Below are 57,671 nucleotides of genomic sequence, written 5' to 3'. Positions count from 1 at the left end.
CCATGAATGTCGTTTGGCATATGACCAATGTTGCGCAGCGAATGGCGCGCGTCTGAACCGCAGTCAATCAGCAGGCGCTGTGGTTGGTCATTGCCCGACGGGGTCGTTTCCAGAACCATGTTGCTCTGAAAATTGTCAGCGGCCATACAAAAGGCCGATCCTGTCCCCGCAAACGTTAGCTTCATTCCCCGATCTCCCGATATTTGTCGAAAGATTAGACGAGGTTCGGGGCGTTTAACCACCCCCTTTTTATGAGTAACCGCTCAATTTTCCCGGCAAGCCTGGTCTGACCGACGGTTCAGGATGGTGTTGATGTCTTGTTTTGATCGGATGGGACGTCTTGTGGATGGTCGTTCCGGGCGTTGGCAAGTTTGCTCATTTCACTACGCAGAGCGCGCAGTTCGGTCATGATTTCCTTGTGATCCACTTCGATCACATCGCGTGTCTGGGTTTCTTCAACATCGACATGTGTCGACATTGCATCAACCACAATCGCGATAAACAGGTTCAGGACGGCAAATGTCGTCACCAGAATGAACGGCACGAAGAAAAGCCACGCCAGCGGGTAAGACTCCATCACCGGGCGGACAATGCCCATCGACCAGCTTTCCAGCGTCATGATCTGGAACAGCGAATAAAGGGACGCGCCAATCGTGCCAAACCAGTCGGGGAAGCCTTCGCCAAACAGCTTGGTTGCCATCACGGCCGAGACATAAAACACCAGCGACAGCAATGTCAGGACGGAAATCATGCCGGGGATCGCGCGCATCAGGGCTTCGACCACCTTGCGCATGGACGGCACGGTCGAAATCAGGCGGAAGGCACGCAGGATACGCAGCGCACGCAGGACCGAAAGGCCCTGGCCTGCCGGCAGCAGGGTGATGGCGACAATCGTGAAATCAAAGATATTCCAGGCGCGCTTGAAAAATGCCAACCGATAGAGCGCAATTTTCATCACCAGTTCGATGACAAAGATCGCAACGGCGATCTGATCAAGCGCCTGCAGGAAGGGACCGGCGGCATTCATCACCGTGGGCGATGTTTCAAGCCCGAGGATGATGGCATTGAGCGCAATGACGGCGGTGATGAAATTTTTAAAACGGTTGGATTCAACAATCCGGCGAAGAAAATTCATGGTGCCTCCCGACCAGGCCGGAAAAGGGCGCTTCATTTTGCCGGATATAACCGACGGACAGACTGCGCCGGAAAATGACAACAGGGCGCAGCATCAATCATGATGGTCTGCGCCCTGAATGGAAAATCAGTTCAGGCCCTTGCGGCCCATTTCAAGGAACTTGTCACGACGACGCGCCTTCAGCACGCCACCTTCGACGTCATCCATGCTTTCAAGTGCCTTGATGATCGCTTTACCAACCCGTTTGCATGCTTCCTTGGCATCGCGCTGTGCGCCGCCAAGCGGTTCTGGCACGATTTCGTCGATCACGCCAAGCTGCAACAGATCCTGTGCGGTAAGACGCAGCGCCTCGGCGGCGGTTTTGGCTTCGTCGCCAGAACGCCAAAGGATCGATGCGCAACCTTCTGGCGAGATCACCGAATAAATCGAGTTTTCAAGCATCAGAACATTGTTGGCAACCGCAAGCGCAATCGCACCACCCGATCCACCTTCGCCGATGATGACGGATACCAGCGGCACCTTGATATCAAGGCAGGCTTCGATCGAACGTGCGATGGCTTCGGACTGGCCGCGCGCCTCGGCATCGGCACCCGGGAAGGCACCAGCAGTATCAACAAGGGTGACAACCGGAATGTTGAAACGCTCAGCCATGCGCATCAGGCGGATTGCCTTGCGATAGCCTTCGGGACGGGCGGAACCGAAATTGTGTTTCACACGGGTTTCGGTGTCGCGGCCTTTTTCATGGCCGATCACCATCACCGTGCGGCCCTGCAAACGACCAAAGCCACCGATGATTGCGGCGTCTTCGCCAAACTGGCGGTCGCCGGAAAGCGGGGTGAAATCGTCAAACAGGTTGGCGATATAGTCGGTGAAATGCGGACGATCGGGATGGCGCGCCACCTGGGTTTTCTGCCAGGGGGTCAGCTTGCCATAGGTGCCTTGCAAAAGCTTGGTCAGCTTTTCCTGCAGGCGGGAAACCTCGTCTGCGATGTTGACTTCGTCACTGCCCGTCAAATGACGGAGCTCTTCGATCTTGCCTTCAAGTTCGGCGATCGGCTTTTCAAAATCGAGGAAGTTATGCATCAGGGCATCATATCCGACTGGGAAACAATGGGGCGGAACATAGTATATCGACCCGCCACGTCAAGGGCGGAGCTATGAACAGTCCATATTTTCCGTTTACGTAATAATTATGGCGTAGTGTTCATACATTCATTACGTCTGATAGTTTGCACGTGGAACCCCATGACGTCCAGTATCGAGATCACACACATCAACGCCCCGGACGACGTTTCGTTCGAGCGGCTTGTTGAAATTCTTTTGGCAGCCTTTGCCTTTCAGGACGATATCGTTGATCCGCCAAGCTCGGCCAAATCGGTTTCGGTTTCCGAACTGCAATGGCGTTTTGCGCGTGACACGCTGTTTATTGCCCGGGACGGCAATGGCAACATCATCGGCCAGATCTGGATCGAGGATGTCGGCAAGGATGCCTATCTTTACAAGCTTTCGGTTGACCCTGCGGTCAAGGGGGCTGGTATCGGCAAGGCGTTGGTCGAAGCCGCCTGTGCGTTTGCGCGTGATCGCGGCAAGCAGCATATGCGGCTTCATGTTCGTATCGAACTTGAAGACAATATCGCGTTCTTCAAATCACGCGGGTTTGTGATTGCCGGTGAAGGTGTCCATGACGGATATGACAGAACGACGTTCTGGAAAATGGCACGTGACTTGCGGCAAATCTGATCAGGCTGATTCACTTTCGGGCATCGGGCGTTTTGACATCGCATAATACGGAACATGGGTTTCGCCCCAGTCCTTGAGTGCGACGATAATCGCACGCAGCGTTTCACCCTTTTGGGTCAGGCTGTATTCAACGCGCGGCGGGACTTCGGCATAGACTTCACGATGTACAAGCCCGTCGGCTTCAAGTTCGCGGAGCTGGCGGGTCAGCATGCGCTGGGTGACGCCGGGCATCAGACGGCGCAGCTCGTTAAAGCGTTTCGTGCCATCAAGCAGATGGAACATCACAACGCCCTTCCACTTGCCACCAATCATATCAAGGGCACCTTCAACCGGGCAGCCGGGGCTTCTGTTGGGTGGACAGCTATTCATCTTTAACCTCCAAATCAGCAAAGACCGGTTCAGGGAATGTGCCTGTAATGCCCGGAAATTCTCAATAGTATACAAATTGATACTATATGCTGAAATTGTGCGTACTTATTTCAAAGAGGATTATGCGTTAAAACTTGGCCATTCACAAATCAAACCTTTGATGGAAGGAAATGCCAAAGATGAAAGCCATCGGTATTTATAAATCTGCCCCGGTCGAAACCGACGGTCTGTTCACCCAGATCGAAACCGATGCCCCGGTTGCCGAGGGTCGCGATATCCTTGTGCGGGTAAAGGGCGTTGCAGTGAACCCGGTCGATTTCAAAGTCCGCAAGGGCAAGCAGGATGACGGTGCCTTCAAGGTGCTTGGTTGGGATGCGGCCGGTGTGGTCGAAGCTGTTGGCGAAGACGTCACCCTTTTCCGTCCGGGCGATGAAGTCTGGTATGCCGGTGATGTGACCCGTTCGGGGTCCAATGCCCAGCTGCAACTTGTTGATGAACGCATTGTTGCGCCCAAGCCGAAGTCACTTGATTTCGCCGCCGCCGCAGCCCTGCCATTGACGACGATTACCGCCTGGGAAGCGATGTTTGATCGTTTGCTGATTGACCGCACGGCGGTTGATGCCAATGCAAACAAAACGATCCTGATCATTGGCGGGGCCGGTGGTGTTGGATCGATTGCCATTCAGTTGGCCAAGCTTGCCGGTCTGAAAGTCATCACGACCGCTTCGCGCCCGGAAACCATTGCGTGGGTCAAAAAGCTTGGCGCGGATCAGGTGGTCAACCATCGCAATCCGCTGGATGAAGAACTGGCCGCGATTGATGTCGCCAATGTTGATTACATCTTCTGCACGTCGGAAACCGATCAGTATTTTGATTTGATGGCGACTGTCATCGCGCCGCAGGGTCGGATCGTGACGATCACCGAGGCCAAGGAAAATCACAATGTGGACCTTTTGAAAGCCAAGTCTGCCAGCTTCTCCTACGAGTTCATGTTTACCCGTTCGATGTTCCAGACGGCTGACATGATTGAACAGCACAAGCTTCTGGCGACGGTGGCCCAGTTGGTTGATGAGGGCACCATCACCAATACCGCGAATGAAAGCTTCGGCGCGCTGTCACCGGAAAGCCTGCAAAAAGCGCATGCATTGCTGGAAAGTGGCAAGGCCATTGGCAAGATCATCTTCGATGGCATTGCCGACTGATCGCAGTGCCATAAAATAACAGGCATCAGAATTACGGGCCGATCCGCGTGAATGTCGCGGGTCGGCCTTTTTTGTTGTGGGTTCAGGCCCTAGTCGGCGGAGGCATCTGCGATCAATGCTATGATCTGATCGCGGAGCCAGCGATACAGGGGATGGGTGGTGGTGCGGTCATGCCAGATCAGCGCCATGTCAAAACCCGTGACAGGCATCGGGGGATCAAATATCTGGATCTGACCGGTGCGACCGTGGGCAACCCGCCTGGGCACAAGTGCGATCATATTGCTGCGTGCGACGATTTCGGGGACAACAAGAAACCCCGGTGCAGACAGGGCGACATTGCGTTTGCGTCCAAGTGCTGCAAGGGCATCATCCGCAGGCCCCTTAAAGCCGCCGCCTTCGGGGGACACAACCACATGGTCAAGTGCACAAAAGCTATCAAGATCAAGTGGCGCGTTGATTGCTGGATGATCGCATCTGGCGATTGCGACATATTCCTCGCGATAGATTTTACGCATCCGAAGCGTTTCTGGCGCGGTTTCAGGCGTTGAAAGCGCAAGGCTGACATCACCGCGCGCCATCTGGGTATCCAGCATGGAGGTATCAATCGTGCGCCAGGCGACCTTGATCCCCGGCGCATCACGCCGCAAAACGTCAAGAAGCGGCATCAGGATCGCGTACTGCACATAGTCACTGGCGGCAATGGCAATGGTGGCGGTGATTGTTGATGGATCAAACGGACTGTTTTCCGCAACGACCCGGCGGACAGCTTCCAGTGCCTGATGCAGCGGTTCTTGCAGTTCAAGTGCGCGTTCGGTGGGGATCATGCCGCGCTGTGCGGGCAGTAATAATGGATCCCCCAGCAAATCACGCAGGCGCGTCAACCGTGTTGAAATCGCCGGCTGGCTCAGGTTCAGGCGCCTTGCTGCATGCGTGACATTGCGTTCGGCCAGCAGCGTGTCGAGTGTCACCAGCAGGTTCAGGTCAAGCTTGCTGATATCTGTCATATTTATACCAGATCAAAAATTATTGAATTTCAAGGATAGCAGAACATCAGGCCATGATCACGCATCGAACGTGATCCCCTTTTGGAAAGGACGCCCCAATGTCGAATGTCTTGATTGTCCATGCCCATCCCGAACCCGCATCCCTGACCAGCGCATTAAAGGATGTTGCGGTTGAAACGCTGCGTGCTGATGGCCACGCCGTGAAGGTTTCTGATCTGTATGCCATGGGGTGGAAACCTTTGGCTGATGCGCACGATTTCACCGAACGTCGCGATCCTGATCGGCTGATCTATGTGGCTGAGTCCAAAAATGCCTATGCGTCCGGCTTTCAGACGGCAGATATCGCCGCCGAACAGGACAAACTTCTGTGGGCGGACGCGGTTTTGTTCAGCTTTCCACTGTGGTGGTTTGGCATGCCCGCCATCCTGAAAGGCTGGTTTGATCGGGTGTTTGCCTATGGCTTTGCCTATGGTGTGGGCGAACATAGTGAGACGCACTGGGGCGATCGCTATGGCGAGGGCACGCTTGCCGGACGCCGCGCGATGCTGATTGTGCCGATTGGCGGGCATTTGCCGCATTACAGTGACCGTGGCGTTAATGGCAGCATCGATGATGTGTTGTGGCCGATCCAGCACGGTGCGCTTTTCTATCCCGGTATGGATGTCATGCCGCCATTTCCCGTTTATAGCGCCGATCGCATGGATGAGGACGGGTGGGCAGAAGTGAAGACCGCGTTCAAGGGGCGTCTTGCGCGTCTGTTTATCGATGATCCGATCCCGTATCGCGCTCAGAATGGGGGGCACTATGATGGTAAACAGCGCCTGAAGCCGGAACTCGGTGGTGGTTCAGATGGCATCAACATGCATCTGGTGCGTGAAGGCGATCCCCAAGAAGTCCTTCGCGGGCAGGTACGGCAAACAAGGCGGCTTGCGTCCTAGAAAAAAGGGCCGGAGATGAAATCCGGCCCTTTGTCATTTTGTTGGCGTTCTATGCCTAGCCCGCGTCGCGTGCGGCGATGGCTTCGGCCTGACGGACCATGACTTCGGCCTGTTTGATGGATGCGATATCAATCAGACGACCATCAAGGGCGACGGCACCGGCCCCTTCGGACTGAGCCTTTTCCATCGCTTCGAGGATGCGCTTGGCCTTGGTGACTTCGGCATCAGAAGGCGAATAAACCTCGTTGGCCAGCGTGATCTGGCTTGGGTGGATCGCCCATTTGCCCTCGCAACCCAGCACCATGGCGCGTGCCGCCTGCGCGCGGTAGCCATCCGGATCGGAGAAATCCCCAAACGGACCATCAATCGGACGCAGGCCATTGGCGCGCGCCGCGACCACCATGCGCGCAATGGCGTAATGCCACATGTCACCCCAGTGGTAATCGCGCGGATTGTCGCCATCCTTGTCGGTCAGAACGCCATAATGCGGGTTCGGGCCGCCAATGCCGGTGGTCATCGCCTTGGTCGAGGCGGCGTAATCGGCCACCCCGAAGTGCAGGCTTTCATTGCGCGGAGAGCCTGCGGCAATTTCATGGATGTTTTGCATGCCAAGGGCGGTTTCAATAATCAGCTCAAACCCGATGCGTTTCTTGCGGCCCTTGGCCGTTTCGATCTGGGTTGCCATCATATCAAGGGCGTAAACGTCGGCCGCGGTTCCGACCTTGGGGATCATGATCAGGTCAAGCCGGTCACCTGCCTGTTCAAGGACATCGACGACGTCACGATACATGTAATGGGTATCAAGACCGTTGATGCGAACCGACAGGACCTTGTCGCCCCAGTCGATGTCGTTGATGGCCTGGATGATGTTTTTGCGCGCCTGTTCCTTGTCACTGGGTGCAACCGCGTCTTCCAGATCAAGGAAAATGGCATCGGCCTTGGATTTGGCAGCCTTTTCAAACAGTTCGATCCGGCTGCCGGGAACGGCAAGTTCGGACCGGTTCAGACGTGCCGGGGCCGGGGTCGGTGTGGTGAAGCTCATGGTAACGTTTCTCCAGAACCTGTCATTTCAATCAGTGCGTCGCAGGCGACGGATCATCAATTGATCATCGCGCGAGGCATGTGGCGTATTCTTGCGTCCCGTTTTGGGGATCGTACCGTGGCCGCTGTGACAGTTATGTGGTCTGCAATCATTGTGCGTCGCAGTAAACCTGTGGGTAATTTAGGGTGCGGATGCGAATGGTGGCAAGTTTTAAAACACTTATGTCTCTAGTGCTTTTGGCGCACGCGATCCGTAAATCAGAAAAACTCGAGATAAGCCGGATAAAGCAATAGCCCCTTAACCGGACTGTCGTTAGATTACCGGCGATACCGGGAACGCCATCGGTTGCGGGCCCTTAGACCCCATCAGCAGGTAGTATCGAACGCCCCATGCGTCGCGCTTATTCCATTGTTGTTTCTGCCGGACTGGCACCTGCCCTGATTTTGGGCGCGTGTCTGGTGCTGGCCGTTTCACCGACACTGGTGCCAGCCGAACTTTCCGGATTGGTGCGATACGGGCCGTTCTTGCTGGCGGTGCTGGGCGGGGCGATTGGCTGGTGGTTTAACCGCGGGCGTGCGGTTTTTGTCATGGCTTTGTTGCTGATTTGCTATTGGCTTCTGGTGGGCAACGGAGCCGGCATTTCGGCCGAGGGTTTGGCGTTCCTGCGGATCGCGACACTTTATCTGATCCCGATCAATCTGCTTTTGCTGGGCTTTACGGCTGAACGCGGTGTTTTGAACCCGCGCGGTATTGCCCGGATGCTGGTTCTGGGATTGCAGATCTTTGTCATGCTGATGCTGGCCGGCCAACCCGATGTCGGATCGGCCCTGCATCGCGTGCTCGATACGCGCTTTTTTGTCAGTACCGGCATTCTGGGCGCAATGCCCCATCCGGCGATGATCATATCCGTAATCGCGGTGATCTTGCTTCTGATTCGGCACAAGCCGCTTGAAACCAGTTTTGCGGCGGCGATCATTGCGATTGATGTGGCAACGGTGATGGGCACCGGGGTTATTCAATATGGATATCTGGCGGCCACCGGCGTGGTTCTGGCGGGGCTTGCGCAGGAAGCCTGGCGGATGGCGTTTGTTGATGATCTGACCGGGTTGCCGGGCAGGCGGGCACTGGGCCATGCCATGGCCGAACTTGGCAATCAGTATGCGATTGCGATGCTCGATGTTGATCACTTCAAGAAGTTCAACGACACCTATGGCCATGACGTCGGCGACATCGTCCTTAAAAAGGTTGCGCGGGAACTGGCGCGCGTCGGCGGTGGTGGCAAGGCGTTCCGGTTTGGCGGCGAGGAATTCACTGTCGTTTTTGCCGGACGTTCAGCCGAAAGGGCGCATGAGCCACTTGAAGCCCTGCGCAAACGGATTGCCGACAACAAGATCACCCCGCCGGAAAAGAACAAGGCAGTATCGGTCACGATTTCAGTCGGTGTTTCCGAGCGCGATGACGATACGACCGATCCATGGGCGGTGCTTAAGCGTGCAGACCAGAAACTGTATGAAGCCAAGCAATCCGGGCGTAACCGTATTGTGGTTTAAGTAATGTTCGTGCCGTGTTTCGATTATTTCGAATAGATAAAAGGTATATTGAAATAAATTAGTTCAAATTTGTTTCGATCTTGATCAATTTTTAGTTCAGTATATTTAGTTTTATTGTCGTTTTACGATCATTTTTGTGATGCTACGCTTGTGAGCTCTTTCATGATTTATGGAGCCTCATTATGGCACGCATCATCGGTACACCTGAAGACGACGTGATCCGCAACGAATGGACCGGTGACACAGTCTATGGTCTTGAAGGCGATGACACCATCTATGTCGGCAGTGGAGATACGATTGAAGGTGGTGCCGGTGCGGACACCTTCATTGCGATCTATAAAGAGAATTACACGCTTTCCTACGCGTTATCCGACGACCCAGTCCATATCGAGTTCTATAACAACTTTAATGATGATCGCGAAACACGCGAAATAGAGCTCATTGCGCGGGGTGGTGATGCAGAGGGGGATACGCTCGAGTTTTACCGGGAAGATCGTTACTATCAGCAGGAGTTCGATATCACGGGCTCAGATAATGACGATCACATTCAAGGTGAACTCTATTCCGTCGATGGTGGGGGTGGAGCGGATACAATCGTCTTCGATTACCGCGATATAAAACCGTTCTATTCCTATGAGCCGACCGTTACTTATGTCCGGTCACCGGAAGCTGTGATTTTTGATCAGGACAGTATGAGCGGTATTGGCGGTGATGCGACCGGCGATCAAATTTCCATTCTCGATGAAACTACCGAAACGCCCGACCTTAATATTCGCGGATCGAACCATGATGACGTTCTGATCGGCGGCGACGTGCGAGGCGGGATCCTGAAAGGGGCGGGCGGTGATGACTTCCTTGTCGGTGGCGCACGCTCCAACGACCTTTGGGGCGAGTGGGGCAATGATACGCTGCTTGGCCACGGTGGCGACGACAGTCTGAACGGTGGTTCCGGTGCTGATTTCATAAATGGTGGCGCCGGGCAAGATGAAGTTACCTTCATTCATTCCAATGAAGGTGTAGAGGTTGAGCTGACCGACGGGGTCGCCATAGCAAGTGGCGGACATGCCGAGGGCGACGTCATTACCGATGTTGAAAACATATTCGGGTCCCGACATTCGGACGTGCTGATCGGAAATAGCGGCGACAACGTTATTGACGGGTTTTACGGCTTTGACTCGATCTATGGCGGCGCGGGAAACGATACGCTTTCGGGCACATATGTCTATGGCGAGGCAGGCGATGACATTTTGTCGGGGCAGCAGCACGGCATGGGCGGCCGGGACACCCTTGTGGGCGGCGACGGCGACGATACCCTCAATGGCAATGACGGTGGGGACCTGCTTTTCGGCGGTGATGGCAATGATACGCTGACGGTCTTCAACGTTTATTACGATGATTTCTTAGAGCCCTATGCGACATATGCCCGGGGCGGAAATGGCGATGACGTCATCAAGGGGCATGTGGCGGATGATCAGTTATACGGTGACGCTGGCCGTGATCACATCAATGGCGGCATGGGCAGCGACCATATTTTGGGCGGTGACGGCCATGATGTGCTTGATGGTGGCGGCGGTGTGGGCAATTGGATCTATGGCGGTGATGGCAACGACCTGATGCGCGGGGATACCTTTGTTTATCAGGTGTTTGAAGGTGGTGCCGAACGTGACCGGATCGTCGATTTCAATACCGGGACGGACGATTACAGTGATGACTATACCGATCATCTGTATTTCGGAACGACGTTTCAGGAAAAAAGCGGGATTGAGAGCTTCGAAGACTTTCTGGATCACGCGACAGAAAATGAAACCGGGGTCTATGTCGATTTTGCAAATGGCCGACATTACGAATATGGCGTCCAGATCGACGATGTGACGCTTGATGAACTGAGCGCTGACAACGTCATTTTTGCAGATGATGAAGATCGTCTTGCCACAGCTGAAGCCGATATTCTGTGAGTGCTTCAAAGTATTTTTCTGACCGCTTTTGCTGGAGAAAGACATGACTGTGATCCGTGGCACGGAAGACAACGATATTCTTTATGAAACCATTGGCAGCCAGGCGGTTTATGGCCTTGGCGGCGATGATGTTCTTTTCGGGACAGACAGGATCAGTTCGCTGTTTGGCAACGAAGGAAATGACACCCTGTATGGTGGTGGTGGAAACGACAAACTGACGGGTGGTGAAGGGGCAGACGCGTTATATGGCGGGCCGCAATCACGTGACGCCGTGTTTTACGAAGGCAGCACACCCGATGACGCCGTCTATGTCAATCTTGCAACCGGGCATGGGATCGGCGGGGATGCCGATGGGGATCGCTTGTTTGATATCGAGGTGGTCTACGGGACAGAAGCAGACGATCAGTTGATCGGCAGCGATCAAAGCGATGTTCTTTGGGGCCGTGGTGGTAGTGATCTTCTGATTGGTGGTGCCGGGGATGATTTCATCTATGGAGATTATCTTGGGGATCAATCGGGCGACGACACCATTTTCGGCGGGGACGGAAATGACACCCTGACCGGCAGGGATGGCAATGACATTCTGGTTGGTGGTGCCGGGAATGATCGACTTGCAGGCGGTGCGGACGGCGACATCCTGTCCGGTGGTGCAGGCATGGACACCCTTGATTACAACGACAACGGCACCGAGGGGGTGGAGATCAATCTTTCGACCGGAACCGCATCAGGCGGCACCGCCAGCGGCGATGTGTTTGACGGGTTTGAAAATGTACGCGGATCACGTGCGTCTGATGTGATCACCGGTGATGATACGCGTAATCATCTGGATGGTTTTTATGGCGACGATCATTTGCGCGGCGGCGATTTCCATGATGCCCTGACAGGGGGCGGTGGTAATGACACGCTTGAAGGCGGCGATGGAAATGATCTTCTGACCGGTGATGGTCGTGATGCCTACGGGGCGTCGGGTTCAGATACGTTTTTATGGCGCGTGTTTGAAGGAGGTGCGGAACGTGACCGGATCACAGACTTTGACACCGGGGAACAAGGCGACCGGTTTGTTTTTGGCAAAACGTTTCAGGAAAAGAGCGGGATTGAGGATTTCGACGATTTTCTCGATCACGCGACTGAAAATGATACCGGCGTTTATGTCGATTTTGCCGATGGCCGACATTACGAATATGGCGTGCAGATCGACGGGATCACGATTGATCAATTGTCACCGGATCATGTCTTCTTTGAGGAAGGCAATGATGGCCAATTGCCAATCGACGATCTGTGATCGCACCACTTCAATGGACCCTGTGCAGCAGCACTGACTGCTGTACAGGCCTTAAAGTTCGTCAAACTTGAAGACAAGTCGCATCGAGCCCGCCGTGTTGGCGAGGGTTGCCAGACAGTTGGCGGCGCGTTCCGGCGGAATGGTGACGGCAAAGCGCAGGGTGTAAATCCGCGCATCCTTTTCATCGGTTGCCGATGCCGCCAGACGGACGATGTTGGCGTTATATTCGATAAAGATTTCCGACAGACGCGCAATCAGGCCCGGCTGATCAATCCCCGAACATTCAATCAGATGGGTGGCACCCGGTGCCGTGGTCATTTTGGGCGCGGCGGCGATGACTTCGACCGTGATGTCGGCATTGCCAAGGGAAAGTCCGCGCAGCACAGCTTCGCATTCGGCTATCGGGCATTCGTCGGGAAGTTCGCACGTGGTTTCAAACTTGGCAACATCGCCGTCGAGCGAAAAGGATGTGGGGCCAAGGTTTGTGCCGATATCAAACAGTCGTCCGGTGATATCGGAAATCAAACCGACGCGGTCATCGCAGGAAATGGTGATCCGGGTGTTGGCGTTCATTGGTGCGCTCCGTCCTAGGAAGTTTTTCCCTTATCGGGCTTTGCCCTTGTGATCAGCTGACCATAACACCGCAGCGAACCAAGATGCAGTGATTTTGTCGACCGGATGGCTACGCGCCAAGGGAGTATTACGTTGTGCATAGGTGATTGGATGCGCCTTTGTTATCACAATCATATGATTGAACTGGTCTGCGATGATGGCGCGTATGCACTCCTGTGACAGCAACAATTCGACGTTGAAATTCCACGTTGGTTAACAGGAGATAGGACCATGTCTGCGATCAAATCGTCTCTCATTGCCGTTGCGACCGCTGCCAGCCTGACCTTTGGTGCGATGTCTGCCAAAGCAGCTGACATCGTTGATACCGCCGTTGCCGCCGGTTCGTTCAATACGCTTGTCGCGGCCGTGCAGGCCGCCGGACTTGTCGATACGCTTAAAGGCGAAGGTCCGTTTACGGTCTTTGCACCGACCGACGAAGCCTTTGCCAAACTGCCGGCAAGCACCGTTGAAGACCTTCTTAAGCCGGAAAACAAGGACAAGCTTGTTTCCATCCTGACCTATCATGTGGTGCCGGGCAAAGTGATGTCGGGTGACATCGCAGGCAAGGAAATGATGGTTGCCAGTGTCCAGGGTGACAGCATCGATGTGAATGCCATGAACGGTGTCATGGTCGATGAAGCCACTGTGGTCAATGCCGATATCGAGGCAGACAACGGTGTTATTCACGTGATCGATACCGTGATCATGCCGGGCATGTAATCCCGCACACATCGACATAAAATATCGGATGTAAAATACGAAGCCCGGTACAAATATGTGCCGGGCTTTTTTTCTGATCGGGCTTGTTTGCAGATTGTGCGCCGGACCAAGCAAGCGCAAAGCAGGTGTGCGAAACAACAAAGGCCCGACGCAGTAACGTCGGGCCTTTGACTGGCGCGCCCGGAAGGATTCGAACCTCCGGCCTTCTGATTCGTAGTCAGATGCTCTATCCAGCTGAGCTACGGGCGCTTTTACGCTTGTATAAATGGTAAAGGCCCGACGCGGTGACGTCGAGCCTTTCACTGGCGCGCCCGGAAGGATTCGAACCTCCGGCCTTCTGATTCGTAGTCAGATGCTCTATCCAGCTGAGCTACGGGCGCTTGCCTTAATTTCCGGCGGTTTGCAAAGGACTGCTCCCCGTCGGCGGAGCGGAACTTATGCAAACGAGCAGGTCATTGCAAGCAGTAAATTTGAATTTTTCCCATTTTTTCACAGGGCGCGGTTTACCTGACTGCTACGCCCCTGTTTTGCCCGGCTTTGTCCGCTTTGAAGTGAATAAGGACAAGACTCGGCAAAAAAGGGGCAAATGCGTCTTGTTCCATAAGTGGTCGTAGACTAAGATGCTTTCAATCCCGGGGGAGCAGGGGCTTGTTTCACCTAGATAAAAAGGCAAGCCCAGGGAGATTCGCATATTTCTACTTAGGTAATAGATCGAAATGGCCGTTCGTAAAACCTACCTCGCCGTAATCGGCACCGCCCTGATGCTGGGGGGATGTTCTTTTTCTTCTGAGGCCCTGTGGCCGACACTTGCCGGTGAAGAGGAAACGACGCAGCAAAACGTCGTTGCCAATCAGCCTGTTGGTGCCGATGCCATCACCAGCTATGACGTTGCTGCAAGCACGGAACCGCTGACCGGGGTATCTCAGACCGGAACCTTTGTTGGTTCCAAGGTCGAGAACATGCAGCAGGAGCTGAACCGTCTCAAATCCGCTTTGAGCAATCATAGCAACGAACTGCAGCAACTGCGTGGACAGACCGTCGCGCACTCGCAGGCCTATCACGGCACGGTTGCCGCGATCAGTGCCCGTCTGCAGGTCGGCACCACGCCGGGCAACCCGGTTCTGGTGCAGCAGTGGAACACCGCACAGTCCGAACTGGACCGTGTGAATGATGACATTGCCGCGCTGAACTCGCTGGCCAACAAGGTTGCTGCCGACAGCACGCTGTCGACCTTCCTGCTTGAGTCGGTTCGTTCGGCCTATCAGGTTTCAGGCGCTGTTGACGAAGACCACCGTCAGCTGGCCCTGCTTGAAGACGAAACCAACCGCACCACGGTGCTGATTGATCGTCTTCTCAACGAAATCAGCGAAAGCCTTGCCCGTCAGACGTCTTATGTCAGCACAGAACGCGCGAACCTCAATGCGCTGGCGCTGGCTGTCAAGAATGGCGAGATCTTCGGGGATTCCCTTTCGAAACGTGTCTTCCAGTCGCAGGCTGCACCGGCATCAAGCGGTCAGCGTATGGCAGCTGCACCAAGCGATCGTCCGCTTGTCGTGATCCGTTTTGATACGGCGAGCGTCAAGTACGAGCAGGCGTTGTATAACGCGGTGAACCGCGTTCTCGAACGTCGCCCGCAGGCAAGCTTTGATGTGGTTGCGGTGACACCGAATCGTGGTACCCCGGCGCAGGTTGCGCTGAATGCCAATAAATCCAAGCGCAACGCGCAGGCAGTTCTTCGGTCGCTGACCGATATGGGCATGCCAAGCTCGCGCGTGCGTGCTTCTGATGCGACCAGCGCATCTGTCTCGGCAAACGAGGTGCACGTCTTCGTGCGCTAAGTCCTGTCGGACACCAACGGATTTTAAGAACGGCTAGCGGGTGCTTCGGGAGATCGAAGCACCCGTTTTTTATTTCGGGTCATGCCGGTCGGGTTGTTTCGCCTGATCCGGTCAGCCGGAAAAACAGAAGCCAGAAAACAGAAGGCAGATATGGGCGATCTGGTTAATCTGCGTCAGGCACGCAAACGCAAGCAACGCGACGAAAAGGCGCGCAAGGCTGATCAGAACCGCTTGCTGCACGGGCGCACGCGTGGTGAACGTACCCTGACTGAACACGAACGCCAGAACGCCGCCAAACAGCATGACGGGCACAAGCGTGAAAAGCCGACCGGCGGTGAGGAAAACCAAGCACCCGACGTCAGCGAAAATAACGTGGTTTCAATCTTCGCATCTGATGACCCGTCCGACAGCGAAGTCAAATAGCAGCCCTATCATTCAAATCAAATTAATAGGTCCTGAGCCTGGCACATGCGGATAAACCGCGTGTCGTGCTTTGTTGGTTTGTAAGTTGTGATCAGGGGGCAGGGAACCGTTGCCCGCGTGTGATGTGCCGTGACAATGGCGTGTTGCCATCGTTGCGGATCAAACGGGCAGGTGTCGGCCGTTGCACAAGGTGGCACGGCATCACCGGCAGTGCCGGGTATTCAAATCGCGGCATCGGAAATTGCATTCCGTCTGCCGGTCGCAAGTCTTCAGGCGCAATGTGAACGGATCACGGCGATCAGTTCAGCAGCGTTTCCGCTTCGCGTTTGGCCTGATCAAGGGCTTCATCCCATCCCATCAACCAGTCTTCATGATCACGGCAATCGGACGGATAGGGGTTTTCGGTCAGACGGTGGGCGTCAATCCCGGCCGAAAAACCGGAACCATAGGCCGAATTCGGCAGATGGCGTTCCTGAACCACCGGCGCATGGGTTTCATAAAGGTTGTTGCGAAATGCCGGCAGCGAACACAGCACGCCATCATCGATGCCAAGCGGGTAAGCCATCATCATCGCCGTTCCAAGCGAGGTGATCGACAATTCTTCACCCGCCGTCATGCGGATCAAGCCAGCCAGTTGAAGATTGGCGATGGCATTGTCGATGCGGCGCTGCAAGTCAGGGCCGTCTTTGATGGCAACCTGATTGCCATAATCGTCGGTACAGAAAAGGGACAGGACACGGCGCAGCAACATGCTGCGATCAAGGTTTGCCTCGGCGCTGCGCAGTACGGTCAGCATCAAGGTCGGGTCGCCAGGCGCGAAATCCATAGAACTGGACATTCATGGGCCTCCGTTCGGGTCTAAACGAATTCCCTCCCAAGTCGGCAGCGATTATCTCTTGGCCTTGCTCTCTCGGTCTTGGTCTCTTGGTCTTGAGCGGAGGCAAAGCCCTGCTGCTTTTTCTTATTATAGTTTGCAGATATGTTGCCAACTTGTGAAGACAAGATTTCGCTTATGCGGAATTTTTTGTTCTTGGCAGTGAACAAAAACACTTTCACGGCGTAACAATCTGAAAACAGGTGGCTATTGTCGTTGCTGCACTGCGGAAGAATTTGGTGAAAATTTTTCCTGATTTGGGCTGGCTTGGGCCAGGTAGCAGCACTTTCGCCTTTGGTGCCTGGTGGAGATCGCCTCAGGTCGCGGTCTTGCTGGATTTTGTGGCCGTGGACGCGGTCTTGCCATCCGGGTTGCGCCAGACGCGCACGCGATTGCGACCGCCTTCCTTGGCGGCGTATAGGGCCTTGTCGGCTTTTTCGATGATTTGCTCGGTCGTGCGGTTCTTGGTCATCGGGGCCGCCCCGATGGAGGCCGTGACTGGCAATATCGTTTCGTCCGAGATGGCAACCGGGGATGCCTCGATCACGCGACGCAGGCGTTCAAGAACGCGCGCGCATTGCTTCATGTCGGCATTGGGCAGGCAGACCAGGAATTCCTCACCGCCATAACGATAGACCTTGTCAAACGGGCGCACATGAGATTGCAGAATCCCCGCCACCGATTGCAAAACCAGATCACCTGCCTGATGGCCATAGGTGTCGTTAACCGATTTGAAGTGATCAAGGTCGACCAGCGCGATCGCGGTCGGGACCCCGGTGCGGATCGCACGTTCGCGTTCGGCATTAAGGTCGCCCATCATCGTCTGACGGTTATAGGTGCCGGTGAGAGGATCGACATCTGATCGCGCGGTTCGGAACGCACGTTCAAGCCGGCGGAGCTGGGCAAAGAACGATTCTGCGCGCAGGGCCATCATGTCGAATTCGGCCGAATCGACTTCGTGATCGACATCATGTGCGCTCAGAAGCCGTTTGGCCGACTCGTGAAGTTGCTGATGGGTGGTTGCCAGGGCGCGCATGGCGGGTTGGTCAATCAGGCGGTTATGGCGATTAAGCGCGTACCACGCCCCGAAATCACAATCATGATCGTCTTCGTCGGCGTCAGATGATGCCTGCGAATCCCCCAGAACCAGCTTGCGGTTCCAGCGCAGCAAAAGGGCGATATGTTCGCCAAGCGCCTTTTCAAGTTCGGCAAGAATGTCGCGTTCAGCATCGGCCATCCCGCCATCGGCAATGCTTTCGGGCATTTTATGGCCCTTGGATCTGCCTTTAGCTGGCGGGGTGTCTGCCTTGGCCGGTTGCGACTTGTCACTCATTCGGAAGGCCCGGATTGGGGTTACGAGAAGATTTCGCCAAAGGTCTGTTGTAACAGGCGATCAAGCTCCGCCATAGGAATATCGACGCCAAGATCTTTCAGGCTGGTGACCCCATGGTCGGAAATGCCACACGGCACGATTCCACCGAAATGCGTCAGGTCCGGGGCGACATTGATGGCAATACCGTGGAAGGTCACCCAGCGGCGCACGCGTACACCAATGGCGGCGATCTTGTCTTCGCGGCCATCATCGCGCACCACCCAGATGCCAACACGGCCATCGCGCCGCTCGCCTTTGACGCCAAGCAGGGCGAGGGTGCGAATCACCCATTCTTCAAGGTTATGAACATAGACACGGACATCGCGACCGCGATTCTTAAGGTCGAGCATCAGATAAACCGTGCGCTGACCCGGTCCGTGATAGGTATATTGCCCGCCGCGGCCCGCGTCATAGACCGGAAAGCGATCCGGATCGACAAGGTCCTCGGCATGGGCACTGGTGCCGGCCGTATAAAGTGGCGGATGTTCAAGAAACCAAACAAGTTCATGGGCTTCGCCAGCATGAATGGCCTCTGCGCGGGCTTCCATTTCTGCAAGGGCTTCGGGGTAGGAAACCAACTCCGGGGTGGTGCGCCACTCGGGGATTTGCGCGGTTGGGGCGTTGCTTTGCATTTTTCCTGTCAAATAAGTGAAATGAGCCCTTGATCAGGGGATACCAATTTGCTATCTCCCTTTCCGCACCAAGGCAACCCCACTTAATTACCTCAAGGGCTTTGCTGACTAACATATGCGGTCGTGGCGGAATTGGTAGACGCGCAGCGTTGAGGTCGCTGTGGGCTAACCCCCGTGGAAGTTCGAGTCTTCTCGACCGCACCATTATCTGGCCTCCCGGCCAATCGGGAAGGTCACGAAAAAGAACCCGTCAGCAATGGCGGGTTTTTTCGTTTGTGGACCTTCCCCATATATCCCCTACAATGGTTTGAATACGGCAATGGATCGGTTGGTGTACGTCATCACGCGGTTGCGGCATAAACAATTGATTTATTGTGCGGTGCCGCGTTGAAAATTACGCAATGCAGCCCCTTGGCGGAGAATGAACTGAGTGCTTCAATCGCGGGCCAAACTCATTTAGTCTACCGGTCCCGCTAGAGTGAATTATCAGGATTTAACCGATTAACGGTTAATTTATGTAAATACCTGAAATCAAAGGTATTATAATGGCAAATAGAAATGACAAGCTGCGCGAAGCAGCTTTGGACTATCACCGGTATCCCACCCCGGGGAAATTGTCCGTAACGGCAACCACCACCCTTGCCAACCAGCGCGACCTTGCCCTGGCTTATTCGCCGGGCGTCGCGTTTGCGTGCGAGGAAATCGTCAAAAACCCCGATACCGCAGCTGATTACACCGCGCGCGGCAACCTGGTCGGGGTGATTTCAAACGGTACGGCGGTGCTTGGCCTTGGCCCGATTGGCCCGTTGGCGTCCAAGCCGGTGATGGAAGGCAAGGCGGTTCTGTTCAAGAAGTTCGCCAATATCGATGTTTTCGATCTTGAAGTAAACGAAACCGACCCGCAAAAATTTATCGATATCGTCGCAGCGCTGGAGCCGACTTTTGGGGGTGTTAACCTCGAAGACATTAAGGCGCCAGAATGCTTCATCATCGAAGAGGCATTGCGTAAACGCTGCAACATTCCGATTTTCCACGATGACCAGCACGGCACGGCGATCTGTGTGGCGGCCGCGGTCCTCAATGGTCTGCGTGTGACCGGCAAGGATATCAACAAGGTCCGCCTTGTGACATCAGGTGCCGGTGCCGCCGCCTTGGCGTGTCTGAACCTTCTGGTTTCCATGGGGTTGCCCAAGCACAACATCACGGTCACCGACCGGTTTGGTGTGGTCTATAAGGGCCGGGCCGAGGAAATGGATCCGTGGAAGGCCGAATACGCGATTGAAACCAACGCCCGTACGTTAAGCGACGTGATCGAAGGGGCTGATATCTTCCTGGGTCTTTCGGCGCCGAACGTGATGGGCGAGGACGAGCTTCGCAAGATGGGCGAAGGTCCGATCATCATGGCGCTGGCCAACCCGACGCCGGAAGTTTCCCCGGAACTGGTCAAGGAAATCCGCCCGGACGCGGTTATGGCCACCGGTCGCACGGACTATCCGAACCAGGTGAACAACGTTCTTTGCTTCCCGTTCCTGTTCCGTGGCGCGCTTGATGTTGGCGCGACCGAGATCAACGAGGAAATGAAGATCGCCGCGGTCCATGCCATTGCCGATCTGGCAACTGCCGAGGTTTCGGATGTTGTGGCAACTGCCTATGGCGGGGAGGAGCTTAAATTCGGTCCGGAATATCTGATTCCCAAACCGTTTGATCCGCGCCTGATGCTGGAAATTCCGCCGCGTGTGGCGAAGGCCGCCATGGCGAGCGGTGTTGCCAAACGCCCGATCGAGGATTTCGACGAGTATCGTCAGCAGCTTGAAGGTTTCGTCTTCCGGTCCGGCCTTGTCATGAAGCCGGTGTTTGACGTGGCGCGTTCGCACAAGAAACGCGTTGTCTATCCCGAAGGCGAATCGCGTCGTGTTCTGCAAGCCTGTCAGGTGCTTGTCGATGACGGCATTTGTCATCCGGTGCTGATTGGCCGCCGCGAGGTTATCCTTGAACGGATTACCGAGCTTGGCCTGCGTCTTGTTCCCGATGAGCAGATTGAAATTCACGATCCCGATGACAACCCGCATTTCGAACAGGACTGGCAGGACTTCCACAACATCATGGGCCGTCGCGGCATCAACCCGGAATATGCCCGGGCGATTGTCCGTACCCGTCCGACCGTGATCGCGGCCCTTATGCTGCGTCGTGGGGAAGTCGATGCGATGCTGTGCGGTTGTCAGGGCGGTTTCCTGCGCCATCTGCGCTATGTCCGCAATCTTGTTGGCCTGCGTAAGGGGGTTACTGATTTCTCCACGGTCAACATGATGATCATGAAGCAGGGGACGTTCTTCCTGACCGATACTTATGTGTCGGTCGATCCGACCCCGGAACATGTGGCAGAAACCACCATCATGGCCGCCGACGTCGTCAAACGGTTCGGGATGACGCCAAAGGCCGCGTTGATTTCGCATTCCAACTTCGGCAGCCACGAAAACAAGTCGGCCTGCAAGATGCGTGATGCGCTTCAGCTGATCAGAACGCAGGCGCCCGATCTTGAGGTCGAAGGCGAAATGCATGCGGATGCAGCCATTTCGCAGCCGATCCGTGACCGGATCTTCCCGCACTCGATGCTGAGCGGTTCGGCCAACCTTCTGGTGATGCCAACACTCGATGCGGCCAATATCTCGTACAACATGGTCAAGATGTTGGGCGACGGGCTTCCGGTTGGGCCGATCCTGGTCGGTGCGGCCAAATCAGCCCACGTCGTCAGCCCGTCGATTACCGTGCGCGGTATTGTCAACATGACGGCGATTGCCGTTGTTGATGCCGTCACGCGGACGCAGGAAAGCCAGTAACATACCCCCCAGCCCCGTCTTGATCCCAAGCGGGGCTGGGGTGATTTGCTATCGCGCTCTTGACCGGGGCTATGTGATAGCGCAGAAACAGCCGTGCCGGGCGTTGGAACACAATGCCCGACACGGCGTTTAATCTTTTGCAGGAAAAATTGGCGGCTCATTAAACAGGGAGGGGCAGATGACAGGTCAAGTTGAAGAACTCGACCGGCCGGCGGAAAAGTCGTCTGGCGATGAATATGTCGATCTGACTCCCGAATATGCCCGCGAAATCTTTGATGCGCTGGGCGAGGAAGAAGGCAGCAAGGCTGCTGACCTTCTGGGCGAGTTGCACTTTGCCGATATTGCCGACTTGCTGGGTTGGGCAAGCTCCAACCAGCGTGAACTGCTTGTCGATCTGATCCGGCCGGATTTTGATCCGGAATTCCTGACCGAACTTGATGATGAACTTCGTGAAGAAGTCATCGGGTTACTTGGCACCGATGTGGTGGCCGAGGCCATCACCGAACTTGATTCCGATGACGTCGTCGAAGTTATCGAGGACTTTGACGAGGATGAGCAGCGCGAACTTCTTGGCGCTCTGTCGGATATCGAGCGCGCGCGCGTTGAAGAGGCGCTGTCTTATCCGGAATATACCGCCGGTCGTATCATGCAGCGCGAGCTGGTGGCGATCCCGGATTACTGGTCTGTCGGGCAAACCATTGATTTCCTGCGTTCGGCCAAAAGTCTGCCGGAAGATTTCTATGACATCATTGTCGTTGATCCGCGCTATAGCCCGGTCGGGATTGTGCCGCTGTCGCGTGTGATCCGGACAAACCGCCCGGTGCTGATCCGTGACGTGATGGAATCAGATGAAATGCGCACGGTCGTCGTGACCGAGGAACAGGAAAACGTCGCCCATCTGTTCCGCCAACGCGACCTGATTTCTGCCCCGGTTGTCGATGACAGCGGACGGCTGGTCGGTGTGATCACGGTTGATGACGTCGTTGACGTTATTGACGAGGAATACGAAGAAGACATGATGCGTCTTGCCGGTGTCGGCGAGGAAGACGACCTTTCAAGTGCGATTTTTGACACCACCCGATCCCGTTTTACATGGCTTTTGGTTAATCTTGGCACCGCGATCATGGCATCGGTTGTGATCGGTCTGTTTGAAGGCACGATTGAAAAGCTTGTTGCGCTGGCCGTGCTGATGCCAATCGTCGCTTCGATGGGCGGTAATGCCGGGACGCAGACATTGACCGTGGCCGTGCGTGCGATTGCCACGCGTGAACTGACCAGTACCAACGCATTGCGCGTGATCCGCAAGGAAGTCGCGGTGTGTGGCCTGAACGGCCTGGCCTTTGCGGTTCTTGCCGGGGCTGTGACATGGTTCTGGTTTGATGACATGCTGCTAGGTGGTGTGATCGGCGTTGCCATGATCATCAACCTGCTGTTTGCCGGCCTGTTCGGGGCGCTGATCCCGCTTGGTCTGGAACGTGCGGGCATTGACCCCGCCGTCTCGTCGGCGGTTTTCCTGACGACGATTACCGATGTTGTCGGCTTTTTCGCCTTTCTGGGATTGGCGGCAGTCTTCCTGCTTTAGTCACCTCATTCGAAGACCAAAAAACAACCCCCCGCAGTCGATCCGGCTGCGGGGGTTTTCTTTGACCGGAATGTCAGGCTCAGGCTATCCCGATTTCGTGTCAGAGGCAGGCCGTGACTTGCCTTTGGGGACCGATTTGGTCGGTTTCTGCTGTATCAGCAGTTCCATCGTATCGGCGGCATCGCGCGGTGGCGACAGAAGGAAGCCTTGAATTTCATCGCATTCGGCCGCCTGAAGGGATGCCATCTGTTCTTCGGTTTCCACGCCAACGGCAACCACCTTGCGGTTCAGGCCTTTGCAAAGGCGGATGGCTGGTTGCAGGACGCTGTTTTCGGGCTGTTCATCAAGTGCGACATTAAACAGCGACTTGGACAGTTTGATGCGCTGGACCGGGAAGCGTTTCAGATACCGCAGCGACGTGTTGCCCGCCGCAAAGTGATCAAGCGTCAGGCCAATGCCCGCCTCCGAGAAACGATAGAATTGACCAAGGGCGCGTTCCGGATCGCGCATCACGATTTCTTCGGACACTTCGATCTCGATCATGGCCGGATCAACTTCATGTTCGGCGGTCAGATCAGTGATATTCTTGATCAGATCGGCCTGAATGAACTGGCGGCTTGAAACGTTAAGCGCAATCGGTACGGGGACATAGCCCTGACGGCGCCAGTCGGCAACCTGTTTACAGACGGTTTCGATGATCCAGTGACCAAGGGGCGAAAGCAGGCCTGTGCGATCCGCAACCGCGATAAAATCGGGCGGCAGTCGGCGTTTGCCACTGTCATCAATCCAGCGCAGCAGCGCCTCGAACCCGGTAAGGGTGCGGTCCGATGTGCGATAGCGCGGCTGATATTCCAGAACAAAGCGTTTTTCATCGACCGCACGGCGCAACTGCGTTTCCATCGACAGGCGCGCATGCATCACGTTGTTCATCGTCTCGACGAAGAAGCAATAAGATGATTCTGCGGATTTCTGGGCGCGATACATTGCCGCATCGGCATTGGCCATCAATTGCGATGGTGCACGTGCATCGTTGGGATAAAGCGCAACCCCAACACTGACATGCAGGCGGATTTCATCGCCTGTAGTGGTCAGGATCGGTTGCGACATGGCTTCGACCACGCGTTCGGCGACAAGGGCTGCACCCTCGGCCTCGGAAAGATCGGTTGCGATGATGGCAAACATATCGCCCGAGAACCTGGCACACGTATCCTTTTCGCGCACGGTGGCGCGCAGACGCCCGGAAATGGTGCGCAGCGTCTCATCACCAACATCGGCACCAAACCGGTCATTGATCGCCCGGAAATTGTCGATATCAACCACCAAGACCGACAGAAGTTTTTCATAGCGTTTGGCATGCGCAACTGCCTGATTGAGGCGATCTTCAAACAGGGCGTGGTTGGGAAGGCCCGTTAACGGGTCATGGGTTGCGAGATAGCGCAACCGGTTGACCGATGCATTGGCGGCTGGATTGTGATGAAGGGTGATGTCGACACAGTCCGGATGGGTCGAAGAGGGGCGCATCATCAGGTCGCAGACGACATGAACGCCTTCGGCACTGCGGACAATCCATTCGCGCCGGAGTTCTTCGTCACCGCGATTGATCGCAAGCAGCATCTTTTCCTGCGAACGCCGGGATGCGGTGCCATCCGACTGGAATTCCGGTGCCAGATTATAAAACCGGATAAAGCCGTAATCCTCTTCGCGCAAATCAAAGAATTCGGCGGTTTCCGGCGACATCGATTTCAGGTGACCGTCAAGCTTGGTGATCGAAAGCGACAGGTCACTGATGTCATCGCCAGCATGGATGTGATGAACTGTGCGGCGCATTGCCATTTTCTGCCGGTTGCTCAGCAGGAAGACAATCGTTGTGAACAAAATGGTCGTCAGGGTCCCGAATATCAGGATCAGTTCGGGATTGATCGTGCTGTGCGCCAGTTGCGGATCAGCAATGACATCGACCTGCCATTGGCGGCCAACCACATCAAAGGCGACTGTGCGCTGAAGGGTTTCGTCATCACCTTCGCCGCGAATTTCAAACAGAACAGTGTCACCTTCGCGGACACGGACGGTGTAATCTTCGACCTGTTCGGTATTGATCACCGCCGCCAGCATGGAGCGAATGCGAAACGCCCCGTTGATGATACCGATAATCTCGCCATCGCGGCCCAGAACCGGGGTATAGGCCGCAAAACCGCGGCCGCCCTGCATGAGCTCAAGCGTTGGTGTGATCTGGGTGCGGCGTTGATCAAGCGCGATATCAAGAACCGGACCGGCAAGCGGATGACGTTTGAGATCCGCCCCCATGGCCGGAACGTTGCCCTTGATCGGAGCGACATACAAAATGATGTAGTTCGGCGTTATCCAGTTGATCGCCTGGAGTGCCGGGAAGCGGCTTTGAAGCGGGGTCGCAACCGAAAGATAATCTCTTTCGTCCTCGGGCGGGCCGCTTTGCCAATTGTCGGCAAAGCTTTCAAGCACCGCGAGGTTATTGTTCACAATGGATTTGATCTGCTGGGAAACGGAATTTGCCGTAATCTGGCCCGCAGATTGAAGGATTACGCGGCGATCGCTTTCAACCATTTGCCAAATCAGATAGGTGACAGATGCGAAGAAAGCAGCCGTCAGAAAACCAGCCGCCAAAGCCCGTTTTTTCAGGCGTGACGTTTGTTTGGTTGCGTTTTCCTCTGCGTGCTTTGTTTCTTCTTCCATCTCTCCCCCAAACACAACGACCCTTGCTGATCCTCCCCGATCAGGATGTGTGTGCATACGGTTATCACCAGTAAACATCCATGCACCGATGGATAAAGATGCCAGTGTATTTTGCTGGCCGATAACCGGTACTATTTGTTTATGGTGTTATTCTTACACGACTTTAAGGGGTTGGTCGCCTGCATTTACGGATTAATTTTTGACGGTAATTGCCAAAAACTGTTCCGGGACAGGGTTTTGATACAGGTTTGGCGATAATAAATCCGTGTTAGCCCCTGTTCTGAAAACGTGAAGTGTTGTATCTGAGGCGGAAATCCGGCACCCGCAGTAAAGGCCGGTCATTGTGTGACAAAGATCACCCCCAGAGAGAGTCCATGAAACACCATAACCGCAATCCCCGTGCACGGGGAGGACGCAAACGTCAGCCATCCCGGCGCGATCCGCTGATCGGGTTTGAAGCAGACGTCACCATCGAACAGATTGGTGCGCGCGGCGATGGGATTGCCCATGTCGCGACGCCCGATGGAAAGTCGGTTTTGATCTATGTGGATTGCGTGTTGCCGGGTGATCAGGTGCGCGTTGCCCTTCGCCAGAAACGTGGCGATGGGTATGGGGCAGAGGTGGTTGCCGAAATCGCACGATCGAGTGGCTATAACACGCCACGCTGCACGCATTTCAAGGAATGCGGGGGCTGCGCCCTGCAGCATATGAATGATGACGATTACCGCACTTGGAAACGCGACAAGGCGCTTGTCGCGGTTCAGCGCGCCGGTATTGATCCGCAAGATGCCAAAATACTTGTCGGGGATGTCGAAATTTCACCGCCGGCAAGTCGCCGTCGTGCCGGTTTTTCGGTGCATGTAGGGGCAACCGGCGTTTTTGTCGGGTTCCATGGGCGGTTCAGTCACACGGTCCTGAATGTGCCCGACTGTGCGGTATTGCGCCCGGAACTGATGGCGTTTCGCGAAGCATTCGTCATGTTCCTTGAAGCCTGCCCGCCGGAACATGCACGCGACATCAAGGAAGTGTTTGTCACCCTGACCGATAGCGGTCTGGATGTGCTTATTCAGGCAAGCAACGATCCCGACCTTGATATGCGACAGGATCTGGCGGAATTCGCGGAAGCACAAAATATCGCCCGGCTGAGCTGGAAAACCGGTGATCGTCCTGATGAACCGGTTGCTGCGCGTCATTTGCCGGTTGTCCGTTTTGAAGGTGTCGAGGTGGCGATTGCGCCGGGCGGTTTCTTGCAGGCGACCCAGGACGGGGAACAGGCACTGGTTGCGGCCATCAAGTCGGCATTGGCTGATATCGCGCCCAAAAACGTTGCCGATCTTTTCTGCGGTGTGGGCAGTTTTACATTTTCACTGGCCCTTTCGGGCAAGCGGCGTTCGGTCACGGCTGTGGAGAGTGATCCGCGGGCCGTGGAATTACTGCAATATGCGGTCGGGCAATCGGGTAGCCCGGTCAAGGTCGTAAAGCGCGATCTGTTTCGCCAGCCGCTTGTTGGTGATGAACTGAGCAGCTTTGACCTTGTGGTGTTTGATCCACCGCGTGCCGGGGCGCTTGCCCAGTCAGAGACACTTGCGATCGACGGGCCGGAATGGATCATTGCCGTATCATGCAATCCGGCGACGTTTAGCCGGGACATGCGGGTTCTTCGGAATGGCGGCTATGAAATCACCAAAGTCGTGCCGGTCGATCAGTTCCTGTGGTCGTCGCATCTTGAATTATTCGCCATTTTGCGCCGCGTTTCTGCCGGTTGACGCCGTTTGCAGAGCGGTGCGCTTTGGGGCTTAATTTTTATTCACTGATATACTATACTATCAGTTGGTATTTCCGCCGGACACCAGGATGGTCAGGTTGGCAAGGGATTGAAAATGCGCAGTCCCTTTGCCCGTGCAGCACGTAGTTGTTTTGCCGGCTTGTTTGAGCGGAAAAACAATGGAACCACTGGCCAGTCAGTTGCCGATTTATACCAGTACTGCGCGCGCAATTGCCCCGCAGAACCGGTTGATTGCGTCTGAAAGCAGCCAGTTTTCCGCTAACAATCAAAACACAAACCGTAATACCGATCCGCTTCGCAGCGCAGGTTCTACCAATGCGCAACTAAACCGGTCTTTGGGCAGTGCGGGTGAACTTCTTGGTCAGGCTTCCACGGATATTTCGCGGATTGGCGATGCGCTTGACGAAATTGACGCGCTTGTCACGGTCGCGGAAGAAAACAGCGATCTGTCGACACAGCAACGCGCCCAGTTAAACGCACAGATCGAAGATTATCTGACCCGGATCGACGATATTGCGGCCAATAGCAATTTTGAGGGCCGCGATCTTCTGACATCGGATCAGACGATTACGTTGCAGGTTGGCAGCGGTACATCATCAGACAATCGTATTGATGTGGAGTTGTCGGCTTCAAGTTCCGAAGATCTGGCGACCGGCCTTTCGGCGATAAATGTTTCCGACAGCACGGGCGTTTCCAATGCACGTGCGCTGGTTGACGAGGCGCAGCAAGCGCTTCGGGATCGCGAGATTTCCGTTTCTGCTGATCAGGGAAGTTTGCGAACAGCGCAGGACCAGAACCGCGTTTCGCAGGTTGCCGGTGAAAACATTGTCCAGGCGCAACTGGCGGCATCGGCACCATCTGGTCGCGAGGATGCGCAGGCAAACATTGCGCAAAATCTGCAGGCCTATCTTGGCGATATTTCCGCACAGCTTGCCAGCCAGACAGTCGCGGTGGGTGGTATTGCCTTGCCAGAACCGCGTCCTGATCCTGTGCCCGAACAGGAAGAAGATCCGTTCTTCGATCCGACCGCCGAAGACGACGATCAGAGCCAATCACAAGACTTCCTTGGCCAATCTGTTCCAGACAGCGGAACAACCCGACCGTTGGCGACCACCGGGTTTGGCGGATATGACAGCGGTGGCAACGGAACATCGGGCGGCAGTGGTCGTGCGGATCGTCCGGCCAATCGGATTTCTGTCGAAGCGTGAGCCTGATCTCGGTTTCCGAAATGGTTAGCAGGAAGGCGTTTTATCCTTCGACATTCTCGCCTTCGTAGATACCCCAGAACCCGTGGCGGGGCGCCCAGCCTTCGAAATCACCAAACCGCAACTGACACCAATCGACCGTCGCCGGGCAGTCTTCAATGCGGCCAATCACACTTGCCGAGACCAGCGCGATCTTGCGGGCATTCTTGTCGGCGGCGGAATACAGCGTGATGTTTTCATCGGTCACGATGACGTGGCGCGACCCGATCAGAAGGCTTTGATGAACCCAGCCTTCGCTGCCTTCCCAGTCACGCACCTTGCGCCAGGTGTCGAATTCCGACACCACTTCCATCGGCATATTGCGACGGTGATAAATCCAGACTTTCGGGTATCGAAGGCCGGGGCCAGAGCGTAAAAATACCTTGTCAGAGCGCAGCGCGACAAATCGCGGGATCGGCAGGCCCGATTCCTGTGCGCTGGCCACGATCGGGGTGGTCAGACTGCCAAGAATCGCCAAGGCCATGAAGCGATACAGAAATTTGCGCAAAACCTGCGGCATCTTGTTGGTATTCCTTCATTTATTCCATTTGCGCTGGTTTTGTAATAATTCGCTGTTGCGAAATAAAATTACAAAAAGTGCGTCAAAATTCTTGCTTTTGTACCTTTCGGCATGGCATCACTGCACTGCGGCAGGGCACAAAAATGCACCATGCCTTATTTTGTCTGAAAAAGAGTTAAAAGACCGCATAGGATCGGCACATGACCAAGAAAAAACCGCTTGTCGTCGTGACCCGGAAACTGCCGGAAGCGATTGAAACCCGCATGATGGAACTGTTTGACGCGCGTCTGAATATCGATGATGCGCCGATGAGCAAGCAGGAACTGATTGATGCGGTCAAGGAAGCCGATGTGCTGGTGCCAACCGTCACCGACAAGATCGATGCGGCAGTTCTGGCCCATGCGGGTCCCAATCTGCGCCTGATTGCCAATTTCGGCACCGGTGTCGATCATGTCGATCTGCAAACAGCCCGTTCGCGCGGCATTACAGTCACCAACACACCCGATGTCCTGACCGAGGATACCGCGGATATGACCATGGCGCTGATCCTGTCGGTATCGCGCCGTCTGGCAGAGGGCGAGCGCCTTATTCGCAAGGGGGAATGGGCAGGCTGGGGCCCGACGCTTATGCTCGGTCATCGTATCTGGGGTAAGCGCCTTGGCATTGTCGGCATGGGCCGTATTGGCCGCGCGCTGGCACGCCGGGCAAAGGGTTTCGGCCTTTCGGTGCATTACCATAACCGTCGCCGTGTACATCCAGATATCGAAGAAGAACTGGATGCGACCTATTGGGAAAGCCTTGATCAGATGCTGGCCCATGTGGACGTCATTTCGGTCAACTGCCCGCATACGCCGGCGACCTATCATTTGCTGTCGGCGCGGCGTCTTAAACTGATGCAACCGCATGCCATTCTGGTCAACACCGCACGCGGCGAAATCGTTGATGAACCGGCCCTGACCCGGATGCTGGCCGATGGTGAAATCGCCGGTGCCGGACTGGACGTGTTTGAACATGAACCAGCGGTGAACCCGAAACTTCTGGAGCTGCAAAACGCGGTTCTGTTGCCCCATATGGGATCGGCAACCATTGAGGGCCGCGTTGACATGGGCGAAAAGGTCCTGATCAACATCAAGACGTTTGTCGACGGCCACACACCACCGGATCGCGTGATCGAAGGATTGCTTTAGGCCGCTTTCCATAATGATTTCAAAGGGGTGATGGCGCGTATATCACCCCTTTTTTCATACACTCCCCATATGTGGATGGTGTGACGTGGTCGCTACCGGCACTTTCCCGGGCATTAAACCAAACCGGTTTCAATTTCGGGATGTGTCAAAATGGTAAGACGGCCAAAAACGCTTGTTGCTGATCTGGGTGTCGCGCCCCCGGCAAATGATGACGTCGCGGCCGGGCTTGCAACACGCGAAGTCGTCTTGCACGGGCCATGCGTGGTATCAGGCATTCAAAGCCGTCACGCCGAAGAGATTGTCTTTGTGCGGTCCGGAACCGTCGTGGTCAGTGATGGCGATGGAAATGTATATGGAGGCCATGACGGCTGCATTTCGATCCTTCAGGGGCAGCGTTACCATCTTCATGTCAATGCTGGCCAAACCGCCAAACTTTTGATCCTTGCTGTGCCCGCTGTCCACGATCCGGAACAGTTTTCTGCCTTGCAGATCGCAAAGGCCAGAGTTCGCGATATGATCCTGCGCGAGGAGCGCAAGTGATCTGTCAGCACCTGCCTGAGGGTGCGATGATCCTTTCTCCTGACAATTCCTGACAGCAGATACGTGCCAACGCGCATTGGGCGTTTCTTTCTGATCCGTGCTTGTTTATGACTGTTGCATATCTCGCATAAACAACACGGGGTCATCATGAGTTTGATCTTTGACGCACCTGCACCGACGACCATTCCGGTTCAGGGCACCGACGACGTTTTCCCGGTAAATCGCATTTTCTGCATCGGCAAAAACTATGCCGAACATGTCCGCGAAATGGGTTCCGATCCTTCCGACACCCCGCCTTGTGTATTTATGAAACCGACTGACTGCCTTGTGGTCGGAAATGGTGACTTGCCATATCCGTCAGGCACGGAAGACCTGCATTATGAGGGCGAGCTGGTGGCTGCACTTTCCAAGGGGGGCAAGGATCTGGATCGCGCCGCCGTTGAAGATGCGATTTTTGGCTATGCTGCCGGTCTTGATATGACGCGCCGCGATGTTCAGGCGGGTCTCAAGGACCGTCGCCTGCCATGGGATATGGCAAAATCCTTTGATGGCTGTGCGGCCATTTCCGCCATAAAGCCCAAGGCCGATGCAGGCAATCCGCATGCAACCAACCTGAAATTGTCGGTCAATGGCAATGTGCGTCAGAACGACACCACGGCCAAAATGATCTGGCCGGTGGTGGATGCACTGATACATCTTTCGACCCTGATCGAACTGAAACCAGGCGATCTTCTGTTTACAGGAACGCCCGAAGGCGTTGGCCAGGTTGTCCGTGGTGATCGCATGGATTTGGTGATTGCAGATGTTGCGGAACTGTCTGTGACCTTGAAATAGACCGTTGGGGGGATCGTGGGGCAGGGACCCATCCTCAATCGAGCAAGAACGGAGCCCGTTTTGAAAATCGTAAGCTGGAATATCAATTCCGTCCGACTGCGTATTGAACAGGTCATCAAGTTTCTGAATGATCAGCAGCCCGATGTGCTGTGCTTGCAGGAACTGAAATGCCCCGATGAGCATTTCCCGCATGATGCCTTTGAGGCGGCTGGTTATGTTCATCGCCTTAATCACGGCATGAAAAGCTATAACGGGGTTGCGATCATATCGCGCCTGCCGTTTGTCGAAACCGACATCAAGCATTTCTGCGGCAAGGAAGATCGCCGTCATTGCATGGCAAAGTTCGAAAATGGCGTCGAACTTCATAACTTCTATATCCCGGCTGGCGGGGATGAACCCGACCCGGCAATCAACGAAAAGTTTGCCCACAAGCTGTCCTTCATTGATGAAATGACCAACTGGTGGGGCGAGCGTCGGGCAACCGATCCCAACCGCAAGGCAGTTCTGGTTGGCGATTTCAACATTGCACCATCGGAAAATGATGTCTGGTCGCACAAGCAGCTTCTGCGCGTGGTCAGTCACACGCCGGTAGAGGTCGAAATCCTTGAGAAATTCCGCCAATCGGGAGATTTCATCGATGCTGTTCGCGAAGTGGTTCCTGAGCCCGAAAAACTGTTTAGCTGGTGGAGCTATCGCGCACGCGACTGGCGGGCAAGCAACAAGGGCCGTCGACTGGACCATGTCTGGATGACGCCAAACATGGCAGGAACGGTGCGCACTGCATCGGTTTATGACATTGCCCGGGATTGGGAAAAACCATCGGACCACGCACCCGTTGTGGTGGAATTCAATCTCTGAACATGCAGATTAGCCGAGATTTCAAAACAGCGGATCAGGGAAGCCTAATCCGCTGTTTTGTCATGTGAAATAACTTGATTGTCTGGCCGATCAGCGCAACTCTTCTGGTTGAACGAAACCGGATGCGTCCCCATTTGCACCCTAAGGGTTGAATTTCGCGTATTTTCGGTGAGGCACTACGCAGGAAACGGGCAATGAAAAAGATACTGATTGGTCTGGCCGTGATCATCGTTTTGGTCGTCGGGGCCCTCGTCTATGTTTACGTCAATCTTGATAACATCGTGAAATCCACCATCGAAGAGGCAGGCACGCGTGTGACGCTGGCCGATGTCGCGGTTGAAGGTGTGTCGATCGAGCCGACGCAAAATACCGCGGCGATTAACGGGCTTGTGGTCGGCAATCCGGACGGGTTCAACTCCGATTATGCGTTCTCGCTTGGTAATATCTCGGTCCGTCTTGATGGTTCGACCCTGACCAGCGACACGATCCGTATCATCGAAGTGGTGGTTGATCAGCCAAGTGTCATTTACGAACTGGGCAACGGAAGTTCAAACATCGCAACCATCCAGCGCAACGTCGAAGCCTTTGTTCAACGTGTTTCCGGTCCGACCGGGGCAGGTGGGGCTGATGGTGCCGCATCTGGCGACGATGCCGCAGGTGGAACCAAAATCATTATCGACAATGTCTATGTCCGTAACGGTGATGTCGGCGTTTCGGCAGACTTCCTGCAGGGCAAAAAGCTGTCTGCCAGCCTGCCGGAAATTCATCTGACCGATGTGGGCAAGGAAGAAGGCGGCGCGACCCCGGCCCAGGTTGCCAGTGAAATCCTGACAGCGATCAACACCGCCGTCTTCAAGGCGGTTTCAAGCTTGAATGTTGATGGCCTGTTGCAGGGCGTCGGTGACCTTGGCAAAGGTGTCGTCGGTGCGGTTGGTGGCGCTGCAAGTGGCGGTGGCACCAAACTGAAAGAAGGTGCCGATGCGCTTGGTGGCGCGGTCAAGGGACTGTTTGGCGGTTCCTCGGACTAGGTCATCGTATGATCGTCTTGATCTGATGAGATGTTCGGCCCGATGGATTTGTTTTTGATCCATCGGGTCGCTGTGTTTTTGGCGATTGCGTGATCAAATCAAAAGGACAGGCCGCGAGACCGGATGCCTGTCGATTGTGAATTTTCTCTATCCCACTGCTTTTTTTCATGAATTTGACTTCTATATATCTTGGGTTAGGGATAGTTATATCCACAATCTGTGTTGTCTTGGGGCTTCGACCATGGACGTGAGGTGGATCGAAATTCGGGGTCAGGTCTTCTGATCTGATTATGACAAGAACGGCATGGAACAGGACGGGCCACAAGGCCCGCCATATGGCCCGGCAAGACATTGGGAAAAATGTCGGCAGGGCCGAAAAAATAGAATGGGATTGGGATCCCGATAGTCGGTCAGATCAAGGAGTAACACCGATGAGAGCCAAACTGCTTGCCGTTGTATCCGCCGCCGCCTTTCTGAGCGCGTGCGCGAACATGAACATTCCCGGAGTGCGCGATATGGCCGACCAAGGATCGGCTTTTGACGCAGCTCTTCACCAGAATTATGCAGACCTTGCCCAGGCAGAATATGACGAGGCTGACTGGGCCGATGCACGTTATTTCACCAACCGTTCAAAGACTGCGGCGATGGGCATGGATTCCGGTCCGCAGGCAATTGCCGAACGTAACCTGCCCGAAGGTTCCGAGGCCGAGGTTGAAGTCGCCCGGGCTGACCTGATGACGGCCCTTGAGGCTGGTGGCCGTGAAAAGGCTGCCAGTGCCGCTGCACGCGCACAGAGCAGCTTTGATTGCTGGTTGCAGGAACTCGAAGAAAACATCCAGCAGGAAGACATTGATAACTGCCGTTCGGCATTCTATCAGGCATTGGCCATCGTACAGGCCGAACTTGATACCGGCCCGGCCCCGATGGCCGCCATGTCGATGCCGGTTCCGATGAATGTCTATTTCGGGTTCGACAGTGCCGCCATCGACAGCAAGGCGATGTCTGTTGTGAACGGTATTGTCGAGGCGTATGGCAAATATGATCCGAAAATGATCAGCCTTGTTGCCTATGCTGACCGTGCCGGTGATGCGATGTATAATGACATCCTTGCCAAATCGCGCGTTGATGCGGTGGTCAAGGCATTGCGTGATGCGGGTGTTCCGGCAAGCAAACTTGCAATCAGCATCAGCGGCGAGGCCAATGTGCCGGTTTCAACTGCTGACGGCGTGCCCGAACAGGGCAACCGCGTTGTGACGGTTACTTTCGAAGACGGCATGTAAGCACGTCAAACTAAAAAGGGGATTTCATCCATGCGTCTATTGATTGCACTTCTTCTGCCCTGGTTGCTTTTCTTTACCATCGGGCGTCCGATTGCCGGTGTTATCTGCCTGATCTTGCAGATCACGCTGATTGGTTGGGTTCCGGCAGCAATTTGGGCCGTTTACGCGCTCAGCCAGTATAACACCGACAAGAAAATCAGCAGCGCCATGGGTGGCGGTCAGGAATGATCGGTGTGGTTTGCCAAATGGCAAACAGCAGCGATCCCGACATCAGAAGGCAGGCTTCCGAGCCTGCCTTTTTCTTTATCTGAGTAGATCCAGCCCCCAGAACGCCGGGCGGATTGCCTAGTGCAGTTTACGGCGCACTCCGCCGATAAACCGGCCAATCAGCCGGGAGATGATAAATCGGGTCAGAAAAAACGTCACCGCACTGGCAACAGACGGCCAGTACCACGTCTGTATTTCCGGGCGCGTGCTTTGATCAACCAATCCATAGATGACTGCGGCAAGTGCGCCGGCGGCGAAAAACGCCGTTCTGCGTCGATAGCGGGCAATAAAAGAACCGAGGAGCCACATCGCCTAGTGCTGTCCGCCACCGATGTCACGTGCAAGGCGGGCGGCAAAATCATCGGTCATACCTGATACGTAATCGAGAAGGACCAGGTAAAGATCATAAAGCGACGCCCCGATGGGCATGGCATCATTACCGATCAGTTCGCGGACCCGTCCGGTTCGATAGGAAATGTCGGCTTCTGATTGTGCATGATGCACATCAAGGGCAGTTTTACAGAATGTCTCGAGCAAGGTTTCAAGATGGGCAAAGGCGCCGACCTCGATCTGGACCTTGCGACGGTTGAGAATGATCTGTTTCTCGGAAAATGACTTGGCCTGCGCGATCAGGTCGTTAAAGGGCCCCTTGGCACATGCCAGAAGATCTCCCTTCCATTCGCCAGCCAGAAGCGACTCTTCGTTGGCGACAAAGGCATCAACCAGTGCATCAAGAACACCGGCAATGATTTTACCCCGCAGGAAGGAAATCTTGCGGCTGACATTGGGTTCGCGGTCGTACTCGGTCGGCAGGTCATCGGTGATGCAGGGCAGCAGCATCTTTTCAAGAATAGCGAAATCGACAAGTTCCAGTTCTACGCCGTCCTCGATATCAATCAGGGCATAACAAACATCATCAGCAGCCTCGACCAGATAGACCAGCGGGTGACGGCAAAAGGCCTGATCGCCGGTACGGATCAATCCGGTGGCATCGGCGACTTCTTCGAGAAGCCCGAATTCCTTTTGAAAGGCGCCGAACTTCTTTTTCTGTGGAAAAGGACTTCCGGCGGCTGACCACGGGTATTTCAAAAAGCTTGCCAGGGTTGCATAGGTCAGGCGCATGCCACCGTCGTACAGACCGGTCCGTTTGTTGGTCAGAAGGCGGAAACCCTGGGCATTGCCCTCGTATGTTGTCAGATCGGCAAACTGCGCCTCTGTCAGACCTTCGGTGAATTTGGGGTTTGCGTCGACAAACCATTGGCGGATGGCATATTCCCCGGCGTGACCAAAGGGCGGGTTGCCAATATCATGACAAAGTGCCGCTGCCTGCACGATGGCGGCCATATGGTCGGGCTCAATCGCGTCGGGCAGGCTGCCCTTTTCATGCAGGCGGTTTCCGACCATCAATCCCAAAGACCGGGCAACACAGGATACTTCCAGACTGTGGGTCAGGCGGGTGTGGACGTTGTCATTTTCCGGCAACGGATGAACTTGCGTTTTGCGCTGCAAGCGGCGAAAGGCCGCCGAAAAAATGATCCGGTCATAATCCTTGTGAAAATCGGACCGGCCAAATGTACCCACACTGGAATGACGCGACCCAAGCCGAGCTGGAGATAGCAATTGCTGCCAGTTCATCATTGCTGTCATCGTATTTCGCACCTTCCGGTCGGACTTCAGTTCTTGGATATCTGGGAAGTTTATGCCGGGTTTTGGTAAATAAGCATTTTAAATTCTGCACAAAACCAAAAGAAAACGGCGCATCTGATGACGCGCCGTTTTGCAAAGATCGGGCCTGTGGGGCGATTAAGCGCCCAGACCTTTTTCCATTACAAGATCAAGGCGACGGGCAAAGCTGACCGGGTCGGGCAGGGCTTCGCCTTCGAGGATGCGGGCCTGATCAAGCAACAGCAGGGCTGCGTCATGAAGGATCGGGGCCTTGGCATCCTTGGTGGCAATGTCAGACAGCTTTTTGATCAGGCTGTGCTTTGGATTGATTTCAAGGATACGCGGGCTGATTTCATCGACACGGTTGTGCTGTTTCATCAGGCGTTCCATGCGCAAATCCATGCCCATTTCATCGGCAATCAGACAGCAGGCCGAACTGGTCAGGCGATCTGATTCCCGAACGTCCTTGACCCCGGTGCCAAGGGCAACCTTGATCGCGGCAATCAGGGCACTAACCGATGCCTCATTTGCGGCATCATCCTTTTTCTCGTCCTTGGCGTCATCCTTGTCATCGGACTTGATGTCGTTTAGGTCGGCACCGCCACGGGTAACCGACTTGAAATCTTTGCCATCAAACTGGCCGACAGACGGCATCCAGAATTCATCAACCGGATCGGTCAGAAGCAGGACTTCGATCCCCTTGGCAGCAAAGCCTTCAAGTTGCGGGCTGCGTTTAAGGGCGTCGATATCCTCGCCACTGATGTAATAGATCGCCTTCTGGCCGTCTTTCATCCGTTCGACATAGTCGGCAAGTGTGGTCCAGCCATCACCATGGGTCGAGCGGAACCGGGCGAGTTTGAGGATACGATCACGGTTGGTCTGATCTTCGTACAAACCTTCCTTGACGACCGAGCCAAAGTTTTCCCAGAAGGTTTCATAACCCTCGGCATCTTTCTTGGCCGCGGTTTCAAGTTCGGACAGGACCTTTTTGGTCAGGCCGTTCTTGATCTTGGTCAGAAGCGGATGGTCCTGCAACATCTCGCGCGAGACGTTCAGTGGCAGGTCCTGACTGTCGACCACGCCGGATACGAAACGCAGCCACGGCGGCAGCAATTCGTTGGCACCTTCTGTGATGAAGACCTTGCGGACATAAAGCTTCAGATGGCCTTTGCGCTGCGGATCATACAGATCGAACGGGCGCATGGTCGGCAGGTAAAGAAGCCCGGTATATTCAATCGCACCTTCGGCCTGATAGTGGATGGTTTTCCACGGTTCATCAAACGCGTGCGAGGTGTGCTTGTAGAATTCCTTGTACTGTTCTTCGGTGATCTCGCTTTTCGGGCGGGTCCAGAGTGCGGAGGCCTCATTGAGCGTTTCATCACCTTCGCCCTTCATCAGGACCACCGGAATGCCGATATGGTCGGAATAGGTTTTGACGATATGACGCAGACGATGTTCGTCTGTGAATTCGTTGTTGTCGTCGGTCAGATGCAGGGTGATCTGGGTGCCGCGGCCTTCCATTTCGGCCTCGGCAATCGTGTATTCGCCCTTGCCGTCAGATGACCATTTCCATGCCTGATCATCGCCGGCCTTGCGGCTGACGACTTCGACCTTGTTGGCGACCATAAAGGCGGAATAGAAACCGACCCCGAACTGACCGATCAGGTCGACATCCTTGGCGTTGTCGGATTTCGAAACGGCATCAAGGAACTTCGCGGTGCCGGAATTGGCAATGGTGCCCAGGTTTTCGACCAGATCTTCCTTGTTCATCCCGATCCCGTTATCGGCAATCGTCAGAACATTGCGGACATTATCTGTCAGAAGGCGCACCTTGAAATCGGCATCACCAGCGAGCAAATCCGGTTTGGCAATCGCTTCATAGCGCAGCTTGTCGCACGCATCCGAGGCGTTGGAGATCAGCTCGCGCAGGAAGATGTCCTTGTTGGAATAAAGCGAATGGACAACGATATCGAGCAGTCGGCTAACCTCGGCCTCGAACCGCATTTTTTCTTCCGTCATGACCTCTTTTTTCTCCTTTGTTTCAAGCGTCTGTCAGCCTCCTCCGATATTGGCAGAAGGACCGACACCTTAACGGGGTGAACTTTAAACCGAGCTTGATATGCGTCAACGCATCTTGCAGCGCAAGTCTTGTATCCTAAGTATATAGAAAGACGGTTTTATAACAGGGACGCACACAGAAGTTTGGAAGCGTTCCTGACAGTTCCCGGACCGCAAAAGTGCCGGGTTAATCCGCAGGGTGCAATGCCCTGTCTTGCGTCCAAGGCTTTACACAGGAGGCCATACCATGAAGGTTCCCGTTCAAATCACCTATCGTGATGTTGATCAGTCTGATGCGCTGGATGAGCGCATCCGTTTCAAGGTGGAAAAACTGGAAGAAACCTTCGACCGCATGACCAGTTGTCATGTCGTGGTGGAACGCCCACAGGCATCTCATAACCATGGAAACCGTTTTGCTGTGCACTTTGGCATCCATGTGCCGGGCAAGGAAATCATGGTGAAGCGCGACAGCGCCGATCACGCCCATGAAGATGTTTATATCGCGCTGAAAAACAGTTTTCAGGCCGCGCGTCGGCAGCTCAAGGAATACGCAGACAAGATGCGCAACCACTAAGGTTCACAAAGAAGTTTGAAAAGGCAGGCGGGGCGACCAGATGGTCGCCCCGCTTTTTCGTGTGGTGGCACGAGGTGGTTGGAAAATGTATCAGCCCGACACCGCCGGGGTTGGGGGAGTTAAACAGTGCCGGACTGATACAGGGTGCTGAACCGACCGGGGGCGGCCGCTTCAATCAGGGGGCGCACGCGCGCCATGTGGTCGGCAAAGCGCTGTGATCCGGTCCAGGCTTCAAGATCAGCACGCGATTGAAACCGCGACATGATGACAAAGGATTGTCCGTCTTCGGCAGCAAACAGCCGGCCGCCGATTAAGCCGTCAATTTCCGGTGCTACGCTGGTTTGGAACTGCGTCTGGATTTCGACAAATCGATCCTTTTGACCGGGTTTTGGTGTCACATGGCTGATGCTGACGACTTCGTCATTTGCATCGCTTGCAATCGTGTTTGTCATGATGCAACCGCCTCAAGGAGGGGGTGTTTGCCTTGCGGGTAACGTGCATCGCGCAACGCACCAGCCCACCATTTGAAATCGGTCATCATGTGACGAAGGGCGTTATTCGTACCTTCGAGGTCTATTGGCCGACCGGTTTCATCGAACTTGTCCCAGGCTTGGGCAAAGCTTATGACATCGCGCAGGGTCACCGCATGCAACTCGGCAAAGACAAGACGCAATTGTTCAACAGCGCGCAAGCCACCTGACATTCCGCCATAGGATACAAACCCGACGGGTTTGCGTTTCCATTGTTGCTTGGCGGCATCGATCAGAAGCTTTAGCTCGCCGGTAAAGCTGTGATTGTATTCCGGGGTAACGACGATGAAACCATCGGCCTCAGTCAAGGCAGTATGAAGGTGCGCGACCGCAGGGTGATCAGCGCCAACATGGGCCGCGGGCAGGTTCAAAACAGCGGGATCAATCGTATCAACAGAAAGCTCGTGATCCGATTTTAGGGTTTCAACGACCCAGGTCCCGACCGTATCGCAAAAGCGACCTTCACGCGCGCTGCCAAAGATGACGGCGATATTAAATGTCTCTTTCACGGCGTTCTCTCCTTGCCAATTTCACTTCAATGAGTAAGGTTCTAAAACCTCAACTAATGTTAAGGTCAAGCACGTTTTAGAATTTTTTCAAGGCAGGCAAGGGGAGCAGGGAAAATGGCAGAAAAAGGTGTGTTGCAGCGCTATCTGAGCGTCGGAGAAGTCGCAAGTCGTTGCGGTATTGCCGTTTCGGCGGTGCATTTTTATGAACGCAAAGGTTTGATCAGCTCGATCCGCACCGATGGCAACCAGCGCCGTTTTCATCGCGGCGTGTTGCGCAAACTTGCCATTATCAAGGTCGCGCAGAAAACCGGTATTCCGTTGTCGGAAATCGGTGCGGCGCTGGATAAGCTGCCCCCCAATACCGTGCCGACCATCAAAGACTGGGAAAAGCTTTCATCGCAGTGGCGCGATGATTTGAATGAACGCATCGAACAATTGACCCGTTTGCGCGATCAGCTGGGCAAATGCATCGGTTGTGGTTGCCTGTCGATTTCCGCATGCCCGCTCTACAACCCCGGAGACACGCTTGGCAGCGATGGCCCGGGGGCCAGATTGCTCGAACTCAAGGAAGAATAGGCGGGTTTGCGCGACATCAGCGGTTTGGGCCGTGATGCCCCAGTTTGGTGCGCCTTGCGACGGCAGGCAGAAAGCTTGACATGGCGCTGGTTCGCGTGTTGAAAGGCCCAATGATTGCGATGGCCCGGATCATTGGGCTGTCGATTGGAAAAGTTTGATGCAGATTTCAACCCGAACCGGTCCTCGTATCCTTGCCATATTGGGGCCGACCAACACCGGCAAGACCCATCTCGCCATGGAACGGATGTTGGCACATACGACCGGGATGATCGGGTTCCCGCTCAGACTTCTGGCGCGCGAAAACTATGACCGCGCGGTCGCCAAGGTCGGCAAGGGCGCGGTGGCATTGATCACCGGCGAAGAACGCATTCTTCCGAAAACAGCCCGTTATTTCCTCTGCACGGTCGAAGCCATGCCGGTCGCCAAGCAGGTTGACTTCCTGGCGATTGATGAAATCCAGATGTGTGCCGATCCGGAACGTGGTCATGTCTTTACCGACCGGCTTTTACATGCGCGCGGACGCCATGAAACCATGTTCATGGGGGCGGAAACAATTCGCCCGGTGATCCGCAAGCTGGTTGATAATGTCGAATTTGATCGCCGGGAGCGGTTTTCGACTCTGACCTATAACGGGGCGAAGAAAATACAGCGCCTGCCCGCCCAGTCGGCGGTGGTGACGTTTTCAGCCCAGGAAGTTTACGCCGTTGCCGAATTGGTGCGCCGTCAAAAGGGCGGGGCGGCTGTGGTGCTTGGCGCGCTGAGCCCGCGCACGCGCAACGCCCAGGTCGAGATGTTCCAGAATGGCGAGGTCGAACATCTGATTGCGACCGATGCAATCGGGATGGGGTTAAACCTTGATCTCAACCACGTGGCCTTTGCCGCGATGAGCAAGTTTGACGGCAAGTTCAACCGTGGCCTGACCGCGGCTGAAACCGCCCAGATTGCCGGTCGTGCCGGGCGGCACATGAATGATGGCACGTTCGGGGTGACGGGAAATCTTTCGGGGATTGATCCCGACATTATCGAGCAGATCGAAGAACACGAGTTCGAGCCGCTGGCAAAGGTGTTCTGGCGCAACGCGCGACTTGATTTTCGCACGGTGGATGCGCTGCAGAAATCGCTGCGTCGGCGTTCGGATGACCCGACCCTTATTTTGGCGCGCGAACCGGTTGACGAAATCATGCTCGATCATCTGGCACGCAACGAGGACGTCGCACGCATCGCGACCGCCCCGGACCGGGTGCAGTTATTGTGGGAAATCTGCCAGATTCCCGACTTCAGAAATATCCATACCGATGCCCATCCGAGGCTGCTAACATCTATCTATCGCTATCTTGCGAAACCCGGAAGTAAACTGCCCATTGACTGGTTGGGCGAACAAATCTTGCGTCTGGATCGTTATGATGGTGATATTGACCAGTTGTCATCACGTTTGGCAGGTATTCGCGTCTGGACATATGTATCGCATAAGCATCACTGGCTCGAAGATGCCAATCATTGGCAGGAACGCACGCGGGCCATTGAGGACAAGCTCTCAGATGTGCTACATGAACGCCTGACCCAAAGGTTCGTTGACAGACGGACCTCGGTTTTATTGAAAAGTCTCAAGGACAAGTCTGAACTCATGTCTACCATCACTGCGAATGGTGAAGTACAGGTCGAAGGTGAATTTGTCGGCCGTCTTGACGGATTCCGTTTCATTGCTGATGAAACCGATGCTGCTTTTGAAGGCAAGGCGATTGCCAGTGCCGCACGTCGCGCGTTGACCGGCGAAATCGCCCAACGTGTCAAACAACTTGAAACTGACGAAGACGACAAGTTCGCAGTAAACGGCCAGCTTCAGGTGCTGTGGAACGGTTCGCCGGTTGGTGTGCTGAAAAAAGGTGACACGGTTCTGTCGCCCGAAGTTCAGGTCATCGACAGCGAGTTCTTTGACGGTCCGACCCGCGAACGGGTACGCACCCGTCTGCAGAATTTCATCAATTCCCATATCGAAACGCGCCTTAAAATGCTGACCCGCCTGCGCGACTGTCAGCTGTCCGGGCCGATTCGCGGACTTTTGTTCCAGTTGAACGAAGGTCTGGGCTGTGTGCCGCGTTCGGAACTCGAAAGTCTGGTCAAGGACCTGTCTGACGAAGACCGCAAGGCGCTTGCCAAACTTGGCGTGCGTCTGGGTGTTGAAACCGTCCATGTGCTTGATGCGCTCAAACCGGATCCGGTTGAGCTGCGCGGCATTCTTTGGGCGGTTGCACGTGAACTTGATGCCCTTCCGGAACTGCCGCCGGCAGGCCGGACCTCGGTCCCCAATGACCGTGCGAATTCCAAGGGCTTCTACCTGGCTGCCGGTTACATGCCGGTTGGCCCGCTTGCCGCCCGTGTGGACATGCTTGAACGTTTTGCCGCCCTTCTGCGTCAGAAGGCGCGTGAAAACGATGGCAAGGTGCGCCCGGATCCTGATCTGCTGTCGCTTTTGGGCTGCACGGTCGAACAGGCCGAAGGCGTGTTTACCGCACTTGGCTGGCGTGCCGAGGTAACCAAGGTCAAGAAATCCGAACTTGAAGCAAAGGAAGCCGAGAAAAAGGCCGAAGAAGCTGCCAAGGCAGCCAAGCCCGAGGAAGCAAAGCCTGAAGCGGGCAAAGCCGAAGCTGAAACCGCAGAGGGTTCTGAGGTGGCTGCAACCGAAGCCAAGGCTGATGCCCCGGCCGAGGAGCCAGCAGCACCGGCAGAGGTCGCTGCGGATGCGTCTGCCGAAGCAACGTCGGAAACGCCGGCGGTTGAAACCGATGCCGATGGCGACGAGCTGGTCGAAGTCAAATACTTCGTCCGTGTTGATCGTCGCAAACGCGGTGGCGGACAAAACCGTGGTCAACGCGGCCCGCGTCAGGAAGCCCGTGGTGGCGGCAAAGGTGGCCCGAAAGGCAAGGGCGGCAATCGTCCGAATCAGGGCGGCAAAGGTGGCCGTGGTGGCAAGCCCGGTGGTGGCCGCAACCAGGCGCCGGAAAAAGCCAACCAGATCAATGAAGATTCGCCGTTTGCCAAGCTTAAGGAAATGCTTGAAGCCAAGGGCTGATCGTTTCAGATATCATGTAACGAGCGGCGACCCTTGTGGGTCGCCGTTTTGCTTTCCAACTGTATAATATCCCGTTGATTTCAGGAAATCGGTGGCCGTGAAGGAACAGGCAGAGAAGCTTCGTATTGATAAATGGCTTTGGCATGCGCGGTTTTACAAAACCAGATCGCTTGCCAGCAAGGCATGCCAAGCAGGGCATATTGTTCTGAATGGTCAGTCGGTTTCCAAGGCCAGCGTCACGGTGGTTGCCGGTGATCGCCTGCAATTCTTTCAGGGGCCGCACCTGCGCGTTGTCGAGGTTGTCGCCCTTGGTGAACGACGTGGACCAGCGCCCGAGGCCCAGGCGCTTTATGCTGATCATTCCCCGCCGCGAACCCCCAAAAAGGAAGTTGCGTCGGATATCCGTACCGCCCCCTTGGCCGAACGCGAAGCGGGGGCAGGGCGCCCGACAAAGGCCGAACGTCGCGCACTTGATCGTTTGCGCGGTGACGGCAGTATTGAATAATATGTCTTGGTATTGCTAATATTCAGTCCGTGGCTGATCCGTGACCGGCTGTTTCGGGTAAGACAGATCACATCAGGTTGTATTTTCTCCACGATTTTCTTGCTTTGGATGGGGTGATCCGGTATGCATCCTATCTCATTGTATACGTCCCATACTTTGGGGTGGTAGGTTTTGTGGAAATCTGGAGCTCGCCTGCGTGATGAGACGTCGGTCTCGATTGAATATCGGTACATTGTCGCACTTGCGCACCGGCCGTTTCGCACTGTTGATCACAGCATTGGTGATCAACCTGCTGACGCTTGCCCTGCCGATTGCCCTTTTGCAGGTCTATGACCGGGTCCTGCCACACAGTTCCATCCCGACACTGACCCTTTTGATTTTCGGGGTGCTGGGGGCGCTTGTGCTTGAGGCGATCCTGCGTCTTGGTCGGGCTTATATCTCCTCGCTCTCGGCGGCGAAGTTTGAACATTACAGTTCCCAGCAGGCGGTCGGACATTTGCTGTCGGCAAGCTTGACCGACTATGGCAAAACCGCACCAGGTCTTCACCTGCAACGCCTTAACAGCCTGAATATGCTGCGCGACTTCTATTCCGGGCAGGCAATTGGTGCGGTTGTCGATCTGCCGTTCATCGTTTTGTTCCTGGCCCTGATTGCCGTGATTGGCGGTCAATTGGTGCTTGTGCCGCTTGGCATTCTTTTGGCGTTCTTTTTGACAGCAATGTTTCTGGGCCATCAGTTGCGGGGCGCACTTGATGATCGCAGCCAGTCCGATGAACGGCGCTATAACTTCATCATCGAAACCCTGACGGGCATTCACACCATCAAATCGATGGCGATGGAAAACCTGATGATCCGCCGTCATGATCAGCTCCAGACACAATGTTCGGGTGATGATCTGCGTGCCGCACGCTCGGCCCACACAGCGGTCAATGCCAGCGCGACCTTTTCGATGCTGACCATGGTACTGGTGGCTTCTGTCGGTAGTGTTTTTGTGATTAACGGGACTTTGACCGTCGGTGGGCTTGCTGCCTGCACGATGTTGTCGGGCCGTTCGATCCAGCCGCTTCAGCGTGCGATGACCCTATGGACGCAATTCCAGAACATTCGTGTTGCGCGTCAGCGCGTCAACGAGCTGTTTGAAATCGAAGAAGAAGACCAGCTTGGGGCCGCGGAAATGCCACTGCTTGATGGCAAGATCGAGTTGCGCAATGTCGCGTTTTCCCATGCGGATGGCAAAAAGATCTTCGAAAACCTTGATCTGGTCGTGGAGCCGGGCGATTCCATCGCCATTACCGGCGACAACGGTACAGGCAAAACCACACTTTTATGGCTTCTGATGGGGGCGTTGCGCCCGGATCGGGGTGAAGTGCTTTTGGATGGCAAGGATCCGGCCGATTACACCGCCGAATCCACCCGTCGTCAAATCGCCTATTTGCCGCAGCATGGCGTGATGTTCAAAGGCACGATCCTTGAAAACATCACCGGGTTTCGCAAGGAAATCGGCGTCGATCGCGTGATCGAGATTTCGCGGCGTCTTGGGCTTGATGACATCGTCATGCGCATGCCCGAAGGCTATGACACCGAAGTTGGTGGTCAGGCGTCCGAAACCTTGCCGCGCGGTGTAAAACAGCGCATCGCGGTTGCGCGTGCCCTGATTGATTACCCGCGCATTGTCCTGTTTGACGAAGCCAACAGTTCGCTTGATATGGCGGGTGACAACATCATGACCAGCCTGATGGTGGAACTTAAAAAGCACTGTACGCTGGTGATGGTGTCACATCGCCCGTCCCTGATTGCCATGGCCAACAAGCAATACCGTCTGATCGACAAGCATCTTGTGCCTGTTTTGCGCCGCACGAATAAAACGGCCGATCCCGCCAAAAATGCCGACACCCGGGCAGCAGCGGGTGCGAAGGCATGATGAAAAAGCTCGAAAACATGGACTATGCGATGAACTATCGGATGGGGCTGGAAAGCACCGATGCGCTGTCCGATTTCGACGCATGTGTCTGGCCGCTTCTTCAGGCCTTGGGATGGCGCGGCTTGCCGCGTCAGGTCGCCGAGGCGTTGCCACATATGGATCAGGCGCTTGATCTGACCGATTTCCGCAATGTCATGGCGCATCTGAACTATCAGTCGCGCGAAATCGACGCGACGCTTGACCTGATCGACGAACGCCTGATGCCGTGCCTGTTTGTCCCGGACGAGGGAACGGCCCTTGTCGTGATTCGGCCCGAAGAAAATGGTGTGCGCGTCTTTGACGGTGGCACGGATCGGGAAATGGTCATCAGGCTGTCGGCCCTTCCGGGCAAGATTTATCAGTTCTCGGCGGCGGATCGTCGTGAACGTTATCTGGAAGATGATAAGCGCGGCTGGTTTGGGGGGATTGCCGACCGGTTTTCGGGGCTGCTTCATCAGTTGCTGGCGATGACGTTTGTTTTGAACATCCTGGCGCTGGCAACCCCGATTTTCGTTATGGGTATCTATGACCGGGTCATCGGCACACGGTCGATCCCGATGTTGATCCAGTTTTCTATCGGGATTGGCATCGTCCTGATCCTGAGCTGGGTTTTGCGCACACTTCGCAGTCAGATCGTCAGCCACTTCGGTGCGCGCCTTGATACGCTTGTCAGTGGTGCCATTTTTGAACGGCTGTTGTCCTTGCCGCCGGCCTTTACCGAACGTGCGCCGGTGGGGGTTCAGATTTCGCGTATTCGCGACTTTGAAAGCGTGCGTGAATTTTTCACCGGGCCGATGGCCCTGGTGATCATGGAAATGCCGTTTGTTCCGCTGTTCCTGATTGTCATGTTCTATCTTGGCGGCTGGCTTGCATTGATCCCGATTGCATTGATCGGTGTCTTCGTGCTGATCGGCATCGTTGCATTTCCGATTGTCGCACGCCGTGTTTCCGAACTTGGTCGTCATGGTGCCAACCGTCAGGAATTCCTGGTCGAGACCGTCGGCAAGATGTCGGCACTGAAATACACCGCATCCGAGCAACGCTGGTTGGCACGCTTTCGCGATATTTCTGCTGATACGGCCTATTCCGGCTATCGGGTGGCGATGGTCAATAACGTCATCAATACATTGGCCCAGGTACTGATGATTACGTCTGGTGCGCTCGTTCTGGCATTCGGTGCACAGCGGGTGATGGAAGCCCAAATGAGCGTCGGTGCGCTGGTGGCATCGATGATGCTGGCCTGGCGGGTTCTTGGTCCGATTAATCAGGCGTTTCTCGGCATGCCGCGGCTGGCGCAGTTGCGCGGCAGTGTGCGCCAGATCAACCGCCTGATGACCATTGCGCCCGAAGGGGATCTTGTCCCACGTTCGGTAGAGCAGCATCGCTTTGACGGTGCTGTGACATTTTCACGGGTCAGTTTCCGTTACAGTGCGGATTCCGATCCGGCATTGGTCGGGGTCAATTTCGATATCAAACCGGGCCAAGTGGTCGCCGTGGTTGGTGCGAACGGTGCGGGGAAATCATCGCTGATCAAGCTGATTGCCGGGATGTATCAGCCGCAGGCGGGGGCTGTTTTGATTGATGGTGCGGATATCCGTCAGATGGACCCGCAAACCCTGCGTCAGGCCATCTCCTATGTGCCGCAGGATATCGAGTTTTTCCGGGGGTCGATTGCACAAAACCTGCGTTTGGCCAATCCGGTCGCAACCGATGACGATCTGCGCATGGCCTGTATGGCGGCAGGGATCCTTGATGAGGTTGAAGCACTTCCCAACGGGTTCAAGACCCGGGTTGGTGATCAGCATTCTTCGCGCTTCTCGGCCAGTTTCCTGCAACGACTTGCGCTGGCGCGTGCGCTTGTGCGCGAAGCGCCGATCATTTTGTTTGATGAACCCACCAATGGTCTCGACCAGCGGGCCGACCGTGCCTTCCAAAGCACGATCAATCGCTTGCGTGGCGGTTCGACCATTTTCCTGATTACCCATCGACCAAGTCATCTGGATTTGGCGGACCGCATTCTTGTGCTTGAAGGCGGCCAGTTGCGCGGCGACGGGCCGCCTGAACGGATCAAGCAGCAAGTGATAGACGGAGGCTACCTATGAGTGAAGCAGCAGTTCAGGATACTGCGATCCAGCGGTTCCGGCGATCCCGGCGCATGGCGCGGTATTTGTCGCATGCGGTCCTGCTTGAAGAAGGCGGGATTTCCGTCTTTGTGCGTTCTGCGATGGTGATGCTTTCGGTTGGCTTCCTTGCCTTGATCGCATGGTCTGCGACCACCGAAATCAAGGAAACTGCGATCACATTCGGGCAGGTCATGCCGACAAGTGCGGTCAACAAGATCCAGCATCTTGAAGGCGGCATCATTGAACAGATTATGGTCCGCGACGGTGACCTTGTGGAGCAAGGGCAGGTTCTGATCCGTCTCAAGGCCGACGGGGCGCAGGCGGAACTGTCCCAGACCGAAACACGGCTTGGCAACTTGCAGCTTGAAGCCGAACGCTACCGCGCCCTGGCCGAGGGCCGCGAACCGGATTTCACCACCCTGATGGTGCAATATCCGGAACTTGCGCAGAATCAGGATGAGATTTATCGCATCCAGACCGAGCTTGATGCCAACCAAAGCGAAATCCTTGAGGTCCAGATCAAGGAACGCAATGCCGAACTGGCCCAACTGAGCGAGCAGGAAGCAACCCTTCGCAAATCGGTTGATCTGCTGAGCCAGGAAGTCACCATGCGCCGGTCGCTCTATGAGCAGGGGCTTAATTCCAAGGTGCTGTTTCTTAATATCCAGCGCGAACTGAACGAAGCCCAAGGCAACCTTTCGGGTGTAATTGCCGAAAAGGCGCGGGCACGCGAAACCATCGCCGAGGCAAATTTGCGCCTGAACGAGCTTGAAAAAACGCAACGCGAAGAGGCCATTACCGAACTTGGCCGTCTGGGCGGCGAAATCGCTCAGGCCCGCGAAGCCCTGCGCAAACTGCGCGATCGCGTCGACCGGCTTGAAATCATTGCGCCCACGCGGGGTTATATCAAAGGCCTGCAATTCACCACCATTGGCGGGGTGATTGCGCCTGCACAGGTGGTGATGGAGCTGGTGCCGGTTGATGATGTTTTGATCGCCGAAACCCGCATTTCGACCGAGGATATCGGCCATGTTCACCTTGGCCAGCCAGTGACGGTCAAGGTCAGTGCGTTTGATTTCATCCGCTATGGCGGCATCAACGGTGAATTGGTATCGATTTCGGCCTCTACTTTTGTTGATGAGGATGGACGTCCGTATTATAAGGGCAAGGTTGCGCTGGAAGCCGATGCAGTCGGCGAAGGTGCTTCAGCTCAGAAGATCATTCCCGGTATGACGGTTCAGGCCGACATCCAGACCGGGGAGCGTACCCTTCTTCAATATCTGTTGAAGCCGGTCTATGTCTCGCTTGATCAAGCGTTTAGCGAACGCTGAGCAATTATCTGGTCCCGCTGGAAATGGTCCTCATTTCTACTGCCTGGCCGTACATTTCACTGGTTAGTGCCAGTGTTTCTATACTAATGTATAGAAGTATAGGTTGGGGCTATCCCGTCCTGCACTTTACGGAGAATGGGTTAGATGGCGGACGACGCGCGCGATACTGAAAATTCCCGATCTGAGGATGGTCGGAGTGATCTTGACCACCAGGCCTCGACAGAGGATCTGGAGCGTTCGCTTGGTCAGGATGGCGAAAGTGACGAACTGGTCGAATTGCACGACGACCAGGACAGTTCCGCGCGTCCGCAGGAACAGGAATTGGGATCGGTTCATTACGGTACCCAGATCCGAAATCCGCAAGGCGAAGAACAGCAAGCGTTCCAGCGCCAGAATGCCGCAGCCCAGCGCCAGGAAAGTGCGCAGGCAAGAGAGGCCACCGAACAACAGACCATTTCCCTGAATGAAACGGCCGAGATCGAAAACAACCTCGATACCGGGGCTGACACATTCCAAAGTAATCTTGGATCAGACGGGGCCGATGACCTGTCCCTGCAATCGGAGCCGAGCACGGTTGATTTGCCGGAAATTCCGCTTGCGACCAATGATACCAATGCGCTGCGCGGTGAGCGCGAAGAACCTGGCCCGGGTACGGACGAAGGTCTTCGGCCCGATTTCATTCCCCCCGTTGAACAGGCAGCAGCGCCAGAAGCCGTGGTTGCCGAAGACGAGCTTGAAGAAGACGACGAGCTTCTTCTTGAGGATGAACTTGATACCGAGGACGAGCTCGAGGTCGAAGACCCCAAGGTGGCGGATGCGCCGTCTCTGAGTGCGGATGATGTCACCGGTGCCGAAGACAGTGCCATTGCCCTTGATCTGTCAGCATCGCTTAATGACCTTGATGGCGGCAGTGAAACGCTCACCATCACGATTTCCGGTTTGCCCGACGGGGCTGTTCTTTCGGCTGGTACGGACAATGGCGATGGTACCTGGACCCTCACGCCGGGACAGCTGAGCGGTTTGACCCTGACGCCGCCGGACAATTTCAGCGGATCGATTGATCTCGACATATCGGCAACCAGTCGCGAAGCCAATGGCAGTGTTGCGACAACAAATGCCAGCTTCACCGTCGACGTCACCGGTGTCGCGGACGGCGCAACGCTTGATGTTTCCGATGCCAGTGGCGCTGAAGACAGCGCGATCGCGCTTGATATCGATACCGAACTTCTGGATGGCAGTGAAAACCTCGCGATCACCATTGAAGGTGTTCCGAATGGTGCGACGCTGTCTGCCGGGACGGATAATGGGGATGGCACCTGGACGCTGAGTGCGGATCAACTCGAAGGCCTGACCCTCACGCCTGCGGAAGACTTCAGCGGCGAAATCGATCTTTCGGTTCTGGTGTCGACCACCGATGGCGATGATACCGCCGTTGTGATGCAAAACCTCACTGTTGACGTCGAAGGCGTCGCCGATACACCGACGCTGGATATCAGCGATGCATCCGGCAACGAAGATGGCGCGATTGCGCTTAATATCGATGCCGGGCTTACTGATAGCTCAGAAACTCTAACGGTCACGATCTCGGGCGTTCCGGATGGTGCAACCTTGTCGGCAGGTGCCGATAATGGCGACGGCACATGGACTTTGAGTTCTGATCAGCTTTCAGGTCTGACCATCACGCCGCCTGAGGACTTCAGCGGATCGTTCGATCTTGGTGTGACGGCAACTTCGGCAGATGACGAAGACGTTGCGACACAGACCGGCGCAATCACCGTTGATGTTGCGGGCGTTGCGGATGCACCAACGCTGGACGTCAGCAATGCTGCTGGCAACGAAGATTCTGCGATTGCGCTTGATATCGATGCTGGCCTTACGGATTCCAGTGAAACCCTGACAATTACGATCTCGGGTGTTCCAGAAGGTGCTGCCTTGTCGGCCGGCACTGATAATGGTGACGGCACTTGGTCGTTGAATTCTGCTCAGCTGGCAGGTCTCACAATCACACCGCCTGAGGACTTTAGCGGCTCGTTTGTCCTTGGCGTGACGGCAACGTCGACTGATGGCGAAGATGTCGCAACGACGACAAGTTCGATCTCCGTTGATGTTGCGGGCGTTGCAGATGCACCGACGCTGGGTTCGTCTGATGCTTCCGGCAACGAAGATAATGCAATTGCACTGGACATCAATGCCGGGCTGACGGATGCCAACGAGACTCTGACAGTTACCATCTCCGGAGTTCCGGACGGCGCGACCTTGTCGGCTGGTGCCGACAACGGTGACGGGACTTGGACGTTGAATTCGGATCAGCTGGCAGGTCTCACAATCACACCGCCCGATGATTTCAGCGGCTCGTTCGATCTTGGTGTGACGGCGACTTCGGCAGATGGATCGGATGTTGCGACAACGACCAGCTCAATCACCGTTGATGTCGCCGGCGTTGCAGATGCGCCGACGCTGGATCTCTCTGATGCTACAGGCAACGAAGACAATTCAATTGCACTGGACATCGATGCTGGGCTTACCGATAGCTCAGAAACTCTCACGGTCACGATCTCAGGCGTTCCGGGCGGTGCAACCTTGTCGGCAGGTACCGACAACGGTGATGGCACATGGTCGTTGAGTTCTGATCAGCTTTCAGGTTTGACCATCACGCCACCAGAAGACTTCAGTGGATCATTCGATCTTGGTGTGTCCGCGACGTCGGCTGATGGCTCCGATGTTGCGACAGCGACCGGTTCGATCACGGTTGATGTTGCTGGTGTCGCAGATGCGCCGACACTTGATGTCGCAAATGCAAGCGGTTCTGAAGATAGTGCGATCGCACTCGATATTGATGCTGGCCTTACGGATTCAAGTGAAACACTGGCCGTGACAATCAGTGGCGTTCCGCAAGGCGCTGCCATGTCGGCTGGTACGGATAACGGTGATGGCAGCTGGACGCTGAGCTCCGAGCAGCTTGCAGGTTTGACGATCACACCGCCTGAGAACTTCAGTGGTTCGTTTGACCTTGGCGTAACGGCGACCTCGGCAGATGGGGCGGATGTTGCGACGACGACTGGTTCGATCACGGTGGATGTCGCGGGTGTTGCAGATGCGCCGACACTGGACGTCAGCAATGCTGCTGGCAACGAAGACAATGCCATTGCACTAGGCATCGATGCCGGACTTTCTGATAGCTCAGAAACACTCACGGTAACGATCTCTGGCGTTCCGGATGGTGCTTCACTGTCTGCTGGCAACGATAATGGTGACGGCACGTGGACGCTGAGCTCCGAGCAACTTGAAGGCCTGACGATCACTCCGCCTGAGGATTTCAGCGGATCGTTTGACCTTGGCGTGACGGCAACCTCTGCGGATGGCGAAGACATCGCAACTACGACCGGTTCTATTACGGTGGATGTTGACGGTGTTGCGGATGCACCCGCTCTGGATGTCTCAAACGCAAGCGGGAATGAAGACAGCGCCATCGCGCTTGATATTGATGCAGGCCTGACTGACAGCTCCGAGACACTCACAGTTACAATTAGTGGCGTTCCGAACGGCGGGACCTTGTCGGCTGGTACCGACAACGGTGATGGGACTTGGACGTTGAGTTCTCAGCAGCTTGCAGGTCTGACCATCACGCCGCCAGAAGACTTCAGCGGATCTTTTGATCTGGGTGTGACGGCGACGTCCGCTGATGGCTCCGATGTAGCCACGACCACTGGCAGCATCACGGTTGATGTCGCCGGCGTTGCAGATGCACCGACGCTGGGTTTGTCTGATGCTTCCGGCAACGAAGATGGAGCGATTGCGCTCAGCATAGATGCGGGCCTGACTGACAGCTCCGAGACACTCACAGTTACAATTAGTGGCGTTCCGAACGGCGGGACCTTGTCGGCTGGTACCGACAACGGTGATGGCACTTGGACGCTGAGCTCTGAGCAGCTTGATGGTTTGACGATCACGCCGCCTGAGGACTTTAGTGGGTCGTTTGATCTTGGGGTGAGGGCGACTTCTGCGGATGGCAAAGACGTCGCGACCACGACTGGTTCGATCACGGTTGATGTTGCTGGTGTTGCGGATGCACCGGCTCTGGATGTCTCAAGCGCAAGCGGGAATGAAGACAGCGCCATCGCGCTTGATATTGATGCAGGCCTGACTGACAGCTCTGAGACACTCACAGTTACAATCAGTGGCGTTCCGAATGGGGGGACCTTGTCGGCTGGTACCGACAACGGTGACGGCACTTGGACGCTGAGCTCTGAGCAGCTTGCAGATCTGACCATCACGCCGCCAGAGGACTATAGCGGTTCGTTTGACCTTGGCGTAACGGCAACCTCGGCTGACGGCGAAGATGTCGCGACGACGACAAGTTCGATCACAGTTGATGTCGCTGCGGTCGCTGACGCGCCGACGCTCGATCTCTCCGATGCAAGTGGTGCTGAGGACAGTGCCATTGCGCTGAACATCGACGCCGGGCTGACGGATGCCAACGAGACCCTGACGGTCACAATCTCTGGCGTTCCGGACGGCGCAACCCTGTCAGCTGGTACGAACAATGGCGATGGCACATGGTCGCTGGAGCCGGGTCAGCTTGAAGGCCTGACCATCACGCCGCCTGAGGACTTCAGCGGTTCGTTTGACCTTGGTGTGACGGCAACTTCGGCAGATGGCGAGGACGTGGCGACAACCACCGACAGCATCACGGTTGATGTCACTGGTGTTGCAGATGATCCGACGTTGGATGTTTCCGACGCAAGCGGCAATGAAGACAGCGCCATTGCCTTGAACATTGACGCTGGTTTGGCGGATTCGAGTGAAACGCTGACCATAACGATTAGCGGCGTGCCGGAAGGCGCGACGCTGTCGGCAGGAACAGACAACGGTGATGGCACCTGGACCCTGAGCGGTGATCAACTCGAAGGTCTCAGCGTTACGCCACCGTCCGATTTCAGTGGCAGTTTCGACCTTGAAATTACCGCCAGCACGCAGGACGGAATTGATATCGCATCGGTTACCGACACCGTCATGGTTGATGTTGCCGGTGTTGCAGATGTGCCGACACTTGATGTCGCTAATGCAAGTGGTTCTGAGGATAGTGCGATCACACTCGATATCGATGCGGGCCTCACGGATTCAAGTGAATCTCTGACCGTGACGATCAGCGGCGTTCCGGAAGGTTCCGCCTTGTCGGCTGGGACCGATAATGGCGACGGTACCTGGACCTTAAGCTCTGAGCAGCTTGATGGTTTGACGATCACGCCGCCCGAGAACTTCAGCGGTTCCTTCGACCTCGGCGTGACGGCAACTTCTGCGGATGGCGAAGACGTCGCGACCACGACTGGTTCGATCACGGTGGATGTGAGCGGCGTTGGCGATGCGCCGACGTTGGAGGTCAGCAATTCTGCGGGCACCGAAGATTCTGCGATTGCACTCAATCTTGATGCAGGTCTTACGGACAGTTCTGAAACCCTGACCGTGACCATCAGCGGCGTTCCGGGCGGTGCGGCCTTGTCGGCTGGCACGGATAATGGTGACGGCACTTGGACGCTGAACTCTGAACAGCTTGATGGTTTGACGATCACGCCGCCTGAGAACTTCAGTGGGTCGTTTGATCTTGGGGTGGCGGCAACTTCTGCGGATGGCGAGGACGTTTCTACCACGACCGGTTCGATCACTGTTGATGTGACCGGCGTTGCAGATGCACCGACGCTGGATGTCAGCAATGCTGCTGGCAACGAGGATTCGGCGATCGCACTCAATCTTGATGCAGGTCTTACGGACAGTTCCGAAACGCTGACGGTCACCATCTCTGGCGTTCCGGATGGCGCCACACTGTCGACTGGTGCCGATAATGGCGACGGCACCTGGTCGTTGAGCTCTGAGCAGCTTGCAGGTTTGACGATTACCCCGCCCGAGAACTTCAGCGGCTCCTTCGACCTCGGCGTGACGGCGACCTCTGCGGATGGCGAAGACGTCGCGACCACGGTCGGGTCTATTACGGTGGATGTGGCCGGTGTTGCCGATGCGCCGACGCTGGATACTTCTGATGCGACAGGCAACGAAGACAATGCAATTGCACTGGACATTGATGCCGGGCTTGCCGATAGCTCAGAAACGCTCACGGTAACGATCTCTGGCGTTCCGGAGGGTGCTGCCTTGTCGGCTGGCACTGATAATGGTGACGGCACGTGGACGCTAAGTTCTGAGCAGCTTGATGGTTTGACGATCACGCCGCCTGAGAACTTCAGTGGGTCGTTTGATCTTGGGGTGGCGGCAACTTCTTCGGATGGCGAGGACGTTGCGACCACGACTGACTCGATCACCGTTGATGTGAGCGGCGTTGCTGATGCGCCGACGCTGGATGTCAGCAATGCATCTGGCAACGAAGATTCGGCGATCGCACTCAATCTTGATGCAGGTCTTTCGGACAGTTCTGAAACCCTGACCGTGACCATCAGCGGCGTTCCGGGCGGTGCAACCTTGTCGGCAGGTACCGATAATGGCGACGGTACTTGGACATTGAGCTCTGATCAGCTTTCAGGTCTGACCATTACGCCCCCAGAGGACTTTAGTGGTTCGTTTGACCTTGGCGTGACGGCGACCTCTGCGGATGGCGAAGACGTTGCGACCACGACCGGTTCGATCACGGTGGATGTGAGCGGCGTTGCCGATGCGCCGACGCTGGATGTCAGCGATGCTGCAGGCAATGAAGATTCGGCGATCGCGCTTAATCTTGATGCGGGTCTTGCGGACAGTTCTGAAACGCTTACGGTTACGATCTCTGGCGTTCCGGAAGGTGCTGTGTTGTCGGCTGGTACGGACAACGGTGATGGCTCCTGGACGTTGAACCCAGAGCAACTTGACGGTTTGACGGTGACCCCGGCTGAGGATTTCAGCGGGTCGTTCGATTTGCGTGTTACGGCGACCTCTGCCGACGGCGAGGATATTGCCAGTGTAAGTGACACGATCACGGTGGATGTGGCCGGGGTTGCGGATGCGCCGATATTGGATGTGTCGGATGCGTCGGGGTCGGAAGACAGTGATATTGCGCTTGATATCGAGGCCGGGCTTTCCGATGCGTCGGAAGTGCTGTCGGTGACAATTTCGGGTATGCCTGAAGGTGCGCGCCTGTCTGCGGGTACCGATAACGGTGATGGGACCTGGAGTTTGGCAGCGGCAGACCTTGCAGGGCTGACATTGACACCGGCAGAGAATTATTCCGGCGCGTTCGATCTGGAAGTCACTGTGACCTCGACCGATGGCGCAGATACCTCGACGATTAGCGATACCATTACAGTGGATGTTGGCGGGGTGGCGGATACGCCGAGCCTTGATGTGTCCGATATCTCTGGCAACGAAGACACGGACATCGCGCTTGCCATCGATGCAGGTCTGAGTGACAGCTCCGAAACCATGACGATT

The 57,671-nt window shown here is 55.4% G+C and carries 44 protein-coding genes and 3 tRNA genes (2 of these 47 cut by a window edge); 29 read left to right on the top strand and 18 right to left on the bottom strand.

Going from position 1 to position 57,671, the window contains the following annotated elements; translation table 11 throughout:
• From FHI25_RS13740 to FHI25_RS13730, 3 genes are all read right to left on the bottom strand, one after another.
• Positions 1-185, bottom strand: partial view of an MBL fold metallo-hydrolase gene (locus FHI25_RS13740; RefSeq protein WP_064789008.1) — the start only. 595 nt of this gene lie to the left of the window's left edge; the window shows 185 of its 780 coding nt (coding positions 1-185); it begins with the start codon at positions 183-185; its stop codon lies off the left edge, out of view.
• Between the two features lie 113 nt (positions 186-298).
• Entirely contained in the window at positions 299-1,135 is an 837-nt protein-coding gene (locus FHI25_RS13735) for an ion transporter (RefSeq protein ID WP_210518643.1), read from the bottom strand.
• A gap of 126 nt (positions 1,136-1,261) precedes the next feature.
• Positions 1,262-2,218, bottom strand: coding sequence for an acetyl-CoA carboxylase carboxyltransferase subunit alpha (locus FHI25_RS13730; protein WP_008890050.1), 957 nt, complete (start codon positions 2,216-2,218; stop codon positions 1,262-1,264).
• A gap of 162 nt (positions 2,219-2,380) precedes the next feature.
• Between FHI25_RS13730 and FHI25_RS13725 the strand changes: the two genes are divergently transcribed.
• The gene (locus FHI25_RS13725) at positions 2,381-2,875 is read left to right on the top strand and encodes a GNAT family N-acetyltransferase (protein ID WP_210518641.1); all 495 of its coding nucleotides are present in this window, start codon (positions 2,381-2,383) and stop codon (positions 2,873-2,875) included.
• On the opposite strand, the gene FHI25_RS13720 is transcribed toward FHI25_RS13725, so the two are convergent.
• Positions 2,876-3,244, bottom strand: a complete 369-nt coding sequence (locus FHI25_RS13720; RefSeq protein WP_210518639.1) for a helix-turn-helix domain-containing protein — start codon at positions 3,242-3,244, stop codon at positions 2,876-2,878.
• Positions 3,245-3,423: 179 nt separating this feature from the next.
• On the opposite strand from FHI25_RS13720, the gene FHI25_RS13715 reads away from it, so the two are divergent.
• Entirely contained in the window at positions 3,424-4,446 is a 1,023-nt protein-coding gene (locus tag FHI25_RS13715) for a zinc-binding alcohol dehydrogenase family protein (protein ID WP_210518637.1), read from the top strand.
• An 89-nt stretch (positions 4,447-4,535) separates the two neighbouring features.
• On the opposite strand, the gene FHI25_RS13710 is transcribed toward FHI25_RS13715, so the two are convergent.
• Positions 4,536-5,450 (bottom strand): LysR family transcriptional regulator, encoded by a 915-nt coding sequence (locus FHI25_RS13710; protein ID WP_210518635.1) that lies wholly within the window; start codon positions 5,448-5,450, stop codon positions 4,536-4,538.
• A gap of 98 nt (positions 5,451-5,548) precedes the next feature.
• Between FHI25_RS13710 and FHI25_RS13705 the strand changes: the two genes are divergently transcribed.
• Positions 5,549-6,388, top strand: coding sequence for an NAD(P)H-dependent oxidoreductase (locus FHI25_RS13705; protein ID WP_210518633.1), 840 nt, complete (start codon positions 5,549-5,551; stop codon positions 6,386-6,388).
• A 55-nt stretch (positions 6,389-6,443) separates the two neighbouring features.
• Here the strand turns inward: FHI25_RS13705 and FHI25_RS13700 are convergent, their stop codons facing one another.
• Positions 6,444-7,430 (bottom strand): CoA ester lyase, encoded by a 987-nt coding sequence (locus FHI25_RS13700; protein ID WP_064789003.1) that lies wholly within the window; start codon positions 7,428-7,430, stop codon positions 6,444-6,446.
• Positions 7,431-7,819: 389 nt separating this feature from the next.
• Here FHI25_RS13700 and FHI25_RS13695 point away from each other — a divergent pair, with 389 nt between their 5' ends.
• From FHI25_RS13695 to FHI25_RS13685, 3 genes are all read left to right on the top strand, one after another.
• Positions 7,820-8,980, top strand: coding sequence for a GGDEF domain-containing protein (locus FHI25_RS13695; RefSeq protein ID WP_210518631.1), 1,161 nt, complete (start codon positions 7,820-7,822; stop codon positions 8,978-8,980).
• Between the two features lie 182 nt (positions 8,981-9,162).
• Positions 9,163-10,935 (top strand): calcium-binding protein, encoded by a 1,773-nt coding sequence (locus FHI25_RS13690; protein ID WP_210518623.1) that lies wholly within the window; start codon positions 9,163-9,165, stop codon positions 10,933-10,935.
• A 43-nt stretch (positions 10,936-10,978) separates the two neighbouring features.
• Complete coding sequence (locus FHI25_RS13685; protein WP_210518621.1) at positions 10,979-12,217, top strand: calcium-binding protein; 1,239 nt, start codon at positions 10,979-10,981, stop codon at positions 12,215-12,217.
• 51 nt (positions 12,218-12,268) lie between these two features.
• On the opposite strand, the gene FHI25_RS13680 is transcribed toward FHI25_RS13685, so the two are convergent.
• The gene (locus FHI25_RS13680; RefSeq protein WP_210518618.1) at positions 12,269-12,790 is read right to left on the bottom strand and encodes a hypothetical protein; all 522 of its coding nucleotides are present in this window, start codon (positions 12,788-12,790) and stop codon (positions 12,269-12,271) included.
• 270 nt (positions 12,791-13,060) lie between these two features.
• Between FHI25_RS13680 and FHI25_RS13675 the strand changes: the two genes are divergently transcribed.
• Complete coding sequence (locus FHI25_RS13675; RefSeq protein WP_210518610.1) at positions 13,061-13,549, top strand: fasciclin domain-containing protein; 489 nt, start codon at positions 13,061-13,063, stop codon at positions 13,547-13,549.
• 172 nt (positions 13,550-13,721) lie between these two features.
• Here FHI25_RS13675 and FHI25_RS13670 read toward each other — a convergent pair.
• Positions 13,722-13,798, bottom strand: a tRNA-Arg gene (locus FHI25_RS13670).
• A 54-nt stretch (positions 13,799-13,852) separates the two neighbouring features.
• A tRNA-Arg gene (locus tag FHI25_RS13665) sits at positions 13,853-13,929 on the bottom strand.
• Between the two features lie 336 nt (positions 13,930-14,265).
• Between FHI25_RS13665 and FHI25_RS13660 the strand changes: the two genes are divergently transcribed.
• Positions 14,266-15,387: a hypothetical protein gene (locus FHI25_RS13660; RefSeq protein ID WP_210518608.1), complete on the top strand. Its 1,122-nt coding sequence runs from the start codon at positions 14,266-14,268 to the stop codon at positions 15,385-15,387.
• A gap of 150 nt (positions 15,388-15,537) precedes the next feature.
• Complete coding sequence (locus FHI25_RS13655) at positions 15,538-15,810, top strand: DUF4169 family protein (protein ID WP_210518606.1); 273 nt, start codon at positions 15,538-15,540, stop codon at positions 15,808-15,810.
• Positions 15,811-16,108: 298 nt separating this feature from the next.
• Here the strand turns inward: FHI25_RS13655 and FHI25_RS13650 are convergent, their stop codons facing one another.
• The 3 genes from FHI25_RS13650 to lipB all read right to left on the bottom strand — a co-directional run bounded on the left by FHI25_RS13650 (position 16,109) and on the right by lipB (position 18,688).
• On the bottom strand, positions 16,109-16,648 hold the full coding sequence (locus FHI25_RS13650; RefSeq protein ID WP_246879104.1) for a hypothetical protein: 540 nt from the start codon (positions 16,646-16,648) through the stop codon (positions 16,109-16,111).
• Positions 16,649-17,000: 352 nt separating this feature from the next.
• Positions 17,001-18,017, bottom strand: coding sequence for a diguanylate cyclase (locus FHI25_RS13645; RefSeq protein ID WP_246879103.1), 1,017 nt, complete (start codon positions 18,015-18,017; stop codon positions 17,001-17,003).
• Positions 18,018-18,037: 20 nt separating this feature from the next.
• Positions 18,038-18,688 (bottom strand): lipoyl(octanoyl) transferase LipB, encoded by a 651-nt coding sequence (gene lipB, locus FHI25_RS13640; protein ID WP_008890064.1) that lies wholly within the window; start codon positions 18,686-18,688, stop codon positions 18,038-18,040.
• Between the two features lie 117 nt (positions 18,689-18,805).
• On the opposite strand from lipB, the gene FHI25_RS13635 reads away from it, so the two are divergent.
• The 3 genes from FHI25_RS13635 (at position 18,806) to mgtE (ending at position 23,107) form a co-directional block, all read left to right on the top strand.
• A tRNA-Leu gene (locus tag FHI25_RS13635) sits at positions 18,806-18,892 on the top strand.
• A 341-nt stretch (positions 18,893-19,233) separates the two neighbouring features.
• Positions 19,234-21,525, top strand: a complete 2,292-nt coding sequence (locus tag FHI25_RS13630; RefSeq protein ID WP_008890065.1) for an NADP-dependent malic enzyme — start codon at positions 19,234-19,236, stop codon at positions 21,523-21,525.
• 178 nt (positions 21,526-21,703) lie between these two features.
• On the top strand, positions 21,704-23,107 hold the full coding sequence (mgtE, locus tag FHI25_RS13625) for a magnesium transporter (protein WP_210518604.1): 1,404 nt from the start codon (positions 21,704-21,706) through the stop codon (positions 23,105-23,107).
• An 84-nt stretch (positions 23,108-23,191) separates the two neighbouring features.
• Here mgtE and FHI25_RS13620 read toward each other — a convergent pair whose 3' ends face one another.
• Entirely contained in the window at positions 23,192-25,816 is a 2,625-nt protein-coding gene (locus tag FHI25_RS13620; RefSeq protein WP_210518602.1) for an EAL domain-containing protein, read from the bottom strand.
• Positions 25,817-26,190: 374 nt separating this feature from the next.
• On the opposite strand from FHI25_RS13620, the gene FHI25_RS13615 reads away from it, so the two are divergent.
• Positions 26,191-27,582: a methyltransferase gene (locus FHI25_RS13615; RefSeq protein WP_210518600.1), complete on the top strand. Its 1,392-nt coding sequence runs from the start codon at positions 26,191-26,193 to the stop codon at positions 27,580-27,582.
• Between the two features lie 178 nt (positions 27,583-27,760).
• Entirely contained in the window at positions 27,761-28,810 is a 1,050-nt protein-coding gene (locus FHI25_RS13610) for a hypothetical protein (protein ID WP_210518598.1), read from the top strand.
• A gap of 40 nt (positions 28,811-28,850) precedes the next feature.
• Here FHI25_RS13610 and FHI25_RS13605 read toward each other — a convergent pair whose 3' ends face one another.
• The gene (locus tag FHI25_RS13605) at positions 28,851-29,366 is read right to left on the bottom strand and encodes an SH3 domain-containing protein (protein ID WP_063087024.1); all 516 of its coding nucleotides are present in this window, start codon (positions 29,364-29,366) and stop codon (positions 28,851-28,853) included.
• 200 nt (positions 29,367-29,566) lie between these two features.
• On the opposite strand from FHI25_RS13605, the gene FHI25_RS13600 reads away from it, so the two are divergent.
• The 7 genes from FHI25_RS13600 to FHI25_RS13570 all read left to right on the top strand — a co-directional run bounded on the left by FHI25_RS13600 (position 29,567) and on the right by FHI25_RS13570 (position 35,321).
• Complete coding sequence (locus FHI25_RS13600; protein WP_008890071.1) at positions 29,567-30,553, top strand: D-glycerate dehydrogenase; 987 nt, start codon at positions 29,567-29,569, stop codon at positions 30,551-30,553.
• A gap of 150 nt (positions 30,554-30,703) precedes the next feature.
• Positions 30,704-31,093, top strand: coding sequence for a hypothetical protein (locus FHI25_RS13595; RefSeq protein WP_210518597.1), 390 nt, complete (start codon positions 30,704-30,706; stop codon positions 31,091-31,093).
• A 147-nt stretch (positions 31,094-31,240) separates the two neighbouring features.
• The gene (locus tag FHI25_RS13590) at positions 31,241-31,927 is read left to right on the top strand and encodes a fumarylacetoacetate hydrolase family protein (RefSeq protein WP_210518595.1); all 687 of its coding nucleotides are present in this window, start codon (positions 31,241-31,243) and stop codon (positions 31,925-31,927) included.
• 60 nt (positions 31,928-31,987) lie between these two features.
• The gene (gene xth, locus FHI25_RS13585) at positions 31,988-32,785 is read left to right on the top strand and encodes an exodeoxyribonuclease III (RefSeq protein ID WP_210518593.1); all 798 of its coding nucleotides are present in this window, start codon (positions 31,988-31,990) and stop codon (positions 32,783-32,785) included.
• Between the two features lie 194 nt (positions 32,786-32,979).
• The gene (locus FHI25_RS13580) at positions 32,980-33,813 is read left to right on the top strand and encodes a hypothetical protein (RefSeq protein ID WP_210518591.1); all 834 of its coding nucleotides are present in this window, start codon (positions 32,980-32,982) and stop codon (positions 33,811-33,813) included.
• Between the two features lie 431 nt (positions 33,814-34,244).
• Positions 34,245-35,093, top strand: coding sequence for an OmpA family protein (locus tag FHI25_RS13575; protein WP_210518589.1), 849 nt, complete (start codon positions 34,245-34,247; stop codon positions 35,091-35,093).
• A gap of 30 nt (positions 35,094-35,123) precedes the next feature.
• The gene (locus FHI25_RS13570) at positions 35,124-35,321 is read left to right on the top strand and encodes a YqaE/Pmp3 family membrane protein (RefSeq protein WP_008890077.1); all 198 of its coding nucleotides are present in this window, start codon (positions 35,124-35,126) and stop codon (positions 35,319-35,321) included.
• Positions 35,322-35,672: 351 nt separating this feature from the next.
• On the opposite strand, the gene FHI25_RS13565 is transcribed toward FHI25_RS13570, so the two are convergent.
• Positions 35,673-37,007 carry a deoxyguanosinetriphosphate triphosphohydrolase gene (locus FHI25_RS13565; RefSeq protein WP_246879102.1) on the bottom strand — a complete coding sequence of 445 codons (1,335 nt, stop codon included), beginning with the start codon at positions 37,005-37,007 and terminating at the stop codon, positions 35,673-35,675.
• A gap of 156 nt (positions 37,008-37,163) precedes the next feature.
• Positions 37,164-39,044, bottom strand: a complete 1,881-nt coding sequence (gene htpG / locus FHI25_RS13560) for a molecular chaperone HtpG (protein ID WP_210518587.1) — start codon at positions 39,042-39,044, stop codon at positions 37,164-37,166.
• A 286-nt stretch (positions 39,045-39,330) separates the two neighbouring features.
• On the opposite strand from htpG, the gene FHI25_RS13555 reads away from it, so the two are divergent.
• Positions 39,331-39,657 (top strand): HPF/RaiA family ribosome-associated protein, encoded by a 327-nt coding sequence (locus FHI25_RS13555; RefSeq protein WP_167722480.1) that lies wholly within the window; start codon positions 39,331-39,333, stop codon positions 39,655-39,657.
• A gap of 119 nt (positions 39,658-39,776) precedes the next feature.
• Here FHI25_RS13555 and FHI25_RS13550 read toward each other — a convergent pair whose 3' ends face one another.
• Positions 39,777-40,109: an antibiotic biosynthesis monooxygenase family protein gene (locus FHI25_RS13550; RefSeq protein ID WP_210518585.1), complete on the bottom strand. Its 333-nt coding sequence runs from the start codon at positions 40,107-40,109 to the stop codon at positions 39,777-39,779.
• Positions 40,106-40,696, bottom strand: a complete 591-nt coding sequence (locus tag FHI25_RS13545; RefSeq protein ID WP_210518583.1) for an NAD(P)H-dependent oxidoreductase — start codon at positions 40,694-40,696, stop codon at positions 40,106-40,108. Before FHI25_RS13545 ends, FHI25_RS13550 begins: the two co-directional genes overlap by 4 nt.
• 114 nt (positions 40,697-40,810) lie before the next feature.
• Here FHI25_RS13545 and soxR point away from each other — a divergent pair, with 114 nt between their 5' ends.
• From soxR to FHI25_RS13510, 7 genes are all read left to right on the top strand, one after another.
• Positions 40,811-41,272 carry a redox-sensitive transcriptional activator SoxR gene (soxR, locus tag FHI25_RS13540; RefSeq protein ID WP_008890084.1) on the top strand — a complete coding sequence of 154 codons (462 nt, stop codon included), beginning with the start codon at positions 40,811-40,813 and terminating at the stop codon, positions 41,270-41,272.
• Between the two features lie 157 nt (positions 41,273-41,429).
• A complete protein-coding gene (locus FHI25_RS13535) occupies positions 41,430-44,342 on the top strand; it encodes a helicase-related protein (protein WP_210518581.1) in 2,913 nt (970 codons plus the stop codon).
• 97 nt (positions 44,343-44,439) lie between these two features.
• Entirely contained in the window at positions 44,440-44,847 is a 408-nt protein-coding gene (locus FHI25_RS13530) for an RNA-binding S4 domain-containing protein (protein WP_210518579.1), read from the top strand.
• A gap of 199 nt (positions 44,848-45,046) precedes the next feature.
• A complete protein-coding gene (locus FHI25_RS13525; protein ID WP_210518577.1) occupies positions 45,047-46,768 on the top strand; it encodes an ABC transporter transmembrane domain-containing protein in 1,722 nt (573 codons plus the stop codon).
• Positions 46,765-48,909 (top strand): peptidase domain-containing ABC transporter, encoded by a 2,145-nt coding sequence (locus tag FHI25_RS13520; protein WP_210518575.1) that lies wholly within the window; start codon positions 46,765-46,767, stop codon positions 48,907-48,909. The genes FHI25_RS13525 and FHI25_RS13520 overlap by 4 nt, the downstream gene beginning before the upstream one ends.
• Positions 48,906-50,261 (top strand): HlyD family type I secretion periplasmic adaptor subunit, encoded by a 1,356-nt coding sequence (locus FHI25_RS13515; protein WP_008890089.1) that lies wholly within the window; start codon positions 48,906-48,908, stop codon positions 50,259-50,261. The genes FHI25_RS13520 and FHI25_RS13515 overlap by 4 nt, the downstream gene beginning before the upstream one ends.
• 144 nt (positions 50,262-50,405) lie before the next feature.
• Positions 50,406-57,671: the 5' portion of an Ig-like domain-containing protein gene (locus FHI25_RS13510; protein ID WP_210518573.1), read on the top strand. Its footprint extends 1,974 nt past the window's final position; only the first 7,266 of its 9,240 coding nucleotides appear in the window; it begins with the start codon at positions 50,406-50,408; the stop codon falls past the right edge of the window.

The sequence above is a fragment of the Thalassospira sp. ER-Se-21-Dark genome (assembly GCF_017922435.1).
GTDB lineage: Bacteria > Pseudomonadota > Alphaproteobacteria > Rhodospirillales > Thalassospiraceae > Thalassospira.
This window is presented reverse-complemented; position numbering and strand designations above follow the sequence as displayed.

What these genes read in the sequence shown, in the direction of transcription:
- FHI25_RS13735 (WP_210518643.1), bottom strand. Translation starts at nt 1,135, where the DNA reads ATGAATTTTCTTCGCCGGATTGTTGAATCCAACCGTTTTAAAAATTTC.
- FHI25_RS13730 (WP_008890050.1), bottom strand. Translation starts at nt 2,218, where the DNA reads ATGCATAACTTCCTCGATTTTGAAAAGCCGATCGCCGAACTTGAAGGC.
- FHI25_RS13725 (WP_210518641.1), top strand. Translation starts at nt 2,381, where the DNA reads ATGACGTCCAGTATCGAGATCACACACATCAACGCCCCGGACGACGTT.
- FHI25_RS13720 (WP_210518639.1), bottom strand. Translation starts at nt 3,244, where the DNA reads ATGAATAGCTGTCCACCCAACAGAAGCCCCGGCTGCCCGGTTGAAGGT.
- FHI25_RS13715 (WP_210518637.1), top strand. Translation starts at nt 3,424, where the DNA reads ATGAAAGCCATCGGTATTTATAAATCTGCCCCGGTCGAAACCGACGGT.
- FHI25_RS13710 (WP_210518635.1), bottom strand. Translation starts at nt 5,450, where the DNA reads ATGACAGATATCAGCAAGCTTGACCTGAACCTGCTGGTGACACTCGAC.
- FHI25_RS13705 (WP_210518633.1), top strand. Translation starts at nt 5,549, where the DNA reads ATGTCGAATGTCTTGATTGTCCATGCCCATCCCGAACCCGCATCCCTG.
- FHI25_RS13700 (WP_064789003.1), bottom strand. Translation starts at nt 7,430, where the DNA reads ATGAGCTTCACCACACCGACCCCGGCCCCGGCACGTCTGAACCGGTCC.
- FHI25_RS13695 (WP_210518631.1), top strand. Translation starts at nt 7,820, where the DNA reads ATGCGTCGCGCTTATTCCATTGTTGTTTCTGCCGGACTGGCACCTGCC.
- FHI25_RS13690 (WP_210518623.1), top strand. Translation starts at nt 9,163, where the DNA reads ATGGCACGCATCATCGGTACACCTGAAGACGACGTGATCCGCAACGAA.
- FHI25_RS13685 (WP_210518621.1), top strand. Translation starts at nt 10,979, where the DNA reads ATGACTGTGATCCGTGGCACGGAAGACAACGATATTCTTTATGAAACC.
- FHI25_RS13680 (WP_210518618.1), bottom strand. Translation starts at nt 12,790, where the DNA reads ATGAACGCCAACACCCGGATCACCATTTCCTGCGATGACCGCGTCGGT.
- FHI25_RS13675 (WP_210518610.1), top strand. Translation starts at nt 13,061, where the DNA reads ATGTCTGCGATCAAATCGTCTCTCATTGCCGTTGCGACCGCTGCCAGC.
- FHI25_RS13660 (WP_210518608.1), top strand. Translation starts at nt 14,266, where the DNA reads ATGGCCGTTCGTAAAACCTACCTCGCCGTAATCGGCACCGCCCTGATG.
- FHI25_RS13655 (WP_210518606.1), top strand. Translation starts at nt 15,538, where the DNA reads ATGGGCGATCTGGTTAATCTGCGTCAGGCACGCAAACGCAAGCAACGC.
- FHI25_RS13650 (WP_246879104.1), bottom strand. Translation starts at nt 16,648, where the DNA reads ATGTCCAGTTCTATGGATTTCGCGCCTGGCGACCCGACCTTGATGCTG.
- FHI25_RS13645 (WP_246879103.1), bottom strand. Translation starts at nt 18,017, where the DNA reads ATGAGTGACAAGTCGCAACCGGCCAAGGCAGACACCCCGCCAGCTAAA.
- lipB (WP_008890064.1), bottom strand. Translation starts at nt 18,688, where the DNA reads ATGCAAAGCAACGCCCCAACCGCGCAAATCCCCGAGTGGCGCACCACC.
- FHI25_RS13630 (WP_008890065.1), top strand. Translation starts at nt 19,234, where the DNA reads ATGGCAAATAGAAATGACAAGCTGCGCGAAGCAGCTTTGGACTATCAC.
- mgtE (WP_210518604.1), top strand. Translation starts at nt 21,704, where the DNA reads ATGACAGGTCAAGTTGAAGAACTCGACCGGCCGGCGGAAAAGTCGTCT.
- FHI25_RS13620 (WP_210518602.1), bottom strand. Translation starts at nt 25,816, where the DNA reads ATGGAAGAAGAAACAAAGCACGCAGAGGAAAACGCAACCAAACAAACG.
- FHI25_RS13615 (WP_210518600.1), top strand. Translation starts at nt 26,191, where the DNA reads ATGAAACACCATAACCGCAATCCCCGTGCACGGGGAGGACGCAAACGT.
- FHI25_RS13610 (WP_210518598.1), top strand. Translation starts at nt 27,761, where the DNA reads ATGGAACCACTGGCCAGTCAGTTGCCGATTTATACCAGTACTGCGCGC.
- FHI25_RS13605 (WP_063087024.1), bottom strand. Translation starts at nt 29,366, where the DNA reads ATGCCGCAGGTTTTGCGCAAATTTCTGTATCGCTTCATGGCCTTGGCG.
- FHI25_RS13600 (WP_008890071.1), top strand. Translation starts at nt 29,567, where the DNA reads ATGACCAAGAAAAAACCGCTTGTCGTCGTGACCCGGAAACTGCCGGAA.
- FHI25_RS13595 (WP_210518597.1), top strand. Translation starts at nt 30,704, where the DNA reads ATGGTAAGACGGCCAAAAACGCTTGTTGCTGATCTGGGTGTCGCGCCC.
- FHI25_RS13590 (WP_210518595.1), top strand. Translation starts at nt 31,241, where the DNA reads ATGAGTTTGATCTTTGACGCACCTGCACCGACGACCATTCCGGTTCAG.
- FHI25_RS13580 (WP_210518591.1), top strand. Translation starts at nt 32,980, where the DNA reads ATGAAAAAGATACTGATTGGTCTGGCCGTGATCATCGTTTTGGTCGTC.
- FHI25_RS13575 (WP_210518589.1), top strand. Translation starts at nt 34,245, where the DNA reads ATGAGAGCCAAACTGCTTGCCGTTGTATCCGCCGCCGCCTTTCTGAGC.
- FHI25_RS13570 (WP_008890077.1), top strand. Translation starts at nt 35,124, where the DNA reads ATGCGTCTATTGATTGCACTTCTTCTGCCCTGGTTGCTTTTCTTTACC.
- FHI25_RS13565 (WP_246879102.1), bottom strand. Translation starts at nt 37,007, where the DNA reads ATGACAGCAATGATGAACTGGCAGCAATTGCTATCTCCAGCTCGGCTT.
- htpG (WP_210518587.1), bottom strand. Translation starts at nt 39,044, where the DNA reads ATGACGGAAGAAAAAATGCGGTTCGAGGCCGAGGTTAGCCGACTGCTC.
- FHI25_RS13555 (WP_167722480.1), top strand. Translation starts at nt 39,331, where the DNA reads ATGAAGGTTCCCGTTCAAATCACCTATCGTGATGTTGATCAGTCTGAT.
- FHI25_RS13550 (WP_210518585.1), bottom strand. Translation starts at nt 40,109, where the DNA reads ATGACAAACACGATTGCAAGCGATGCAAATGACGAAGTCGTCAGCATC.
- soxR (WP_008890084.1), top strand. Translation starts at nt 40,811, where the DNA reads ATGGCAGAAAAAGGTGTGTTGCAGCGCTATCTGAGCGTCGGAGAAGTC.
- FHI25_RS13535 (WP_210518581.1), top strand. Translation starts at nt 41,430, where the DNA reads ATGCAGATTTCAACCCGAACCGGTCCTCGTATCCTTGCCATATTGGGG.
- FHI25_RS13525 (WP_210518577.1), top strand. Translation starts at nt 45,047, where the DNA reads ATGAGACGTCGGTCTCGATTGAATATCGGTACATTGTCGCACTTGCGC.
- FHI25_RS13520 (WP_210518575.1), top strand. Translation starts at nt 46,765, where the DNA reads ATGATGAAAAAGCTCGAAAACATGGACTATGCGATGAACTATCGGATG.
- FHI25_RS13515 (WP_008890089.1), top strand. Translation starts at nt 48,906, where the DNA reads ATGAGTGAAGCAGCAGTTCAGGATACTGCGATCCAGCGGTTCCGGCGA.